The sequence below is a fragment of the Vibrio sp. NFR genome (genome assembly GCF_027587095.1).
In the GTDB taxonomy this organism is placed as follows: Bacteria; Pseudomonadota; Gammaproteobacteria; order Enterobacterales; family Vibrionaceae; genus Vibrio; species Vibrio harveyi.
Genome location: NZ_JAPPTN010000006.1, coordinates 115,344 through 173,014, shown reverse-complemented (window position 1 = coordinate 173,014; position 57,671 = coordinate 115,344). Strand labels below are relative to the sequence as shown.

At 45.3% G+C, this 57,671-nt stretch carries 44 protein-coding genes and 2 tRNA genes (2 of these 46 cut by a window edge); 18 read left to right on the top strand and 28 right to left on the bottom strand.

The genetic code is table 11. The features are described from left to right. From nlpI to rlmE, 15 genes are all read right to left on the bottom strand, one after another. On the bottom strand, positions 1 to 874 hold the 5' portion of the coding sequence (nlpI, locus tag OH463_RS13580; protein ID WP_005449143.1) for a lipoprotein NlpI. It extends 50 nt beyond the left edge of the window; 874 of the gene's 924 nt are visible here — the first part of the coding sequence; it begins with the start codon at positions 872 to 874; its stop codon lies off the left edge, out of view. 183 nt (positions 875 to 1,057) lie between these two features. Beyond that, a complete protein-coding gene (gene pnp / locus OH463_RS13575; RefSeq protein ID WP_005449145.1) occupies positions 1,058 to 3,190 on the bottom strand; it encodes a polyribonucleotide nucleotidyltransferase in 2,133 nt (710 codons plus the stop codon). 313 nt (positions 3,191 to 3,503) lie between these two features. After that, positions 3,504 to 3,773, bottom strand: a complete 270-nt coding sequence (rpsO, locus tag OH463_RS13570; RefSeq protein WP_005449146.1) for a 30S ribosomal protein S15 — start codon at positions 3,771 to 3,773, stop codon at positions 3,504 to 3,506. A 149-nt stretch (positions 3,774 to 3,922) separates the two neighbouring features. After that, entirely contained in the window at positions 3,923 to 4,867 is a 945-nt protein-coding gene (truB, locus tag OH463_RS13565; RefSeq protein WP_005449147.1) for a tRNA pseudouridine(55) synthase TruB, read from the bottom strand. Beyond that, positions 4,867 to 5,274 (bottom strand): 30S ribosome-binding factor RbfA, encoded by a 408-nt coding sequence (rbfA, locus tag OH463_RS13560; protein WP_005449148.1) that lies wholly within the window; start codon positions 5,272 to 5,274, stop codon positions 4,867 to 4,869. The genes truB and rbfA overlap by 1 nt, the downstream gene beginning before the upstream one ends. 109 nt (positions 5,275 to 5,383) lie before the next feature. After that, on the bottom strand, positions 5,384 to 8,071 hold the full coding sequence (gene infB, locus OH463_RS13555) for a translation initiation factor IF-2 (protein ID WP_005449149.1): 2,688 nt from the start codon (positions 8,069 to 8,071) through the stop codon (positions 5,384 to 5,386). Positions 8,072 to 8,092: 21 nt separating this feature from the next. After that, positions 8,093 to 9,580: a transcription termination factor NusA gene (gene nusA, locus OH463_RS13550; protein ID WP_005449151.1), complete on the bottom strand. Its 1,488-nt coding sequence runs from the start codon at positions 9,578 to 9,580 to the stop codon at positions 8,093 to 8,095. Positions 9,581 to 9,616: 36 nt separating this feature from the next. After that, on the bottom strand, positions 9,617 to 10,072 hold the full coding sequence (gene rimP, locus OH463_RS13545; protein WP_005449153.1) for a ribosome maturation factor RimP: 456 nt from the start codon (positions 10,070 to 10,072) through the stop codon (positions 9,617 to 9,619). Between the two features lie 231 nt (positions 10,073 to 10,303). Continuing rightward, positions 10,304 to 10,380, bottom strand: a tRNA-Met gene (locus OH463_RS13540). A gap of 56 nt (positions 10,381 to 10,436) precedes the next feature. Beyond that, positions 10,437 to 10,520: transfer RNA gene (locus tag OH463_RS13535), tRNA-Leu, on the bottom strand. An 18-nt stretch (positions 10,521 to 10,538) separates the two neighbouring features. Then, positions 10,539 to 10,877: a preprotein translocase subunit SecG gene (gene secG, locus OH463_RS13530; protein WP_005449155.1), complete on the bottom strand. Its 339-nt coding sequence runs from the start codon at positions 10,875 to 10,877 to the stop codon at positions 10,539 to 10,541. Positions 10,878 to 11,102: 225 nt separating this feature from the next. After that, positions 11,103 to 12,443 carry a phosphoglucosamine mutase gene (gene glmM / locus OH463_RS13525; protein WP_269991469.1) on the bottom strand — a complete coding sequence of 447 codons (1,341 nt, stop codon included), beginning with the start codon at positions 12,441 to 12,443 and terminating at the stop codon, positions 11,103 to 11,105. 18 nt (positions 12,444 to 12,461) lie between these two features. Beyond that, a complete protein-coding gene (gene folP, locus OH463_RS13520) occupies positions 12,462 to 13,292 on the bottom strand; it encodes a dihydropteroate synthase (RefSeq protein WP_009698723.1) in 831 nt (276 codons plus the stop codon). A 68-nt stretch (positions 13,293 to 13,360) separates the two neighbouring features. Further along, the gene (gene ftsH / locus OH463_RS13515) at positions 13,361 to 15,340 is read right to left on the bottom strand and encodes an ATP-dependent zinc metalloprotease FtsH (RefSeq protein ID WP_009698724.1); all 1,980 of its coding nucleotides are present in this window, start codon (positions 15,338 to 15,340) and stop codon (positions 13,361 to 13,363) included. A gap of 108 nt (positions 15,341 to 15,448) precedes the next feature. Further along, positions 15,449 to 16,078 carry a 23S rRNA (uridine(2552)-2'-O)-methyltransferase RlmE gene (gene rlmE / locus OH463_RS13510; protein WP_005439450.1) on the bottom strand — a complete coding sequence of 210 codons (630 nt, stop codon included), beginning with the start codon at positions 16,076 to 16,078 and terminating at the stop codon, positions 15,449 to 15,451. Between the two features lie 138 nt (positions 16,079 to 16,216). On the opposite strand from rlmE, the gene yhbY reads away from it, so the two are divergent. Then, the gene (gene yhbY / locus OH463_RS13505) at positions 16,217 to 16,513 is read left to right on the top strand and encodes a ribosome assembly RNA-binding protein YhbY (RefSeq protein WP_005425257.1); all 297 of its coding nucleotides are present in this window, start codon (positions 16,217 to 16,219) and stop codon (positions 16,511 to 16,513) included. A 91-nt stretch (positions 16,514 to 16,604) separates the two neighbouring features. On the opposite strand, the gene greA is transcribed toward yhbY, so the two are convergent. Then, positions 16,605 to 17,078 (bottom strand): transcription elongation factor GreA, encoded by a 474-nt coding sequence (gene greA / locus OH463_RS13500; protein ID WP_005439449.1) that lies wholly within the window; start codon positions 17,076 to 17,078, stop codon positions 16,605 to 16,607. A gap of 537 nt (positions 17,079 to 17,615) precedes the next feature. Between greA and OH463_RS13495 the strand changes: the two genes are divergently transcribed. Both OH463_RS13495 and dacB read left to right on the top strand, forming a co-directional pair. Then, the gene (locus OH463_RS13495) at positions 17,616 to 18,626 is read left to right on the top strand and encodes a porin (RefSeq protein ID WP_017817695.1); all 1,011 of its coding nucleotides are present in this window, start codon (positions 17,616 to 17,618) and stop codon (positions 18,624 to 18,626) included. A gap of 116 nt (positions 18,627 to 18,742) precedes the next feature. Continuing rightward, positions 18,743 to 20,167: a serine-type D-Ala-D-Ala carboxypeptidase gene (dacB, locus tag OH463_RS13490; protein ID WP_269991466.1), complete on the top strand. Its 1,425-nt coding sequence runs from the start codon at positions 18,743 to 18,745 to the stop codon at positions 20,165 to 20,167. On the opposite strand, the gene OH463_RS13485 is transcribed toward dacB, so the two are convergent. Further along, entirely contained in the window at positions 20,146 to 20,991 is an 846-nt protein-coding gene (locus OH463_RS13485; RefSeq protein ID WP_005449167.1) for a magnesium transporter, read from the bottom strand. The genes dacB and OH463_RS13485 overlap by 22 nt on opposite strands. Positions 20,992 to 21,415: 424 nt before the next feature. Then, complete coding sequence (gene tyrS, locus OH463_RS13480) at positions 21,416 to 22,603, bottom strand: tyrosine--tRNA ligase (RefSeq protein WP_017817694.1); 1,188 nt, start codon at positions 22,601 to 22,603, stop codon at positions 21,416 to 21,418. 130 nt (positions 22,604 to 22,733) lie between these two features. Between tyrS and OH463_RS13475 the strand changes: the two genes are divergently transcribed. Continuing rightward, on the top strand, positions 22,734 to 24,023 hold the full coding sequence (locus OH463_RS13475) for a peptidoglycan DD-metalloendopeptidase family protein (RefSeq protein ID WP_269991464.1): 1,290 nt from the start codon (positions 22,734 to 22,736) through the stop codon (positions 24,021 to 24,023). 36 nt (positions 24,024 to 24,059) lie between these two features. Here OH463_RS13475 and OH463_RS13470 read toward each other — a convergent pair whose 3' ends face one another. The 3 genes from OH463_RS13470 to erpA all read right to left on the bottom strand — a co-directional run bounded on the left by OH463_RS13470 (position 24,060) and on the right by erpA (position 28,768). Then, complete coding sequence (locus OH463_RS13470; RefSeq protein WP_050941193.1) at positions 24,060 to 27,188, bottom strand: efflux RND transporter permease subunit; 3,129 nt, start codon at positions 27,186 to 27,188, stop codon at positions 24,060 to 24,062. A gap of 9 nt (positions 27,189 to 27,197) precedes the next feature. Continuing rightward, a complete protein-coding gene (locus OH463_RS13465) occupies positions 27,198 to 28,313 on the bottom strand; it encodes an efflux RND transporter periplasmic adaptor subunit (RefSeq protein WP_050924926.1) in 1,116 nt (371 codons plus the stop codon). 113 nt (positions 28,314 to 28,426) lie between these two features. Next, positions 28,427 to 28,768 (bottom strand): iron-sulfur cluster insertion protein ErpA, encoded by a 342-nt coding sequence (erpA, locus tag OH463_RS13460; protein ID WP_005449174.1) that lies wholly within the window; start codon positions 28,766 to 28,768, stop codon positions 28,427 to 28,429. Positions 28,769 to 29,014: 246 nt separating this feature from the next. Here erpA and hemL point away from each other — a divergent pair, with 246 nt between their 5' ends. From hemL to rsmC, 3 genes are all read left to right on the top strand, one after another. After that, a complete protein-coding gene (gene hemL / locus OH463_RS13455) occupies positions 29,015 to 30,310 on the top strand; it encodes a glutamate-1-semialdehyde 2,1-aminomutase (RefSeq protein ID WP_005449175.1) in 1,296 nt (431 codons plus the stop codon). A gap of 359 nt (positions 30,311 to 30,669) precedes the next feature. Continuing rightward, positions 30,670 to 31,755 (top strand): AI-2E family transporter, encoded by a 1,086-nt coding sequence (locus OH463_RS13450; RefSeq protein ID WP_005449176.1) that lies wholly within the window; start codon positions 30,670 to 30,672, stop codon positions 31,753 to 31,755. Positions 31,756 to 31,831: 76 nt separating this feature from the next. After that, a complete protein-coding gene (gene rsmC / locus OH463_RS13445; protein ID WP_050924925.1) occupies positions 31,832 to 32,857 on the top strand; it encodes a 16S rRNA (guanine(1207)-N(2))-methyltransferase RsmC in 1,026 nt (341 codons plus the stop codon). On the opposite strand, the gene OH463_RS13440 is transcribed toward rsmC, so the two are convergent. Then, positions 32,854 to 33,087, bottom strand: coding sequence for a hypothetical protein (locus OH463_RS13440; protein WP_029790366.1), 234 nt, complete (start codon positions 33,085 to 33,087; stop codon positions 32,854 to 32,856). The genes rsmC and OH463_RS13440 overlap by 4 nt on opposite strands. On the opposite strand from OH463_RS13440, the gene OH463_RS13435 reads away from it, so the two are divergent. The 11 genes from OH463_RS13435 (at position 33,086) to OH463_RS13385 (ending at position 51,855) form a co-directional block, all read left to right on the top strand. Further along, a complete protein-coding gene (locus OH463_RS13435) occupies positions 33,086 to 36,472 on the top strand; it encodes a response regulator (RefSeq protein ID WP_009698734.1) in 3,387 nt (1,128 codons plus the stop codon). The two genes, OH463_RS13440 and OH463_RS13435, sit on opposite strands and share 2 nt — an antisense overlap. Before the next feature lie 820 nt (positions 36,473 to 37,292). Then, on the top strand, positions 37,293 to 38,975 hold the full coding sequence (locus tag OH463_RS13430) for an ABC transporter substrate-binding protein (protein WP_005446317.1): 1,683 nt from the start codon (positions 37,293 to 37,295) through the stop codon (positions 38,973 to 38,975). 170 nt (positions 38,976 to 39,145) lie between these two features. Then, the gene (locus OH463_RS13425) at positions 39,146 to 40,132 is read left to right on the top strand and encodes an ABC transporter permease (RefSeq protein WP_005446316.1); all 987 of its coding nucleotides are present in this window, start codon (positions 39,146 to 39,148) and stop codon (positions 40,130 to 40,132) included. A gap of 2 nt (positions 40,133 to 40,134) precedes the next feature. Continuing rightward, the gene (locus OH463_RS13420) at positions 40,135 to 41,160 is read left to right on the top strand and encodes an ABC transporter permease (protein WP_005446315.1); all 1,026 of its coding nucleotides are present in this window, start codon (positions 40,135 to 40,137) and stop codon (positions 41,158 to 41,160) included. Positions 41,161 to 41,162: 2 nt separating this feature from the next. After that, positions 41,163 to 42,146: an ABC transporter ATP-binding protein gene (locus OH463_RS13415; RefSeq protein WP_005446313.1), complete on the top strand. Its 984-nt coding sequence runs from the start codon at positions 41,163 to 41,165 to the stop codon at positions 42,144 to 42,146. 48 nt (positions 42,147 to 42,194) lie between these two features. Further along, entirely contained in the window at positions 42,195 to 43,190 is a 996-nt protein-coding gene (locus OH463_RS13410) for an ABC transporter ATP-binding protein (RefSeq protein WP_005446311.1), read from the top strand. Between the two features lie 71 nt (positions 43,191 to 43,261). Further along, the gene (locus OH463_RS13405; protein WP_050936984.1) at positions 43,262 to 45,001 is read left to right on the top strand and encodes a glycoside hydrolase family 9 protein; all 1,740 of its coding nucleotides are present in this window, start codon (positions 43,262 to 43,264) and stop codon (positions 44,999 to 45,001) included. Positions 45,002 to 45,003: 2 nt separating this feature from the next. Then, a complete protein-coding gene (locus OH463_RS13400; protein ID WP_009698737.1) occupies positions 45,004 to 45,894 on the top strand; it encodes an N-acetylglucosamine kinase in 891 nt (296 codons plus the stop codon). Positions 45,895 to 45,902: 8 nt separating this feature from the next. Next, positions 45,903 to 47,822, top strand: a complete 1,920-nt coding sequence (locus OH463_RS13395; protein WP_269991460.1) for a beta-N-acetylhexosaminidase — start codon at positions 45,903 to 45,905, stop codon at positions 47,820 to 47,822. A gap of 86 nt (positions 47,823 to 47,908) precedes the next feature. Then, entirely contained in the window at positions 47,909 to 50,317 is a 2,409-nt protein-coding gene (locus OH463_RS13390; RefSeq protein WP_009703764.1) for a GH36-type glycosyl hydrolase domain-containing protein, read from the top strand. Positions 50,318 to 50,442: 125 nt separating this feature from the next. Beyond that, positions 50,443 to 51,855, top strand: a complete 1,413-nt coding sequence (locus tag OH463_RS13385; RefSeq protein ID WP_009698740.1) for a phosphoglucomutase/phosphomannomutase family protein — start codon at positions 50,443 to 50,445, stop codon at positions 51,853 to 51,855. Between the two features lie 103 nt (positions 51,856 to 51,958). On the opposite strand, the gene OH463_RS13380 is transcribed toward OH463_RS13385, so the two are convergent. From OH463_RS13380 to OH463_RS13355, 6 genes are all read right to left on the bottom strand, one after another. Further along, positions 51,959 to 52,990 (bottom strand): ABC transporter ATP-binding protein, encoded by a 1,032-nt coding sequence (locus OH463_RS13380; protein ID WP_009698741.1) that lies wholly within the window; start codon positions 52,988 to 52,990, stop codon positions 51,959 to 51,961. Then, positions 52,990 to 54,615 (bottom strand): ABC transporter permease, encoded by a 1,626-nt coding sequence (locus OH463_RS13375; protein ID WP_269991458.1) that lies wholly within the window; start codon positions 54,613 to 54,615, stop codon positions 52,990 to 52,992. The genes OH463_RS13380 and OH463_RS13375 overlap by 1 nt, the downstream gene beginning before the upstream one ends. Before the next feature lie 99 nt (positions 54,616 to 54,714). Further along, positions 54,715 to 55,728, bottom strand: a complete 1,014-nt coding sequence (locus OH463_RS13370; RefSeq protein WP_005446300.1) for a Fe(3+) ABC transporter substrate-binding protein — start codon at positions 55,726 to 55,728, stop codon at positions 54,715 to 54,717. A 152-nt stretch (positions 55,729 to 55,880) separates the two neighbouring features. Continuing rightward, the gene (locus OH463_RS13365) at positions 55,881 to 57,110 is read right to left on the bottom strand and encodes an ammonium transporter (RefSeq protein ID WP_005446299.1); all 1,230 of its coding nucleotides are present in this window, start codon (positions 57,108 to 57,110) and stop codon (positions 55,881 to 55,883) included. Between the two features lie 25 nt (positions 57,111 to 57,135). Further along, positions 57,136 to 57,474, bottom strand: a complete 339-nt coding sequence (locus OH463_RS13360) for a P-II family nitrogen regulator (RefSeq protein WP_005439398.1) — start codon at positions 57,472 to 57,474, stop codon at positions 57,136 to 57,138. A gap of 188 nt (positions 57,475 to 57,662) precedes the next feature. Further along, on the bottom strand, positions 57,663 to 57,671 hold the end of the coding sequence (locus OH463_RS13355; protein ID WP_009698742.1) for a YacL family protein. The gene runs 360 nt beyond the window's last position; the window shows 9 of its 369 coding nt (coding positions 361-369); the start codon falls outside the window, past its right edge — the gene reads right to left on this strand; it ends in the stop codon at positions 57,663 to 57,665.

Here is a 57,671-nt window from a genome sequence, read left to right as displayed (position 1 = left end):
CTTGCTGCAACTGATCGTAGATTTGCGCCAGTTCCAAGAAGGAGTAACGGTGCTCTACGTATTCATAAACGTTGAAAGAGATTGCTAGCTTGTACAATGAAATCGCATCAGCAATATCACCTTCTAGTTGGTAACGCTTACCAAGGTAGAAGTAAGTTTCTGTTAGACGCTCAGCAAGACGGTAGTTTTCACGCGTACCATCCATGATGGCTTTTAACGCTGCGTCATCAGATACATCACGCAACATGATGGCAACTAGAACCCAGCCCCACTCTTCACTGCGATCGCGTTGGTAACGCTTTTCTAGGTTCGCTTTCGCTTGCTCTGGATTTTGTTCTGCTTCGATGATGTACAACCATAACGCGCGGAATGGGTCGCTCGGCATTTCTTGGTAATGCTTGGTCATGTCTTCTAAAGCCAGATCGATACGACCACCATAGTAAAGCGCAATCGCGCGGTTACGCTCTGCGTATGAATTCTCTGGTGCAAGCTCTAATGTCGAATCAAATGCTTCGTAAGCCGCATCAAACTCACCAACTTGAGTGAAATACACCCCTAGTAGGTTAAAGATATCTGGTTGAGCAGGGTTAAGTTGCAAAGACTGATTAAAATCCAAACGGGCAAGATCACGCAAACCAACGCTGTCGTAGTAGTTACCGCGCTCGTAATGCATCTTAGCGCGAACTTCGTCACTCAAATCTGGACGTTGTAATAACTGAGAAAGACGAGCAATCTGGACTTCTTGTTGCACGCTTGGTTGTAGCGGTACCGCCATCGGAGGATAGATCCACTTTTGTGCCGATTGTTGAGAGGTGTTAGCACAACCGGTCAGCGCGATAGCGACACATAAACTTGCGGTTTGAAACCATTTCACTAATTGGTACTCCTGTTTGGACCGCTCTGGGTCTGTTTCTCTTTATGCACTATAGGATATTTAACTTCGCTTGAGGCTAAACTTGACGAAACAGGCCAAAAAAAAGGGGAGCGAAAATGCTCCCCTTTTATAGCATGCTTTCAGGCTCTTAAGCTAATAAAAGACCAAAAGTCGAATCTTAGATTACTCGCCTTTAGCTTCAGATGCGTCAGACGCTTCTTCTGCTGGCTTCTCTACTGCTTCTTTCATGCTTAGACGTACGCGACCTTGACGGTCGATTTCAAGAACTTTAACTTGAACTTCTTGACCTTCAGTTAGGTAGTCAGACACTTTCTCAACGCGTTTTTCAGCGATTTGAGAGATGTGTACTAGACCATCTTTACCAGGAAGAACCGTTACGAATGCACCAAAGTCAGCTAGACGTGCAACTTTACCAGTGTAGATACGGCCTACTTCAACTTCAGCAGTGATCTCTTCGATGCGGCGGATAGCTTCTTTCGCTGCTGCACCTTCAGTTGCTGCAATCTTGATCGTACCGTCGTCTTCGATTTCGATAGTAGTACCAGTCTCTTCAGTTAGAGCACGGATAACTGCACCACCTTTACCGATAACGTCTTTGATCTTCTCTGCGCTGATCTTCATTGTGTGAATGCGAGGAGCGAATTCAGAGATGTCTTCACGAGCACCAGAGATAGCTTCATCCATTACAGATAGGATGTGCTTACGTGCGCCTTGAGCTTGGTTAAGCGCAATTTGCATGATCTCTTTAGTGATACCTTCGATCTTGATGTCCATTTGAAGTGCAGTGATACCAGTGTTAGTACCCGCTACTTTAAAGTCCATGTCACCTAGGTGGTCTTCGTCACCAAGGATGTCTGAAAGAACAACGAAGTCGTCGCCTTCTTTAACAAGACCCATTGCGATACCCGCAACAGAAGACTTGATTGGCACACCTGCATCCATAAGAGCAAGAGAAGTACCACATACAGAAGCCATTGATGATGAACCGTTAGATTCAGTGATTTCCGATACAACACGTACTGTGTATGGGAACTCATCAACAGAAGGCATTACTGCTGCGATACCGCGTTTAGCCAGTTTACCGTGACCGATTTCACGACGCTTAGGAGAACCTACAAAACCAGTTTCGCCTACACAGTACGGAGGGAAGTTGTAGTGTAGTAGGAAGTGATCTTTACGCTCACCCGTTAGTTCGTCGATGATTTGAGCATCACGCTGCGTGCCTAGAGTCGCAGTTACTAGCGCCTGAGTTTCACCACGAGTAAATAGTGAAGAACCGTGTGTACGTGGAAGAACACCAGTACGTACGTCTAGCGCACGAACCATGTCTTTTTCACGACCATCAATACGTGGGTTACCAGCGATGATGCTACGACGTACAACTGTCTTCTCTAGATCGTGGAAGATAGTGTGGATTTCTTTTGTGTTTGCTTCTGGATCTTCAGCAAGAAGAACTTCGTTAACTTCACCAGCAATCTCGTGGATGCGGTCGTAACGAGCCATTTTCTCAGTGATTTGGTAAGCTTCAACCAGTTTAGCTTCAGCAAGTTCAGCAATCTTAGTTACAAGCGCTGTGTTTTCTTCTGGTGCAACCCAATCCCAAGCAGGAGTAGCGACTTCAGCTTTGAATTCGTTGATTGCTTTGATTACCGCTTGTTGTTGATCGTGACCGAATACAACAGCAGATAGCATTTCTTCTTCAGTTAGGTTGTCAGCTTCTGATTCAACCATTAGTACTGCAGATTCAGTACCCGCAACAACTAGGTCTAGCTTAGATGCTTCTAGCTCAGTGTTGCTTGGGTTAAGTACTAGCTGACCGTCGATGTGACCAACACGTGCAGCACCGATAGGACCGTTGAACGGGATACCAGAGATAGCTAGCGCAGCAGACGTACCAATCATCGTTGGGATGTCTGGTTGAACGTCTGGGTTCACAGATACTACTGTCGCGATAACTTGAACTTCGTTTTTGAATGCATCCGGGAATAGAGGACGGATTGGACGGTCGATTAGACGAGCCGTTAGCGTTTCGCCTTCAGAAGGACGACCTTCACGCTTGAAGAAACCACCAGGGATTTTACCTGCTGCGTAAGTACGCTCTTGGTAGTTAACTGTTAGAGGGAAGAAGTCTTGACCTTCAACCGCTTCTTTTTTACCAACTACAGAAACGAATACTGCTGTATCGTCCATAGTAACCATTACTGCAGCCGTAGCTTGACGTGCGATAACGCCAGTTTCTAGAGTAACTGTGTGGTTACCGTACTGGAACGTTTTAACAACTGGTTTTTCGAACATTGTTATTCCTTGTTTCCAAGCGCATCGATTGATTTGCTTAGAGAGTATTGATTGATACCCAAGGCATTACGAATCGCGACTAGTAAAAACAAACTAACTTAGTATTCAGTTCACTTTTAATAGTCGCGACCTTTTGGTCGACGAGGTTGACTGTAATGCAATGAGCTTAGTGAAAATCTCTAAACGAGATTAAGCCGCGTGTAGTATAACGGCATAAGTCTGATTTGGCTAAGCTATAGCAGTCAAAATAAGTAACAGGCAACAAAAAAGGGGCATAAAGCCCCTTTTAGACAAACTGCTATGCAGTCGCTTATTAGCGACGTAGGCCTAGACGCTTGATTAGGTCTTGGTAGCGAGCTAGATCTTTACCTTTTAGGTAATCTAGAAGCTTACGACGACGAGAAACCATACGTAGAAGACCACGACGGCTGTGGTGATCGCCTTTGTGTGCTTTGAAGTGACCTTGTAGGTGGTTGATAGAAGCTGTAAGTAGAGCTACTTGAACTTCTGGTGAACCAGTGTCGCCTTCGCCTTGTGCGTATTCTGCAACGATTGCTGCTTTAGTTTCTGCATTCAGAGACATAATTCTCTCCTAATAAGAGTAGGTTAATATTTGTGCCAGCCAATCTCTGATTCAGCCGACACGAGGAGCGCGAATTATAAGGAAGTTTCCTCACTCGCGCAATATAAAAATACCGGCAATGATGCCGGTATTTTTTAAGCTTTGCGAAGTTACTCTTCGTCGCGGAAAACCACCAAACGTTTTGGTGCTACTTTTCCATCGTCGTTAACTTCTGCTACACCAATAAACAGCTTCTCTTCACCAGAAGTCATACGAATTGGCGTACCCTCTGGCGCACCCAACACCTGCACGGGCATACCGTGTTGTACTAGGTTAGTCAGCTCTGCGTTTAGGTTTACCTCGGGTAAATCTTCAACGGCAGTGTCCATTGGCAGTAGCAGTGGATCAAGCAACTCTTTTGGTGCCACTTCATCACGATGCGCTTGCTCAAGCAGCTCATTAAGTTGCTCTAGCGTCACCATTTTTTCGTACGGGTATTTAGCAACACCAGTACGACGAAGCATAGTCACGTGTGCGCCACAACCAAGCATCTCACCTAGGTCATCAACAATTGTACGGATGTAAGTACCTTTTGAGCAGTGCACTTCCATCTCAACTTCATCACCTTCAAAACGGTGAAGTACGATTTCATATACCGTGATCTTGCGAGATTCACGTGGTACTTCAATGCCTTTGCGAGCGTACTCGTACAACGGCTTGCCTTGGTATTTCAATGCTGAGAACATTGAAGGTACTTGGTCTGATTCACCACGGAACGTATCAATGCACGCTTCTAACTTCTCCAGATTCACATCAATAGGACGTGTCTCTACCACTTCGCCATCAGAGTCAGACGTATCAGTGCGCTCACCCAGTTTTGCGATTACACGGTAGCGCTTGTCTGAATCCAACAAGAACTGAGAAAACTTGGTTGCTTCGCCTAAGCAGATTGGCAACATGCCCGTCGCTAATGGGTCCAATGCACCCGTATGACCCGCTTTCTCAGCAAAGTAGATACGCTTTACTTTTTGCAGTGCATCATTTGAAGAAATACCTGTTGGTTTATCCAACAAGATAACGCCATTAATTGGACGACCTTTACGACGACGAGCCATTACTCTTCCCCTGCCTGATCTTCTTCGCGACCAGAATCTTGTTGTTTGCGTTTATCTTCGCTCACAACTTCAGAAACTAGGTTCGACATGCGCATACCTTCTACTAGCGTGTTATCGTAGTAGAAACGGATTTCAGGCGTTAGACGTAGGCGAATACGCTTACCTAGCATCATTCGGATGTGCACTTCGTGCTCACGTAGCGCTGCTAGGCATGATTCTGGCGTCTGCTCACCCACGCATAGGAAAGTAACGAATACTTTTGCGTAAGCAAGATCTCGTGATACTTCTACATCTGAAATCGTAACCATGCCTAGGCGAGAGTCACGAACTTCGCGTTGAAGGATCATCGCTAGTTCTTTTTGCAGCTGCTGTGATACGCGCTGCGTGCGGCTAAATTCTTTTGACATATTCATTCTCTTAGATAGAAAGAATGGGGGGATGGTCAAGCCAGCCCCCCATGGTGTATTCAACAACCAATTACTATTTGTCTTTCAGACGGTTAGTAATTTTAGTCAATTAGTCTAGAGTACGTTTTACTTCAACGATTTCGAATACTTCGATCTGGTCGCCCACGCGAACGTCGTTGTAGTTCTTAACGCCGATACCACACTCGTAGCCATTCTTAACTTCTTGAACGTCATCTTTAAAGCGACGAAGTGATTCTAGCTCACCTTCGTAGATAACAACGTTGTCGCGTAGAACGCGGATTGGGTTGTTACGCTTAATTAGACCTTCAGTAACCATACAACCAGCGATTGCGCCCAGTTTCGGTGACTTAAATACGTCACGTACTTCAGCAAGACCAATGATTTCTTGCTTGAATTCTGGAGCAAGCATACCGCCCATTGCTTGTTTAACTTCGTCAATCAATTGGTAAATGATTGAGTAGTAACGTAGATCAACGCTTGCTGCTTCAATCGCACGACGAGCAGATGCGTCAGCACGTACGTTAAAGCCAAGGATGATTGCGTTAGAAGCTTCTGCAAGAACTGCATCAGTTTCTGTAATACCACCAACACCAGAACCAACGATGTTTACTTTCACTTCGTCAGTAGACAGTTTCAGTAGTGAGTCAGCAATCGCTTCCACAGAACCTTGTACGTCTGCTTTAAGAACTACGTTTAGCTCAGCAACTTCACCAGCAGTCATGTTAGAGAACATGTTCTCTAGTTTAGATTTCTGCTGACGAGCAAGTTTCACTTCACGGAACTTACCAGCACGGTAGTTCGCTACTTCACGTGCTTTACGCTCGTCACGTACTACTGTTGCTTCGTCACCTGAAGATGGTACGCCTGAAAGACCTAGGATCTCTACAGGGATAGATGGACCAGCTTCTGTGATTTCTTTACCTAGTTCGTCACGCATTGCACGAACACGGCCGTATTCTTGACCACAAAGAACGATGTCGCCTTTGTTTAGCGTACCTGATTGAACAAGTACTGTTGCTACTGGACCACGACCTTTATCTAGACGAGATTCAACAACAACACCAGACGCCATGCCTTCTGCTACAGCTGTAAGCTCTAGAACTTCAGACTGAAGAAGGATTGCTTCTAGAAGACCGTCGATATTTGTACCCTGTTTAGCAGAGATGTGAACGAACATGTTCTCACCACCCCATTCCTCAGGGATTACGTCGTATTGAGCTAGCTCATTCTTAACGTTGTCCGGGTTCGCGTCTTCTTTATCGATCTTGTTCACAGCAACAATCAGAGGAACGCCTGCCGCTTTCGCGTGCTGGATCGCTTCAACTGTTTGTGGCATCACGCCATCGTCTGCTGCTACTACAAGAACAACGATATCTGTCGCTTGAGCACCACGAGCACGCATAGCGGTAAACGCCGCGTGTCCAGGAGTATCAAGGAACGTGATCATGCCGTTATCAGTTTCAACGTGGTAAGCACCGATGTGCTGCGTGATACCGCCCGCTTCGCCTGAAGCAACGTGAGTACGACGGATGTAGTCAAGTGTTGACGTTTTACCGTGGTCAACGTGACCCATGATTGTTACAACTGGAGCACGAGGTACTGCTTCTGCGTTTGTATCACGATCAGATAGTACTGCTTCTTCCAGTTCGTTCTCTTTACGAAGAACTACCTTGTGACCCATTTCTTCAGCAACAAGTTGTGCTGTTTCTTGGTCGATCACTTGGTTGATAGTCGCCATAGCGCCCATCTTCATCATTACTTTGATAACTTCTGTCGCTTTAACCGACATCTTGTTAGCAAGTTCAGAAAGAACGATTGTCTCACCAATTACTACATCTTGTTTCGCTACAGTCGCAGACTTGTCGAAACCGTGTTGCATAGAAGTTGGTTTAGCAAGTTTGCCTTTGTTACGGCCCTTGCCACCACGTTGGTTACGACCACCGCGTGATTGTTCTTCTTTGCCAGCTGGTTTCTTCTTCTTACGACGTGCACCGCCTTCTTGTTGACGGTCAGCTGCATCTTCAGCTTCACGTGCGTAACGAGAAGTAGTTACGTGGTAGTCAGAGTTCTCTAGCTCTTTCTTCTTAGTCTCTTCTTCAGACCAACGAGCTTCGTTCTCTTCTGCAAGCTTACGAGCTTCTTCAACGAGTTTTGCAGCTTCTTGCTCTGCTTTACGTTGAGCTTCTTGTTCCTGACGTGCTTTTAGCTCATCAGCTTCTTTCTTAGCTTGCGCATTAGCATCCGCATTTTTTGCATTCATTTCTTTCTTAGCCTTATCAGCTTGTGCGCGTTTTGCCTTTTCTTCAGCTTCACGTTTTGCATCCGCTTCACGTTTCGCTTTCTCATCGGCTTCGCGCTGTGCTTTCTCTGCAGCTTCACGTTTGGCTTGTTCTTCAGCCTCACGCTTCGCAAGCTCTTCAGCTTCACGTTTTGCTGCTTCCTCAGCCTCACGTTTTGCGTCGTCTTCGATAGTGCTGCGCTTCACATATGTGCGCTTCTTACGCACTTCTACTTGAACATCCTTACTTTTGCCGCCACCTGCTGCAACACTTAGCGTGCTACGAGTCTTACGTTGAAGCGTCAGTCTAGTAGGTTCAGATTCGCCCGACTTATCGCCGTGCTCTTTCTTCAGGTGAGAGAGAAGCTTCTGCTTCTCCTCATCCGATACATGGTCAGAACTCGCTTTGTTCATGCCAGCGTCAGCAAGTTGTTCCATTAAGCGGTCGACTGGAGTACCAATCTCTTCACTCAGAGCTTTAACTGTTAATTGTGTCATGCCGCTTCCTCCTTGCTGATATTATGCTTCTTCGCCGAACCAACAGATGTTACGTGCAGCCATGATAAGCTCGCCTGCACGCTCTTCTGTCAGGCCTTCAATACCTTCTAAATCGTCGATACCTTGGTCAGCTAGGTCTTCTAGTGTTGCTACGCCTTTAGCTGCCAGTTTAAACGCCATTTCGCGCTCTAGACCTTCAAGACCTAGCAGATCTTCAGCAGGCTCTAGACCTTCGAATGACTCTTCTTGTGCTAGAGCGATTGTCGTTAGTGCGTCTTTCGCACGGCTACGAAGCTCTTCTACAAGCTCTTCGTTCAGACCATCAACTTCTAGTAGTTCGTTAACAGGAACGTACGCAACTTCTTCTAGTGTTGAGAAACCTTCTTCAACAAGCAATTGAGCGAAGTCTTCTTCAATGTCTAGGTACTTCATGAAGTTTTCGATAGACGCTTGAGACTCTTCAGCGTGTTTCTTCTGAAGATCTGCCACAGTCATTACGTTCAGTTCCCAACCAGTTAGTTGAGACGCTAGACGTACGTTCTGACCGTTACGACCGATAGCTTGCGCTAGGTTGTCCGCTTCAACAGCGATGTCCATTGAGTGAGCATCTTCATCAACGATGATAGAAGCAACGTCAGCAGGAGCCATTGCGTTGATAACGAATTGAGCTGGGTTATCGTCCCAAAGAACGATATCAATACGCTCACCACCAAGTTCGCCAGATACTGCTTGAACACGAGCACCACGCATACCAACACACGCACCTACAGGGTCGATACGTTTGTCGTTTGTTTTAACAGCGATCTTAGCGCGAGAACCTGGATCACGTGCAGCGCCTTTCAGTTCGATGATTTCTTCAGCGATTTCTGGCACTTCTACACGGAATAGCTCAGCCAACATTTCTGGCTTAGAGCGAGTGATGAACAGTTGGAAACCACGCGCTTCAGGAGCAACTTTGTACAGAAGACCACGAACACGGTCACCTGGACGGAAGTTTTCACGAGGAAGTTGGTCATCACGTAGGATTACCGCTTCAGCGTTGTTACCTAGATCAAGTACAACTGTATCGCGGTTCACTTTTTTAACAACACCAGTGATCAGATCACCTTCGTTGTCGATGAACTGTTCTACGATTTGTGCACGCTCTGCTTCACGTACTTTTTGTACGATAACTTGCTTAGCAGTTTGAGTCGTAATACGGTCGAATGTAACTGACGGGATATCGTCTTCTACGAAATCACCTAGTTGAATGTCTGCATCTTCGTATTGTGCAGCTTCTAGAGAGATTTCTTTTGTTGGGTTTTCAACGTCTTCTACAACCAACCAACGGCGGAATGTTTCAAACTCACCTGTTTTACGGTCGATAGCTACACGTACATCGATTTCGATTTCGTATTTTTTCTTTGTAGAAGTCGCTAGAGCAATCTCAAGAGCTTCAAAGATACGCTCACGAGGTACCGCTTTTTCGTTCGATACCGCTTCTGCTACCGCTAAAATTTCTTTACTCATTGTATTTAGCCTCTAAGCTTCAAATTTTTTAGGGAACTAAAATTTAGGGATCAGGTTAGCTTTTGAAATGTTACTTAGAGCAAACTCTTCTTGTTGCCCTTCACAAGTAACTGCGATTGTCTCACCATCTACGCTGTGGATAATACCTTTCCACTTACGACGGTTTGCAACAGCCATTTTCAATACGATGCTGACCTCGTGACCAATAAATTGCTCGTAATGTGCTGCTTTGAAAAGTGGTCTTTCTAAGCCTGGAGAAGAAACTTCTAGGCTGTAAGCAACAGAAATTGGATCTTCAACGTCTAGTACTGCGCTAACCTGATGGCTTACTTCTGCACAAGCATCTACGTTGATACCATTTTCATGGTCGATGTAGATGCGTAACGTTGAGTGCGCACCCGCACGAATAAATTCTAATCCAACCAACTCGTAGCCTGATGCCTCTACTGGAGCTTCAAGCATTTCAGTAAGTTGTCTTTCTAAACCAGTCATTTGAACCACTCCAGAAACAAAAAAAGGGCTCAGAGCCCAATCAAAAAACCAAGCAGTATCTGAGTTCATTTACAAAAACTCAGATAACAAAAAACCCCGAAAGTCGGGGTTTTATGCTGCTGGACCCTGATACGTTAAGAATAGCCAAGAAATGCTTTTCTTAACTCACAGTGTGGTTAGCACTGTGCAAACTTGCCAATCGAATCATCCTTTCCAACTGAAAGAAGAGATTGGTTGCGGGGGCCGGATTTGAACCGACGACCTTCGGGTTATGAGCCCGACGAGCTACCAAGCTGCTCCACCCCGCGTCCGACTTGATGAGCATTATACGCTCACACAAGTGATTTACAAGTTTGTAAATTCATGGTGCCGAGAGAGGGACTCGAACCCTCACACCTAAGGCACTAGCACCTCATGCTAGCGTGTCTACCAATTTCACCATCTCGGCTACATAAACCTTTACAGCTTATTGTGGAATCTCATCACCTGCTGGTGCTGGAACTTCACTTGCTGCATCTTTAACTTGTTCTACAACTGGTTGACCTAGTGTTGGGTCTACCCATTGTGACTCAGTCTTGTGCGTAGACATACGACCAAGTAGCAAGCTAACGATAAAAAATACGGTTGCTAAAATAGCAGTTGTTCGGGTTAAGAAATTACCTGAGCCGCTTGCACCAAACACTGTGTTTGAAGCACCTGCACCGAACGAGGCTCCCATATCTGCGCCTTTACCTTGTTGAATCAACACAAGGCCAATCACACCAAGCGCCGCCAACAGGTAAATCACAAGTAGAACTGAAAACATTTTTTTCCACCTATGTTCCAAATTGTTGAGCCAGCGCCGTTCAAAAACAATCGTCTTTATTCATGAACAAGGCTAGCGACCTCCTAACGGGAGGCGGAGCAATACTAGCGAAAGCCAGTAACGCTGACAAGGGAAAATTAGTAAAAAGTCACCACTAACGCATTAAGCGCTCAAAAAAAGGGCAAAAGATGCCCTTTTCTCTCGCAAAACAGGTTAAAGCAATGATTAACAACTTGCTTTTACAGCTTCTGCAATCTTAAGCGCAGAGCTTTGTACAAGTTCAGCATCTTTACCTTCTACCATGACTCGGATTAGAGGCTCAGTACCAGATTTACGTAGCAATACGCGACCTTTGTCACCAAGCTCAGCTTCCACTTCCGCTACTGAGTCTAGTACAACCTGCGCTTCAAGTGGGTTACTTTGACCTGCAAAACGCACGTTTTCTAGTACCTGAGGATAAAGCGTCATGCCTTGTGACAAGTCGTGTAGTGTCATATCACTGCCAACTACAGAAGCAAGAACTTGCAGTGCAGCAACAATTGCATCACCCGTAGTGACTTTGTCTAGTAAGATAACGTGACCTGAGTTTTCAGCGCCAATCTTCCAGCCTTTAGCAAGTAGTTGCTCCATCACGTAACGGTCACCAACTGCGGCACGAACAAATGGGATACCCAGTTGTTTTAGACCATTTTCCATACCTAGGTTGGTCATTAGCGTACCAACAACACCGCCTTTTAGTTCGCCACGACGTAGAGCATCACGAGCGATAATGTAGGCAATTTGGTCGCCGTCAATCTTGTTGCCCAAATGGTCAACCATCATGATGCGGTCGCCATCACCATCGAATGCAAGACCAAGGTGAGCTTGCTCTTCCACAACACGCTTTTGTAGGGCACGAACGTCTGTCGCACCGACTTCTGCATTGATGTTAGTGCCGTTTGGCTCAACACCCATAGCAATCACTTCTGCACCTAACTCTTTGAATACGTTAGGAGCGATGTGGTAAGTCGCACCATGTGCACAGTCAACAACGATCTTAAGGTTTGCTAGGCTAAGTTCTGACGGGAAGGTGCTCTTACAAAATTCAATATAACGACCCGCGGCGTCATTAAGGCGAGTTGCTTTACCAAGTTCAGCAGACTCTACACATTCGATATCTTTATCTAGCTCAGCTTCAATAGCCAGTTCGATGTCATCAGGAAGTTTAGTCCCCTCAGATGAGAAGAACTTAATGCCGTTATCGTAGTATGGGTTATGTGACGCTGAAATAACGATACCAGCTTCCGCTCGGAAAGTTTGTGTTAGGTATGCAACTGCTGGCGTTGGCATCGGACCAGTAAAGGTAGCCTTTAGACCTGCCGCAGCTAGGCCAGCTTCAAGTGCAGACTCAAGCATGTAACCTGAAATACGGGTATCTTTACCGATGATAACTTTCTTAGTGCCTTGTTTTGCTAGTACACGACCAGCCGCCCAGCCAAGCTTTAGTACAAAGTCCGGAGTAATTGGGTATTGTCCTACTTTCCCGCGTACACCGTCAGTACCAAAATAACGTCTTTTATCAGACATAAAATTTCCTTAATTCTTTTAGATATTATTGTTCGTCATCTCAACAACTTTCATTGCCTCAATGGTTTCTTCAAAGTCATGTACTCGAATGATCTGCGCACCTTTCATCGCAGCAATTGTCGCGCAGACAACGCTAGCATTTGCGCACTCTGCTGCAGGTTTTTCCAACAATTTAAAGATCATTGATTTACGTGACATACCGGCCAAAATTGGCAGACCGAATTCATGAAACTTATCGAGGTGTGCCAGCATATGATAATTGTGTTCAATGGTTTTGCCAAAGCCAAAACCTGGATCAAGAATAAGTTGAGACTTATCGATGCCCACAGACTCACAGGCAGCAATGCGTTCTTGAAGAAATGCAGAGACATCATCCATCAGATCATCGTATTGAGGATTAGTCTGCATAGTGCGCGGTTGACCTTTCATATGCATCAAGCAAATAGGAAGGTTTGCTTTCGCGGCAACTTCTAACGCCCCCGGCTCTTGGAGAGCACGCACATCGTTAATCAAGTCTGCCCCAGCTTCAATAGCTTGACGCATGACTTCCGCTTTACTGGTATCAATAGAAATCCACACATCATGTTTTGCGCGAATCGCTTTGATTACAGGGACCACACGCTGCAACTCATCTTCTAATGCAACATCTGGAGCCCCTGGACGCGTAGACTCCCCGCCAACATCAATAATGCTAACGCCAGCAGCAATCATTTTTTCGACTTGAGCAAGTGCACGCTCTAACGAGTTGAATTTACCACCATCAGAAAACGAGTCTGGAGTGACATTGAGGATCGCCATAACATGCGAGTGGGAAAGGTCGAGAGATTTGTTGTTTGCTTTAATAATCATAGCTTTAATAATCACAACAGAAACAAAAACCCCGAGCCTAACTCGGGGTTTTTTATTAACGCTACTCTTTATTCAGAGTCTTTCTTTTCTGGAGCTTCACTTGAAGTCGCTTCTTGAGACGTTGGTTGTTCTACCGGTTTAGTCGGTTCAACTGGTTTCTCTTCCGCTTTCACTTCAGGTTTAGCCTGAGGCTTATCGTTATCTTCTGGTTTGTTTGCAGGCTTATCACCCCAACCAGCAGGTTCACGAATCTCAGTCTTACGCTCCATCAGGTCATCAATCTGGCCAGCATCAATGGTTTCATACTTCATTAGCGCATCTTTCATCGCATGCATGATGTCCATGTTGTCTTCCAGAATTTGCTTCGCACGGTCGTAGTTGCGGTCGATGATCTTACGAACTTCATCATCGATTAGCTTCGCTGTGTCATCAGACATATGTTTAGTCTGTGTCACGCTACGTCCTAGGAACACTTCACCTTCTTCTTCCGCATATAGAAGCGGACCAAGTTTTTCAGAGAAGCCCCATTGCGTCACCATCTTACGAGCAATATCAGTTGCACGCTCGATATCGTTCGATGCACCCGTCGATACTTTATCAGCACCGTAGATTAGCTCTTCAGCAAGACGACCACCGTACAAACTAGAAACCATAGATTCTAGGTGTTGGCGAGACATGCTCACACGGTCTTGCTCTGGTAGGTACATAGTCACACCAAGCGCACGACCACGTGGAATGATAGAGACTTTATACACAGGGTCATGTTCTGGTACTAGGCGACCAACAATCGCGTGACCTGCTTCGTGGTAAGCTGTTGACTCTTTTACTTCTTCAGACATCACCATTGAACGGCGCTCTGCACCCATCATGATTTTGTCTTTCGCTAGTTCAAATTCAACCATAGAAACGTTGCGCTTGTTGCCACGCGCAGCAAATAGGGCTGCTTCGTTTACTAGGTTTGCTAAGTCAGCACCAGAGAAGCCAGGTGTACCACGTGCGATTAGAGAAGGCTCTACGTCACCTGCTAGAGGTACTTTGCGCATGTGTACTTTAAGAATCTGTTCACGACCACGTACGTCTGGAAGACCAACAACAACTTGACGGTCAAAACGACCAGGGCGCAGTAGTGCTGGGTCCAACACGTCTGGACGGTTAGTCGCGGCGATAACAATGATACCTTCGTTACCTTCGAAACCATCCATTTCAACGAGCATTTGGTTTAGGGTTTGTTCACGTTCATCGTGACCACCACCTACACCAGCACCACGCTGACGACCTACTGCATCAATCTCATCGATAAAGATGATACAAGGTGCCGCTTTCTTCGCTTGTTCGAACATGTCACGCACACGAGACGCACCAACACCAACAAACATTTCTACGAAGTCAGAACCAGAGATAGTAAAGAAAGGCACTTTTGCTTCACCAGCAATGGCTTTCGCTAGAAGCGTTTTACCAGTACCTGGAGGACCAACCATAAGTACACCGGTCGGGATCTTACCGCCCAATTTTTGGAATCGGCTTGGATCACGTAGGTAGTCAACCAGTTCTTTAACGTCTTCTTTTGCTTCATCACAACCTGCGACATCCGCAAAAGTCGTCTTGATCTGCTCTTCGCTCATCATACGAGCTTTGCTCTTACCGAAAGACATGGCGCCTTTACCGCCGCCGCCTTGCATTTGACGCATGAAGAAAATCCACACACCAATCAGTAAGATCATAGGGAACCAAGAAATGAAGATTGTGCCAAGTAAGCTTTGCTCTTCAGGAGGCGTACCTTGCACTTTCACGTTTTGGTTAATTAGGTCATCTAGAAGCTTTTGATCGTACACAGGCATGTAAGTGACCATTTTGGCACCGCCGCCACGACGAACAAAACTAATTTCACCGTCTTTAAAAGTTGCTTCTTGAATCTGGCCTTGGCCAACTTCCTGTACAAACGTGGTGTAATCCACGGTTCTGCCATTGCTCTCTCCAGGGCCAAAGCTCTGGAATACCGACATCAACACGACAGCGATAACAAGCCACAGAATTAAATTTTTTGCCATGTCACTCAAGGTGTCAGCCTCTCGATAACTAATTGTAATTAAAGGTAGGGTACTACAGTTTATTAGCTGTAGCTATAGTGTTAACCATGCTCTAAACGAGCGAAATAGTTAACCTTTGTAACCAGTGGCTACAACAAAGACTTCTCGTGAGCGAGCTCGCGATGAGTCTGGTTTTCTGATTTTTACGACTTTAAACATGTCTCGGACTTCTTTCACAAATTGATCGAAGCCTTCACCCTGGAAAACCTTTACGACAAAGCTACCATTAGGTGCTAGAACTTGTCGACACATATCTAAAGCCAATTCAACTAAATACATAGCTCGTGGCTGATCTACGGAATTGTTACCAGCGATGTTTGGAGCCATATCAGACATTACTACGTCCACCATCGAAGGTTGGATTCTTTCCAATAGAGCGTCTAAAACCGCCTCGTCACGAAAGTCACCTTGCAAAAAGCTTACACCAGCGATTGGATCCATAGGTAATAAGTCACATGCGATGATTTGACCTTCTTCACCTATTATCTTAGCAGCATATTGAGACCATCCACCTGGAGCGGCGCCTAAATCGACGACTGTCATCCCAGATTTCAACAATTTATCTTTTGTTTGGATCTCTTCAATTTTGAAGTAAGCACGAGAACGATAGCCTTTTTTACGAGCTTCGTTCGCATATTTATCGTCAAAGTGTTCTTTCAACCAACGACCAGAACTAGCCGAATGTTTTTGTTTACTCATCTTAATCCCAACAAGGCGTAATTAGGAGCTATTGTTTTAATAGGCTCAACCTATTACTCAATAAATTATAGTCTTCAGCAATAGATGGCGTTAAAATAGCTTTTTTCAACCCTTATTTTAAAGAAAATTGGCCGCGTAATGAACCTAAGCACCAAACAAAAGCAGCACCTAAAAGGCCTGGCTCACAGTTTAAAACCTGTTGTGCTAATGGGCGCAAATGGACTTACAGAAGCCGTGCTAGCAGAAATTGAAATCGCTCTTGACCACCACGAACTGATCAAAATTAAAGTTGCATCAGAAGACCGTGAGACAAAACAGCTGATCATCGACGCTATCGTACGTGAGACGGGCGCTGAAAAAGTTCAGACAATCGGTAAGGTACTTGTGCTATACCGCCAGTCTGAAGAGCGTAAAATCGAAATCCCACGTAAGTAATATCTGCTTGCGCAGCGGAAGAAGAAAAGGTCGCCATGGGCGACCTTTTTTGCATCTAGAGTTTATTTCAACTAACCGTTAGAACACGAAGTTAGATGTACTCAACGCTGTCGATTTCGAAGTCTTTCGCTCCGCCAGGAGTTTGAATAACAACTTCGTCACCTTCCATTTTACCGATCAAGCCACGAGCAATTGGCGAGCTAATCGAAATACGACCCGCTTTAATATCTGCTTCGTCATCACCCACGATTTGGTAGGTTTTCTCTTCTTCTGTATCACAGTCAATCAGAGTAACGGTTGAACCAAAAATCACCTTACCAGTGTTGTCCATCGTTGTTACGTCAATGACTTGAGCAACAGATAGCTTGTATTCAATGTCACGAATTTGTGCTTCACAGATCCCCTGCTCTTCACGAGCAGCGTGGTATTCTGCGTTTTCCTTCAAGTCGCCTAGTTCACGCGCTTCTGCGATTGCTTCTGAAATTTGCGGGCGAAGCTTTAGTAGACGATCGAGTTCTGTACGTAGCAACTGTTCGCCACGTAGTGTCATTGGAACTTTTTCCATTATATAACCTCAAGGCCAAAGGTGTCTTTGGACAAAAAAATCCCACCCAATCATAGGGACTGGGTAGTACGTTCAAAGATTCTGTTTTGGTTAGTTTAAACAAACTAGGGTGTGAAATCACCTTAATTCGATTTCGCGACTCAGTTGTGTGGTTAATACCACGCCATCAATCGTTTTTAGATTTACGCATCATCGCAATTTATTGAAAAACAACACTGTTCATTACACTAAAAACATCAAAAAAGATAAAAACAAATCAATGTCAGACCAATGTTAGGCAAGATATAATCATTTAAAAACAACACTTTAAGATAAAATAACAACCAATTGAACAGTGTTCATTAGTTGGATTTATATCATTTTACTAACTCATAAGGAAACTTTAGCAGTAAAACATGTCCGGCAAGTTATTTCGTTATGGCTTTTTCGAGTGTGGGCATTTGCCGCGAATGAAACTATACGAACAACAATAGCTTGTGAGAGATAACCTCTCCCCCATAAAACAATGATTATGGACAGCTAACTAGGACAAATAAGATGAAAAAGACTCTAATTGCTCTTTCTGTATCTGCAGCAGCTATGGCAACTGGCGTTAACGCAGCTGAACTTTACAACCAAGACGGCACTTCTCTAGAAATGGGCGGTCGTGCTGAAGCACGTCTATCTATGAAAGATGGCGACGTAGCGGACAACTCTCGTATCCGTCTAAACTTCCTTGGCACACAAGCAATCAACGACAACCTATACGGTGTTGGTTTCTGGGAAGGTGAATTTACTACTGCTGAAGAAGGCGGCGTAGACGGCAACAGCAACCTTGACACTCGTTACGCATACGCTGGTCTAGGCGGTGCATTCGGTGAAGTTACTTACGGTAAAAACGACGGTGCGCTAGGCGTTATCACTGACTTCACAGATATCATGGCGTACGCTGGTAACTCTGCTGCTGACAAACTAGCTGCAGCTGACCGTTCAGACAACATGCTGTCTTACAAAGGTCAATTCGAAAACCTAGCAGTTAAAGCTAGCTACCGTTTCGCTGACCGCGTAGAAAACGCAGCTGGTACTGAGTACACTGATAACGGCGAAGATGGCTACTCTCTATCTGCTATCTACACTCTAGGCGACACTGGTCTTGACCTAGGTGCTGGTTACGCAGACCAATCTGACGCTAACGAATACATGCTTGCTGCTTCTTACACAATGAACGACCTATACTTTGCAGGTCTATTCACTGACGGTGAAAAAGAAGCAACATTCAAGAAAACTGTAGATTACACTGGTTACGAACTAGCAGGTGCTTACACTCTAGGTCAAACAGTGTTCACAACGACGTACAACAACGCAGAAACTAACAACGAAACTTCTGCAAACAACTTCGCAGTTGACGCGTCTTACTACTTCAAGCCTAACTTCCGTGGTTACGTATCGTACAACTTCAACCTAATTGATGCTGGCGATGCTATGGGCTCAACGACTTCTGCTAACTACAAAGCAACGAAGATCGATTCTGAAGACGAGCTAGCTCTAGGTCTACGTTACGACTTCTAATTCAGTCTTACGACTTGAAGATAAAATGCTCGCTTATGCGGGCATTTTTTATATCCAGAATTCTGCGATTTTTCGGTATATACTCAATTGCATAACTAACCTTACGAACTATTACTATGCGCTTACGTTGGTCATTGTTACTACTCTCTAGCCTTACTCCACTTCTCTCTTTTGCTTATCCCCACCAAGAGGTGCTGCCAGACGGAGCACGTATCAGTTTGGTTGCTGAAAAACTTAATGGGCAAAGTGAGCTAAAAGGCATTCATCCCACTGAGCAGTATTTCCCCCCAGCAAGTACATTAAAAGTTGTGACAGCCTTGGCTGCAAAGCTTGAGCTGGGCAATGGCTTTACTTTTCGTACAACGTTAGAAAGCTCCAACTCTGACGCCGTCTTCACTTTTTCCGGCGATCCTACGCTTGTAACGCAAGATCTTAAAACCATGCTGACACGAGCGAAAAAAAACGGTCTAAACCGAATCAATGGGGATCTTTGGTTAGATAACAGCGCTTTTACTGGCTACAACCGTGCCGTTGGATGGCCATGGGATATTCTAGGCGTTTGCTATAGCGCTCCTGCATCTGCTGTGACACTGAATGAAAATTGCGTTCAAGCATCGATATACACACAAAAAAACGGTACAACTCGTGTTTATGTTCCTGAGCATCAACCAATTAATGTCGCCACCAGCGCTCAAACCGTGTCAAAAAGCGTCCAGAAGAGCCGTCATTGTGATTTAGAGCTCATCGCTAACCCAAACAACCAATATCAACTAACCGGCTGCTTAGTAGACCGTGGCGATAAACCGCTCCCCCTCAAGTTTGCAGTGCAAGATCCTGAAGGCTACACAAGCCAAAAAGTAGAGAAATTGCTCAAGCAAGTCGGCATTTCATTAAAAGGAAAAATTCGAGTCGGCAAAGCACCTGAAAAGTCACGCAAGTTATTGGCAGTACACAAATCAAAACCATTACCACGGTTGCTTGATGAGATGTTAAAACGCTCAGATAACTTAATTGCCGATACTCTTACTAAAACACTTGGCGCTAAGTTCTTTGTGCAACCTGGCAGTTTTACTAACGGCACTGAAGCAATCAAACAAATCATTTTCTCCAATACGGGGATCGACATTCGCAATGCCCGATTAGAAGATGGGTCAGGTTTATCACGCAATAACCGCATTTCAGCGAAGTCGATGGCTGCTATCTTGCGCTACATTTGGCAACACGAACAAGAACTCAACTTGATAGCAATTATGCCAAAGTCCGGTGAATCAGGAACATTGCAGTACCGCCAGAGTATGCGTAAAGCTCCTATCAAAGGACAGTTGATTGCAAAAAGCGGGTCCTTGTACGGCACGTACAATATGGCGGGGTATGGGCTTGATAAAAACGGCAAACCAAACACGCTATTTGTTCAGTTTGTGTCGGACTATTTCCCAGAAAAAAGGGACGATAACAAGCCTGTCGTCGCCCCTATTACTCGTTTTGAGAAATTGTTCTACCAAGACATTGTGAGTTTTAGTCAGGCAATGCCTAAGAAGTAGTTCACCACGGTAAAGTAGATCCACATACCTGAGATATCGACGATCGATGCTAATACTGGGCTCACCAATACGGCGGGGTCCAGTTTACATGCACGCGCTATGATAGGAAGTAATCCTCCAAGTGTGGTTGAGATAGTCACCTGAATAAATAACGCAACCGCAATGGCTAATGCGATATCTTCCAGTGCAAAGCCCCCTGTTGATTGCCCACCACTAAATAGCATGATTCGACCAATCATCACGATCGCAATCGCCAAGGCAATAAACAGCGCTACGCGACTTTCTTTCCACAAAACTTCTAACCATTGGCGTTTCTTTAACTCTCCAGTGGCGAGTGCGCGAATGACTAAGGTCGCAGCCTGAGTTCCGGTATTACCACCAGCAGCAGCGATTACGGGCATATACACGGCAAGCAATACAAGTTGACTTAAAGTGTCCTCATACTGAGCAATGATCAAACCCGACACTATCCCTAAAAGGGCAAGAGCAATGATCCAACCAATACGCTGCTTCACATGTTCCAACACACTAGTCGATAAGTAGCCATCTGGTGTATCGACTTCCGACATATGCAAACCTAATTGGTGAGCATAGTGACGAGCACGTTTATCATATCCAGCTTGTTCAAGTTGAGCGATAAGGCTATTCACATAGCCAACCGAGCAGTGCTGCAAAATACCAACCGCCTCATCAATAGGCATGATCGTTAGTAGGTGCAATTGTTGCTCTTGTTCGTATTGCAAAAAGGCATTACGAGCGGCACCAATCTCCACTTCTGAGAAGTTTGGTGTTGTTTCAATAAAAGTGTTGTTCATTACCGTCATGGCGAATCTCCCGATTGGCATTGGTAACGACCATCGACAACGCACGCAAAAAGCTTTCTGCACACCCGACTTGTATAAATACAAATGCAGGACGCGCGAAAACATCAATGCCAAAGCACTGTCTATTCAGAATTTATGAAAGGAAATAATAAAAGGAAAACTAGAAGAAAAGATGCCTCACCACTAAGGTAAGGCGGAGATCGCCAATACCGAAGCGGGTTATTTCGCTCCCTTAATCTTACTCACCCAACAACTGGGAGGATGGTCGGTATTGTTCATGTAAATCTCCGATAAAGCTGCTCACGTAGCAGCGCGCGTATAGTAACAAAGTTCGACCATTTTTACAGTCAATCTCGCGTGTATTCACCAAATTTTAATACAAAAAAAGCGCCTATAAGGCGCTTTCATTTTGAACAGTTATTGATTACTTAATAGTAATACGTGCGAATTTACGTTTACCTACTTGGAATACGTAAGTGCCTGCTCCAGGAACAAACTTCGCATCAGCAACTTTCTCGCCTTCGATCTTAGCTGCGCCTTGCTTAACCATGCGCATAGCTTCAGAAGTTGAAGCACATAGACCCGCTTCTTTCAATAGATTTGCTACTGGCGTGCCAGTCTCAAAATCAAACTCTGGCATTTCGTCAGGAATTTGATTTTTCGCGAAACGATTAACGAACTCTTGCTCTGCCGCATCTGCATCTGCTTCACTGTGGAAGCGTGCAATGATTTCTTTTGCTAGCAGTACTTTGATATCACGAGGGTTCTTGCCTGCTTCTACATCCGCTTTAAATTGTGCAATTTCTTCTAGAGGACGGAAAGACAACAGCTCGTAGTAGCTCCACATTAGATCATCAGAGATGGACATGATCTTACCAAACATTTCGCTTGGTGCTTCGCTGATACCAATGTAGTTACCAGAAGATTTAGACATCTTCTTCTCACCATCTAGACCGACTAGAAGTGGCATCATAAGAACAACTTGTGGTTTTTGACCGTGAGATTTTTGCAACTCGCGCCCCATCAGTAGGTTGAACTTCTGGTCAGTACCACCCAGTTCAACGTCAGTTTCCATTGCTACTGAGTCCCAACCTTGAAGTAGTGGGTACATGAACTCATGGATAGCAATTGGCTGACCACCAGCGTAACGCTTTTTAAAATCATCACGCTCTAGCATACGAGCAACAGTTTGGTTTGCAGCAAGACGGATCATGCCTTCTGCACCAAGCTCAGATAGCCACTCAGAGTTGAACTGAATTTTTGTCTTAGCTGGGTCTAGGATTTTGAACACCTGTTCTTTGTACGTTTCTGCGTTACGTAGCACGTCTTCACGGCTTAGCGGTGGACGAGTTGTGTTCTTACCTGTTGGGTCACCAACCATTGCAGTGAAATCACCGATAAGGAATGTCACTTCATGACCTAGTTCTTGGAACAAGCGAAGCTTATTGAAAATAACCGTATGGCCTAGGTGAATGTCAGGTGCTGTTGGATCGGCGCCCAATTTAATACGTAGAGGACGACCTTCTTTAAGTTTTGCGATCAGCTCTTCTTCTGGAATCAGCTCTTCAACACCGCGCTTAATCTCGGCTAGTGCAGCTTCAATGCTCGCCATTCTTGTTCACTCCCACAGATTTGGCAAAAATATAATAGCTGAACATCTTACTTGAATAGCGATGCATTTTGAAACACGTTAGACTAGGTAGTTGTCAATTTTTACGTTTAATTTAGTAATCAAGTACCTCATGCATTCGATTTTTGTCCGACTCCCACTCTTGCACAAAGTACTGATCGGCTTTTTTAGTGCGCTTATCATCGTCGCGCTATTTTTCTTACCCGATCCGCAAGACCTCGATCCGCAGCAAAGCCGCCTTAAAGTTGGCGAGCATTATCCAGTGTCGATATCTGTCGAATCACCAGAGCGCAGCGCTTCTTCTAATCTTCCTTCTGTCTTGCGTTGGGAAACATATAAGGTCAAAAATGGGGAAAGTGCAGCGGTACTTTTTAACCGCGTCGGCTTATCCCCTCGTCTTTTGCATGAACTGATCACTTCAGATAAAGAAATCAAACAGCAGCTCTCTCGTCTTCGTCCAGGAGATAAGCTGAAATTTGGGTTTGATGAAAACAACGACTTTGTTCAACTTCAACGCACGCTGAATGCGTTTGAAACTTTCCGCATTAAGCTGCAAGGCAACAAATACGTCTCAGAGATCGATAAAAAAGAAGTCGATTATCAGTACAACTACGCTGAAGCGACGATTAAATCTAACTTCTGGAATGCCGGTATTTCATCTGGGTTGAATGCAAACCAAATTATGGAGCTGGCAGGCATTTTTGGTTGGGACATCGACTTTGCATTGGATATTCGTAAAAACGATACTTTCCGTGTGCTTTACCAAGAAGAAGTCGTCGAAGGTGAAGTCATTGGGCGAGGAAAAATTATTGCTGCAGTGTTTAAGAACCAAGGTGATATCTTTACTGCAATTTTGGATGAAAAGAGCGGCAAGTATTACGATGAAAATGGTCGAGCCATGAAGAAAGCCTTTTTGCGTGCGCCATTGGACTTCCGTCGCGTAACGTCTAATTTCAACCCTCGTCGTTTACACCCTGTCACTGGTAAGGTTCGTCCTCACCGAGGCACCGACTACGCTGCGCCTGTTGGCACACCGATCTGGGCTGCTGGTGATGGTGTGGTACAAAAGTCTGCCTACAATAAGTTTAACGGCAACTATGTGTTCATCAAACACAGCAACACTTACATTACCAAATACCTGCATTTAACTAAACGCATGGTTAAGACAGGACAGCGAGTGAAACAAGGACAAACCATTGGTACGCTCGGCGGCACTGGGCGGGTTACGGGACCTCACTTGCACTACGAATTCTTGGTAAACGGCGTACACAAGAACGCTAGAACAGTTAAGCTTCCGCAGTCAAAATCTTTAACGGGTAAAGCAAAACAAACCTTCATGGCGAACGCAAAAGTGAGCATGGCAAAACTAGAACGCTACAGTAAGTTGCTCGCAATGAAATAAATAAGTCGTGATTCACGACAATACCTAAGAGGCAGCTTACGCTGCCTCTTTTGTTTCAGGTTCATCAATATTGTGCTCTCTACCTAGCATCAATAAACATGGAGTAAGCACTAGAGTTAACACGGTTGCAAATGCGAGCCCACCTGCAACTGCAGTTGCTAATTGAGACCACCACTGCGTACTCGGTGCACCAAATTCAATCTTCTGGTTAACTAAGTCGATGTTCATCTCTAGCACCATTGGCAGCAAGCCAAGTATCGTCGTTACTGTGGTCAACAATACAGGTCGCAGACGCTGTACTCCGGTACGCAAAATTGCCTCTGACTTTTCTAGCCCTCGTTTACGCATCTGATTGTAAGTATCTATCAATACAATATTGTTGTTCACAACAATCCCGGCCAGTGCGATCACCCCAATGCCCGACATAATAATGCCGAATGGCTTTTGGAAAATCAGCAATCCAGCAAACACACCGACCGTAGAGAAAAGCACTGCACTTAGGATCAAAAAGGCTTGATAGAAGCTATTAAACTGAGTAATCAAAATGAGCGCCATCACACCAAGAGCAACCATAAAAGCATTTTGCAAGAAAGCGGAAGAGTTCTCTTGCTCTTCGTTTTGCCCACGAATTTTAAACTCAATCCCAGCCGGTAAACCCAATTGCGCCACTTCCGCCGTTATCTTTGGTAGCTCCAGTGCGAGGTTATACCCCTCAACCATATCCGCTTTGATATTTACCACTCGGCGCCCATCAACTCGGCGAATCGTATCCTGCTTATGATCCGGTTTAATTTGAGCAAAGTTAGTAATCGGTACTAAGCCCGCAGCCGTTTTCACTCTCAGCTGATCAAAACGCCCAATATCACGCTTATCTTGCGGATAACGTACTAAGATATCGACTTCTTCATCGGCATCATCCGGAAGATAATCACCAATCTTCAAACCGTTGGTAACAAACTGAACGGTGTTTCCAACCAAAGTTGCATCGGCCGCAAAGCGAGAAGCGTCGTCTCTGCGGATATCAATCTGCCAATCAATTCCTTCTTTATTCGTTGTATCACTTAAGTTAGTTAACGCAGGGTTACGATCAGCCCAGTAACGAACCATTTTGGCGGCACTGTCCAATTGATCGATACTTGAGTTTTGCGCCGACATTTCAATCACGAGATCATGCTCAACTGGTGGTCCTGCATCGGGGAATTTGTATTCCAACTCAACACCGGAGAATTGATTGGTGGTTTGCTTAAGTTCCTCAATAATATCTTTGACTTTACGGCGATATTGCCAATCCACCGGCGTGATCTGAATTTGACCAATCTCATCACCATCATTTGAATCGGAGCCAGTACGTGTGTAGACGCTTTCAAACTCATCATGCCCTAGCATTACTTTCTCAATTTCTTTCATTACGATGTCTTTCTCATTGATCGACAAATCACCATAAGAACGAACTTTGACCGTAAAGAAGGCGGGATCCACTTCAGGAAAGAACTCCGCACCTAAGCCGGCTTTGTTGTAAGTAAAGCCAACACCACCCGCGAGCAAAATTGCGCTGAGTAACACTTTCAATGGATGTCGGATCGCGATAGACAGGGTTTGGTAATAAAGCTTGGTAATGCCTGTCGCTTTATCAAATTCACCATTATGCAGGTCAACCATCTCTTGCTGACGCTGTGCATCGACGACTTGAGGCTTACCAATGATTCCACCAATCACAGGGACGAAAAGTAATGCCATCATTAGCGAAGCACTGAGGGTTGCAATGAGAGTTAATGGTAAGTATTTCATGAACTCACCAGTAATATCCGGCCAAAATAGCAGTGGTGCAAACGCTGCCAAAGTGGTTGCTGTAGAAGCAGTAATCGGCCATGCCATACGTTTTGCTGCATCCCTATATGCTTCTTTACGTGGTGTGCCCTCTTGCATCCGCCTATCAGCAAATTCCGTAACAACAATGGCACCATCGACTAACATGCCTACAGCCATAATCAGTGCGAATAGCACCACGATGTTGACGGTCAAACCAAAAACCGACAACACCAATAAGCCAGTTAAGAAAGAGCCCGGAATAGAAATACCAACTAACAGTGCCGTTCGAACACCCAGAATGGCAATGATGACAATAACGACCAGAATAATTGCAGACAGAATGTTGTTTTGCAGATCGCTAAGCATCAGCTTAACGTCATCAGACTGATCCCAAGTGTATTTAACTTGCAGGTTATTCGGCCAACCAGTCTGCTTTTGCGCTTCAATCAGAACTTGTTTAACGAGCTCAACCGTTTCTATGATGTTTTCACCGGCACGCTTTTTCACATTGAGCACCACCGCTGGTTCACCATCTAAACGAGCAAAACTTTCAGGGTCACGGAAGGCTCGGCGCACTGTCGCGACATCACCAAAAGTGATCACCTCTTTGCCATTTACCTTGATCGGTAGCTCTAATACATCTTTTAACGAATCGAATACGGAAGGGACTTTAACCGAGAAGCGACCATAACCAGTATCGACAAAGCCAGCAGCAACCACTCGGTTGTTTAAAGCAATCAAATTGTAGATATCGGCTTGATCCAAACCGTAACTTTCCATCAATAACGGATCGACCACGATCTCAACGATATCTTCGCGATCCCCCGCAATATCGACTTCCAATACCTGACGATAGCTTTCCAACTTATCACGTAAAGCTCGTGCGATTTGTACTGTTGTACGCTCAGGGACTGTGCCATACAGAACCAGAGTGAGGACAGGCTCTTCAGATGCGAATGTTACTTCGTTAACTGTTGGCTCATCACTGTCTTCAGGCAATTTAGGTTTAGCAAGATCCACCGCATCACGAACATCAGCCATAGCTTCAGCTAAGTCAACGCCGACACTGAACTCTAGAGTAACCGACGCATGTCCCTCTGAAGCAATCGCGGTCATCTCCTTAACGCCTTCTATTGAACGAAGTTCTTGCTCTATCGGACGAACCAATAAGCGCTCCGCATCGGTCGGGGAAATACCTTGGTGACTAACCGAAACATAGATAATAGGGATGGTAATGTCGGGGCTCGACTCTTTCGGAATCGTAATGTAGGTGATCACTCCGGCAATCAAAATCATCACCAACAATGTAAGCATGGTACGTGCACGCGATAACGCAGCATCAATCAAAGCAAACATATTGCCTCCTTATTGCTGGTTCGCAGCTTCAATGGCATCGTCGACTTTTGTCGCCATCACTAAGTCGCCATCACGTGCAAAGCCTTGTCCAAGCACAATGATGTCAACTTGGTCTCCTAAGCCGGATAACCAGACACCGTCTTTCTCAGCTTTGACCAGTTGGATAGGCACAAAGTGAACATGCTGATCACGAAGCGTTTTGATACCAAGATTGCCTTCTTCATCTAACGCCAACATGGCTGCGGTCACTTTCACTGCCAGAACTTCACTTAGCGACAGTACCACTTCAGCACTGACACCCGCAGGCATCGCACTCTCTCGATTATCAATCTCGATTTCTATAGGGAATGTGTTGGTCGAAGTTGAAGATACGCGCCCAATATAACGAATGGTGCCTTGATGATGGATGTTATCAATGGTTCTAACATCGGCTTGCTGACCTTGTTTTAAATACTGAATATGACGTTCACTCACATCCGCTTCAATGACTAACTTCTCTAAGTCAATTACAGTGGCTATTGGGTCGCCGACGCCAACGAAATCTCCCACTTCAACGAATCGATGGTCCAGAATGCCGTCAAAAGGGGCTCTTACTTTGGTATTTTTAAGTGCAGTTTCAACATTGCTTAAGTTTGCTCGGGCATCGACAAGTGCCGCTTGAGCAGTGGCAAAAGCAACTTCACCTTGCAACCCTCTATTCTTCAAAGATTCTGCGGCTTTAAATTCTTTTTCTTTTACACGCAGCATTGCTTTGGCGCGTTTAAGTTGAATATCTAGATCGCGCTCATCAATGTTGGCAATCACCTGCCCTTGTTTAACACTTTGTCCTTTTTGCACGTTCAAGCTCACAATCTTACCTGCGACTTCTGCCCCTAAACGAGCTTGCCGATTCGGCGCAGTTCGACCGTAAAGTTCAATTGTTTTACTGGTTGGTTGTGCTTCAAAAGAGTTGAACATCACCTTTGCGACAGGCGTATCATCTGATTGAGAGGATGGAGAAGAGACCGATTCGTCTTGTGCATTGAATTGACCCATTGCGAGCCAAGCAGCCAAAGCGATAACAAGCGTTAGAGAGACTAGCCATGGACGTTCGACAAAACGACGTCCGAAAGAAGTTCCAGACATATAAAGTCCTTTTTATTTTTACCCCCACTTCATCATGAAAGCGAGGGGGCGTTTACGTGACTTCCTGCTACGTAAAACTCAGGCAGCCGATTGGCTGCCTGTTGTCGTATTAATTACACACTGAATGATGCACCACAACCACAGGTTGTCGTCGCATTTGGGTTATTAACGAAGAAACGAGCTCCTTCTAAACCTTCTGTGTAATCAACCACGCCACCGATTAAGTATTGCAGGCTCATTGGGTCTACAACCAGTGTTACGCCACTGTTTTCGATCGTAGTATCACCTTCATTTACGCTCTCATCAAATGTGAAGCCATATTGGAAACCGCTACAGCCGCCGCCAGTAATGTATACGCGTAACTTCAGTGCTGGGTTTTCTTCTTCCGCAATCAGCGCTTTAACGCGTGATGCTGCTGCATCAGAAAAAGACAATGGTACGTTTACTTCGCTCACGAAGACCTCTCTCACTCGTGTAATGCGTCAAGCCTGTAGCGAGACGTCAAATTTGTGCTAATTAGAGCGATTATCCAATACCTGACCAACTCGTTCAAGTATTCACCGACGATTCTTTAGATCAGATGCTGATATGTAAGATTACACCGCCAGACAACACATAAATTACCCAAAACGTTTCTAACTTGAGATTAGCTAGGTACAATGCGCTCCACTTGGTCCGAGCAATCAAAAGAGGATAACCCCATGACCAAATCATCAGAGCTATATCAAAAGGCTCAGCAAACCATTCCTGGCGGTGTGAACTCACCAGTTCGTGCATTCAACGGCGTTGGCGGTTCTCCGCTATTTATCGAACGAGCAGACGGTGCCCTGATTTTTGATGCCGATGGTAAAGCGTACATTGATTACGTTGGCTCTTGGGGCCCTATGATTTTAGGTCACAACCACGCAGTTATCCGTGAAGCAGTTATCGATGCTGCACAACGCGGTCTAAGTTTCGGTGCGCCAACTGAAATGGAAATTGCCATGGCCGAGCTTGTATCTGAGCTAGTGCCATCTATGGAACAAATCCGCATGGTAAGTTCTGGTACGGAAGCAACAATGAGTGCTATCCGTCTTGCTCGTGGCTTTACTGGTCGTGACAAGATCATGAAGTTCGAAGGCTGTTACCATGGTCACGCAGACAGCTTGCTAGTAAAAGCAGGTTCAGGTGCACTAACTCTAGGTCAACCAAGTTCTCCTGGCGTTCCTGCCGATTTTGCGAAGCACACACTAACGGCAACATTCAACGACTTAGATTCAGTACGTGAACTATTCGCCGCAAACAAAGGCGAAATCGCATGTATCATCGTTGAGCCAGTAGCGGGCAACATGAACTGTATCCCTCCAGTAGAAGGCTTCCACGAAGGTCTACGCGAAATCTGTGACCAAGAAGGTGCTTTACTGATTTTTGATGAAGTAATGACAGGCTTCCGTGTAGCTCTAGGTGGCGCGCAAGCACACTACAACATCAAACCAGATCTAACGACACTAGGTAAAGTGATCGGTGGCGGTATGCCAGTGGGTGCTTTTGGTGGTCGTAAAGAAGTCATGCAATATGTTGCGCCAACAGGTCCTGTATACCAAGCGGGCACACTTTCCGGTAACCCAGTAGCAATGGCGGCAGGCTTTGCATGTTTGAACCTGCTAAAAGAAGAAGGTAACGAGAAACGTCTTGCTGCAAAGACCAAACAACTTGCTGAAGGCTTCAAAGCTCTTGCTGAAAAACACGGCATCCCAATGGTAGTAAACCAAGTGGGTGGTATGTTTGGTTTCTTCTTCACTGACCAAGAAACCGTAACGTGCTACGAAGACGTGACTAAGTGCGATGTCGAGCGCTTTAAGCGTTTCTTCCACCTAATGCTAAAACACGGTGTATACCTTGCACCATCAGCATTCGAAGCAAGCTTTACTTCTCTAGCTCATGGTTCAAAAGAAATCGACGCAACACTAGAAGCTGCGGATCGTTGTTTCGCAATTCTGGCAGAAGAATCAAAATAAGCGTTCCTTACCAGAACATAAATTCCAAAAAAAGGACCTTCGAGGTCCTTTTTTATTATTTGAATTATGCTTGCCAATTAAAGATGACTAAGATGGCAAGAATCCCAAGAACAATCCCAAACCAAGGAATGCGTCTGGTCTTCTTTTCGCTCTGGCATTTCTTATCGCTGTTACAACAACCCATTTTTCCATCTCTTGATTGATAACCACCTGATTTGTGGTCATTATAACAAGGTCAACTGCACCTTCCCAATTCAGCTATGTCATAAGCTTGAAAGAATCGTCGGTGCAAAGTAATAAAGATTTTGCGCTGTGGTATAAGGCGTAAACGTAAATATTCCGTAATTTGGATTAATCACATGCCGAATAATGTAAAAATCACGTCGAGTCATCGAGTGCTAGTTGTTGCGCTGCTCGCCGCTGCTTTTGCCTGCTATTTGTTGGTCGAGCCTTACATCAACTCGATCGTCATGGCGTTTATCATTTCACTGCTCATGTTCCCAATACATGAATGGTTTGAACGAAAACTACCTAATCACAAAAACTTGGTCTCACTGCTCTCTTGTGTGGTTTTAACCTTTATTATCGTGATTCCATTACTATTTGTTTTTGCCGCTATCGTGCAGCAAGGTTCGGTATTTTCGCAAAATACCTACAAGTGGGTAACCAATGGTGGCATCCAAGATATTTTCCAACATCCTTGGGTAGTCAAAGGTTTAGCGTTGGTTAATGAGTACTTACCTTTCGACAAAATCGAACCACAAGCCATCGCAGAAAAGATCGGGCAATTCGCAACATCATTTGGTTCAAACCTTGTAGCTATAAGCGCAAAAATCCTAGGTGATGCAACGAACTTCCTAATGGATTTTTTCCTAATGTTGTTCGTTTTGTTCTTCCTGTTACGTGACCACGACAAGATCATTTCAGCAATGCGTCATATTCTGCCCCTCTCACGCAGCCAAGAAGACAAAATTCTGACCGAGATTGAACAAGTCTCGAAATCCGCTGTAATGGGGTCATTCTTAACCGCGATTGCTCAAGGCTTTGCTGGTGGTATCGGTATGTGGCTTGCAGGCTTCCCTGGTTTATTCTGGGGAACCATGATGGGCTTTGCATCATTTATCCCTGTAGTTGGCACAGCACTAATTTGGATTCCAGCCGCAGCGTACTTGTTCTTAACCGGTGACACCACTTGGGCAATCTTCTTGACGGTATGGAGTGTCGTGGTAGTCGGCTCTATCGACAACCTATTACGCCCTCTGCTAATGCAAGGCAGCGCGGGTATGAACACGCTAATGATATTTTTCTCTCTATTGGGTGGTTTGCATCTATTTGGTTTGATCGGTCTTATCTACGGTCCACTGATTTTTGCCGTCACCATGGTGTTGTTTAACATCTACGAAGAAGAGTTTAAGGATTTCCTCAACCAACAAGACAACAGTTAGTCGCTGCTTAATCACTTCAAGCTTGGGGCAGATTGTGCGAAAATCTGCCCCTAATTATTTCTGATGAACCAAATTTATGTCTGCTTATATTGCTCCTAGCCAAATAGCTCAGCGCCAACTTGAGTACTTTAACGGAAAACACGTTTTAGTCGCTGGTGAAGTTGAAGATCTATTTCCTCTCGAGTTAGTGGCTCATTGTGAGTCAGTAGAGGTTTTTACTTCTAACTACAGCTACTACCGTCAAATTCGCACATCGAACAAGGTGAAGAGCCACTTTGGCTCAGAGTTTGATATTGAGACACAAGCAGACATGGTGCTTCTGTACTGGCCAAAAGCTAAATCTGAGGCAGAATACTTGCTGGCAATGTTGATGGCGAAACTTGGCATCAATACAGAAATCGTCGTCGTTGGTGAGAACCGTTCAGGTATCAAGAGCATTGAGAAAATGTTCAAAGAGTACGGTCCAGTGAACAAGTACGACTCAGCTCGCCGTTGCTCATTCTACTGGGGTACTTGCCTTAACCAGCCAAAGCCTTTCAATCAAGCAGATTGGTTTAAATCCTACACCGTCACTTTGGGTGAGCAATCACTTACGGTTAAGAGCCTTCCTGGTGTATTTAGCCATGGTGAGTTTGATTTAGGCAGTCGATTACTGCTTGAGACTTTACCTAAACTATCTGGCAAGGTGCTCGATTTTGGCTGTGGTGCAGGAGTGCTGGGTGCATTCATGGCAAAAGCCAACCCAGATATCGCGATTGAGATGTGTGATATTAACGCTTATGCCATCACATCAAGCCAAGCAACATTAGAAGCGAATGGCATAACTGGACGTGTGTTTGCTTCAGACATCTATTCCGATACGGCAAAAGATTATCGCTTTATCGTCAGTAATCCGCCGTTTCACAGTGGTCTAGATACAAACTACAACGCTGCGGAAACACTCTTGGGTCAAGCACCACAATACATGACTAAACAGGGTGAAATGGTGATTGTGGCAAACAGCTTCTTAAAATACCCACCAATTATTGAGCAAGCATTCAATAATTGCGAGACGCTAAATAAGACCAATAAATTCTCGATATACTACGCGAAAAAATCCTAATCTCTCTTTGCGCAGGTGAAATCCTGCGCAAACCTTTGCCAAAATTCATTCAACTCAACGAAAAACTGCGTCTCTCCCCACGCTTTCCAATCAACTTTCTTGTCAAAGAAAAAAAACTCGTTAATTTTGTTAATTCTATCGAATTTAACTTCTTGTCCGTTTTTAACGAGAACCTTGGCAAGCCCCAGTAAATTGGTCGCTGCCCTTTTATGAGTTGTAATCTTATCCATGTTTAAATTCTACAAAAAGCAGAAATTTAAGCGCCTGCAAAGCACGCTAATGACCGCGTTTTTGGTTCTTAGTATCACGCCACTGACGATAACTGCGATTTTCTTCCTGCAATCACACAGTAAAGATCTTCAAGAACAAAGCACATCGCACCTTCTTTCAGTTCGTGATACCAAACAACAACAAATCATCGACTACTTTGCAGCTCAAGAGACTGAAGTCATGGGCTTCGTACGCTCCGAACTTGCTTACGCCAGCGGCGGACGATTCTACGGTTTGGTCAATGCGTTTAGTCGCTTGGGTCACGATATTGATGAAGCCAGAGAAAACGCACAGCAGCGCTATATCAAAGGCAGTGGCGATCAAATCAAAACCTCGATTTTACCGGAATCATCTAACTACGTTGGCAGCGAACGTTACCGCCTATTGCACAAACGTTACCACTGGGCATACCTAGAGCTGTTAAAGCGATCTGATTTTAATGACATTTTATTGGTTGATATCGATGGTAATGTCACTTACTCAATCAATAAAGACGACAACTATGGCACTAACCTACTGACAGGACGCTACAAAGATACGGCGCTAGGGCGCACCTTTAAACGTTTGTCTGAAGATGTGAGTGCACGTCGTAAGGTCAATGAAGATTACACGCCAGTTGTCGTGTCTGACTTTGATATCGAAAACGGTAAACAAGTCGCTTGGCTCGGCGCACCGATTGTCCAACAAGGCTACCTGCACAGCTATGCGATGTTCCGCTTACCAAACAACGGCATTACTAAGCTTATTGCTGAAATCAACCGCGATTCCTCGATTGAAACCTTACTAGTGGGCAGCGATCATAAACCTCGAACCATTAACACCAAACAGGAAGAAATCCAAAACAGCTTAGAGATTGTCGATAAAGCACTCGCAGGCGACACAGAAGTAGGTACTTACAGCAACCGCTTGGGTGAAGAGATGATTGCGGCATTTGCGCCAATTGAAACTCGCGGTCTAACTTGGGCGATTGTCGTACAACTTCCAGAAAAAGAAGCCTTTGCTCGAGTCCACCAGCTCGAGAAGCTGTTTGTTATTGCGATGCTGATTGCGATCATCTTGGTTGTGATCGCCTCACACTACTTATCTAATTTCATCACCTCCCCGCTTCTTAAGCTGACTTGGGCAGCAGAGAAAGTATCTGCTGGTGATCTGGACGAAACGACCTTTAATACAGAGCGTAAAGATGAAATCGGTCGACTCGCGATCAGCTTTGAGCGCATGCAACGCTCAATTCGAGAAAAGATCCAAACCATTAAGCAGCAAAATGAAGAGCTAGAAAGCAACATCAAATTGATCCAAAAGCAAAACGAAGAATTGCAGTTGGCAGATAAGCTGAAAGATGAGTTCCTAGCGACAACCTCTCACGAGTTACGTACACCATTACACGGTATGGTCGGCATTGCAGAGACTTTAGTATCTGGTGCTAATGGTGCAATTCCTGCGAGTCAAAAATACCAATTGGATATCATCATCAAAAGTGGTCAACGTTTGGCAAATCTTGTTGACGATTTATTGGATTACCACAAGATGCGCTATGGCAGCATGGATATCCAAAAATCGGCAGTGAGCCTAGCAAGTGCGACTCGCTTGGTGCTTGAGCTTTCAAGTCATCTACTAGGTAACAAGACGATTCGTATCATTAACCAGGTCCCTGCCGATCTAAAAGCGGTGTCTGCCGATCCACAACGCTTGGAACAAGTACTGTACAACCTAATTGGTAATGCAATTAAATATACTTCTGAAGGTAAGATCGTAATTTCTGCCACCGTCGTGGACGATCAAGTCCGCGTACAAGTGGTTGATACTGGCCAGGGTATCCCGGCTGAACATCTTGAGCATATCTTTGAACCTTTAATTCAAGCCGGCCAAGACGCTAGTCGCTACCGTCAAGGCGCTGGTTTGGGTTTATCAATCAGCCGTCAACTTATCGAATTGATGGGTGGATCGTTATATGTAAGTAGTCAACCAATGGTCGGCACTACATTTAGCTTTACTCTGCCACTTGCTAATGAAGAAGAGATTCAAGCAACACAGAGCCTTGCGGCGCGTGGACACTTCCAAATTCCAGAAGCGAACTTTGAAAACAACGACGACTTATCATTACCAGAGAACCCTGATGGTCCGCTGTTGTATGTTGCTGATGACGAACCGGTTAACTTACGCGTTCTTGAAAGCTTCCTAAGGCTTGAAGGCTACCGCGTACGTACTATTTCTGATGGTCCTGAAACACTTGCTTTAATCGAGCAAGAAAAACCAGAGTTGCTTCTACTCGATATCATGATGCCAGGCATGAGCGGCTACCAAGTATGTAGTGAGCTTAGAGAGACCTATGATCACGCAGAGCTTCCAATCATTATGTTGACAGCATTAAGTCAGACAGAAGATCGAGTAAGAGGCTTCGAAGCAGGTGCGAATGACTACTTAACCAAGCCATTCAATAAGCAGGAACTCGCCGCACGTATTCAAGCGCACTTAACCGCAAGTAAAGCAGAAATGCGCCACATCGAGAACAAGTTACTGGAATCGGAGCTGCGCCAACGTGCTGAAGTAGAAGCTAGCTTGCTTGAGACTCAAGGTCGATTATTAGAACAACTAGAATCAGCACCTGAAGCCATTATTTGCCTTCGCGAGGATCAACGTATTCGCTTTGCGAACGAAGCGGCATGCAAGCTATTTAAACGCAGCTTAGAGCAGTTAAAACGCTCTTCGGCAGATGAACTTATTGCACCTAAATTCCTGACAGTTAAACAACCACATTACTGTGGCAAGATTGATATTTACATCGAAGATATTCGTCAAAACATTGAAGCAGACATTCTCAAATTACCTGAAGGCTCTGGTCTAGATGTTATGTACATCTTTAACGTAGGCGGTGGTGCAAACGCAGCTCGTATCCACAATCTAGAAACCGCGGTTGAAGTTCTATCAAGTTATGCGTTTGACGGTGATAAAGACCAATTGCAGAAGCTAAAAGAACTTGGCGGTGAGTTTACTCGCCTTGCAGATAAAGCATTGGGGAACAAGAAAGATAAACAAGAGCTGATGCGCGAAGTATTGGTCGATACGATGACTCATGCATTGGAATACTGGGAATCAGTGACTGGAGAAACTAAGTTTGCTTTTGCGGAGCAAAGTGGTTTATGGCGTGTCTACCTCGACCGCAGTACGTTGCAAACTCGGACACTCGATAAATACATGCGCATTGAGACATTACCAAAAACACCGCGCTGGAGAACGGTTCTAAGCTCAATCGAGTTCATTCTTGAGCACTGTAAAGAACAAAGCCCTGAACGAGCTTACATTGAAGCGCAACGCGATAAAATGCAAAGGCTCCTTACAAGTTAATACCAAACAGCAAATACTAGCCCCGCCACTTAGGCGGGGCTTTTTTATCCCTGCCATTATCAATTGCGCAGTAATGCTTCTCCATACTCACCGTAAGAAGCAAGCAATAGAGCTTACAGAGCAGCGATGGGACTGAGCAATTAGCGTATAAGAAGCTGGAAGCAAGCTATCAAAACCAGAAGCAACAGCATTTGTAGAAACAATTCAAGTCGTGTTATTCCTTGCCCATTCCTTACCGTAAATTTTCTTAAAAAGTATCTTTAAAACACTTCCTTTCCTGAATAAAAAAAGCATAATCAGCAGCCCATTTTTGCTGTTAAAACGCACTTATTTTTCCTCAACAAGGGAAAATTGAGCAACATTTGATACAGATTGCGAAGTCAATCACAACAGAACGGCAGATTAAATTTCACCTAGTTAATTAACAAAAATTTCAGGTGTGAGCCAGATCCCCAATGCAATACAACCACAGAAAAGCCTCTACATGACTACATATCTAAGTAAGCGAACACTAACACACAATGTTAAAGCGGATATAAACTGCGACGCATATCAACGTTTATTTTTTAGCCTTGAGTGACTTAAAAACGAGCAAAATGACGTTTATGACGGAGTTGGTATGGTTTTTAACGTTTTTAACGGGAATCGAGTTTGATTATTTTGTGGATAAGGTGTTTTCTTACTCCTGCCTAAGGCCTACAGGCCACTCTTAGAGCGACGCAAATTACAGTGAAGCGAAGAGGTGGGCCTTGGAGAGTGTTTATCAATTGATGACATTCAATTCCATTAGTGAAATGAAAGCAAATAGTAAGGAACAGCTATGCTTGCCAATATTAAAAAAACAGCACTAGCAACAGCAATTATTGCAACGGCTACTACAGGTTTCGCATCAGTAGCTACAGCCGCTGAGCGCAGTGAACTGACTATCCACCCTAAAGAGTTTACAACTTTTGTTCGTAACTTTAACCCTTTCTTGGGTGCAACAAACCTGCACACAACTACTGACTTTATCTACGAGCCACTAGTTGTTTTCAACGAAATGCACGGCAACACGCCAGTATTCCGTCTAGCAGAAAACTTCCAAATGTCTGACGACCTAATGAGCGTAACTTTCGACATTCGTAAAGGCGTAAAATGGTCTGACGGTCAAGCGTTTACCGCTGATGACGTTGTTTACTCTTTCAACCTAGTAAAAGAGAAGCCAGAACTAGACCAATCTGGTATCAACTCTTGGGTTACTGGCGTAGAGAAAGTTAACGATTACAAAGTTAAGTTCCGTCTAAGCGAAGCAAACTCAAACGTTCCTTACGAAATTGCTAAAGTACCAGTCGTACCTAAGCACGTATGGAGCAAAGTAAAAGATCCTTCAACGTTCACGAACGAGAACCCAGTAGGTACTGGTCCGTTTACAGAGATCGACACTTTCACTCCGCAACTATACATCCAGTGTGAAAACCCGAACTACTGGGATGCAGCTAACCTAGACGTTGACTGTCTGCGTGTTCCTCAAATCGCGAACAACGACCAGTTCCTAGGTAAGATTGTTAACGGCGAAATGGACTGGACTTCTTCATTCGTTCCAGACATCGACCGCACTTACGCAGCAGCAAGCCCTAAACACCACTACTGGTACCCGCCAGCAGGCACTCAAGCGTTCGTAGTTAACTTCAAGAACCCAGATGCAGCGAAGCACGAAGCACTAACTAACGTTGACTTCCGCCGCGCATTCTCTATGGCTCTTGATCGTCAAACTATCATTGATATCGCATTCTACGGCGGCGGTACAGTGAACGACTTCGCATCTGGTCTTGGCTACGCATTCGAAGCTTGGTCTGACGAGAAGACTCACGACAAGTACAAAGGTTACAACTCGTACAACGCTGAAGGTGCTAAGAAGCTTCTAGCGAAAGCTGGCTTTAAAGATGTAAACAAAGACGGTTTCGTTGATACGCCATCTGGTAAGTCTTTCGAGCTACTGATCCAATCTCCAAACGGTTGGACTGACTTCAACAACACTGTACAGCTTGCTGTTGAGCAACTTGCAGAAGTAGGCATCAAAGCACGTGCTCGTACACCAGACTTCTCTGTGTACAACCAAGCAATGCTTGAAGGTACTTACGACGTTGCGTACACCAACTACTTCCACGGTGCAGACCCATACACTTACTGGAACAGTGCTTACAACTCAGCACTACAATCTGGTGACGGTATGCCTCGCTTCGCGATGCACTTCTACAAGAACGACAAGCTAGATGGTCTTCTAAACAGCTTCTACAAGACAGCTGACAAGCAAGAGCAGCTAGAAATCGCTCACGGTATTCAGCAAATCATCGCTCAAGACCAAGTTACTATCCCTGTGATGTCTGGTGCTTACATGTACCAATACAACACAACTCGCTTCACTGGTTGGTGGAACGAAGAAAATCCTAAGGGCCGTCCAAACATTTGGGCTGGTATCCCAGAGCGTCTACTTCACGTACTGGACCTAAAACCAGTTAAATAAGTAGAAGTTCATTTCTAGCGGCACACATCCCGTGTGCCGCCTATAAAAATCCCCTTGTGACCAAACCAACATATGGCGCTCGTCGTCAGGGGATTTTTCGCTCTAAATTTCGCTAGGAGCGACCTGAAACCAGAAACAGGGAAAAAATCTGGGTGAGTAAGGTGTGAGTTATGGGTTATTTTTTAAGACGTTTGTCGTTCTATCTTGTCGCGCTCTTGGTTGCAGCGACGTTAAACTTCATTATTCCGCGAGCAATGCCTGGTGACCCAGTTACCATGATGTTTGCTAACGCATCAGTACAGGTAACGCCAGAGCGAATCGCAGCAATGAAAGAGCTGCTAGGTTTCGTAGATGGTCCAATTTACATTCAGTACCTGTCATACATCAAAAACATTCTAAGCTGGGAGCTAGGTACTTCTATCCAGTTCTACCCGCTTTCAGTTAACTCTCTACTAGGTGGTGCATTCGGTTGGTCATTGTTCCTAGCAGGTACTGCAGTAGTGCTATCGTTCTCGATTGCTTCTGTACTAGGTATCTTCGCAGCTTGGAAACGTGGTAGCCGATACGACGCATTCGTAACACCGGGCACACTTATTGTTCAGGCGATTCCACAAATGGTAATCGCGATGCTAGCACTGTTCATCTTTGCCATCGGTCTTAAGTGGTTCCCATCAGGCTACGCATACACCCCGGGTACTGTGCCAGATTGGACAAGCTGGGAGTTCCTAAAAGACGTTGGTTACCACGCTATTCTTCCATTGTTCTGTGCGACGATTGTTCAGATCGGTGGCTTCCTAGTAAACATGCGTAACAACATGATCAACCTTCTTGCTGAAGACTACATCACGATGGCAAAAGGTAAGGGTCTGAGTGAAAACCGTGTGGTATTCAACTACGCAGCTCGTAACGCACTACTACCAAGTGTAACCGCACTTTCAATGTCTCTAGGTATGGCAATCGGTGGTCAGCTAATCATCGAAATGATCTTCAACTACCCAGGTCTAGGTACGGTTCTTCTTAACGCAATTCACGCACGTGACTACCAAGTACTTCAAGGTCAGCTAATCATCATGACGATGTTCATGCTTTGCTTCAACCTAATGGCTGACATGCTGTACATGATTCTAGACCCTCGCCTACGTAAGGGAGGCAAATAATCATGAAAGAACTATTTAAACTGATTTTAGGTAACGCGTTCGCACGTGTTGGTTTGGCAATTATCTCGGTATTCATCTTTGTAGCAGTAGCTGCACCTTTGATTACTCAACATGCGCCAGATAAGCGCACTGGTAACCCACATGAATACCCTGGTTTTGTTGTAAAACAAGCACAAAATAACCCTGATGGCTGGGTTGCAAAAAACCTAGCAGATGATCGTCGCACGCTGCTGATGTCGAAAAAAGCAGACCACGTTCTAGGTACATCTCGTATGGGGCGTGATATCTGGTCTCAAGTTGCTTACGGCGCTCGAGTATCGCTGGGTGTTGGTTTCGGCGCGGGTATTATCGTGTGTTTCTTAGCAACAGTTATTGGTATCTCAGCGGGTTACTTCGGCGGTCGTGTCGATGACGTATTGAGTGCTGCAATGAACATTATGCTGGTAATCCCACAATTACCATTGCTCTTTGTACTCGCAGCCTTCATCGGGGAGGCTGGACCGCTCACCATTGCATTGATTATCGCCGGTACCTCCTGGGCTTGGGGTGCACGTGTTGTGCGAGCTCAAACCATGGCACTACGCGAGAAAGAATTCGTTAAAGCAGCAGAGGTTCTTGGTGAATCATCCATTCGCATCATCTTCGTTGAGATTTTGCCAAACCTTATCCCAATCGTAGGCGCAAGCTTCATCGGTTCGGTAATGCTAGCAATCAACACAGAAGCCGTCATCTCGTTCCTAGGTCTAGGCGATGCCAATACCATCAGTTGGGGCATCATGCTGTACAACGTACAAACTTCATCAGCAATGCTTATCGGAGCATGGTGGGAAGTGCTAGCTCCTTGTATTGCACTGACTCTATTGGTTACTGGTCTTGCTCTACTGAACTTTGCAGTAGATGAAATTGCTAACCCACAACTTCGTTCTCACAAAGGCATGAAGCGCTGGAAGAAAATGGCAGCACAAGACAAGAAAGAGCGTGAGCCAGAATTGGCACCACAAAATGCACTATGGAGCGGAGATAAATAATCATGACTGCACCACTAATTTCTATCCGTAACCTATGCGTAGACTACATTACAGACGCGGGCGATGTCCGCGCATGTAACAACGTTAGCTTCGACATTGCACCAGGCGAAGTATTCGGTCTGGCTGGTGAATCTGGCTGTGGTAAATCCACTGTTGCTTTCTCGCTAATGCGCCTTCATAAGCCGCCAGCGTTTATCACAGGTGGTGAGGTTATTTTCAATGGTGAAGATATCCTCAAATACAGCGATGAACGCATGCAAGCGTTCCGCTGGAGCGAAATGTCGATGGTATTCCAAAGTGCGATGAACGCTTTGAACCCAGTACTAACGATGGAAGAGCAGTTCTGTGACGTCATTATGCGCCACACCAACATGACTCGCGCTCAAGCAAAAGTACGTGCAGAAGGTCTGTTGGAAATCGTAGATATCCACCCTAGTCGTCTGAGCGATTACCCGCACCAGTTCTCTGGTGGTATGCGTCAGCGTCTGGTTATCGCTATCGCTTTGGCTCTGAATCCAAAAATGATCATCATGGATGAACCAACAACAGCGCTAGACGTTGTGGTTCAACGCGAAATCCTGCAAAAGATTTACGCACTTAAAGAAGAATTCGGCTTCTCGATTCTGTTCATCACCCATGACTTGTCATTGATGGTCGAGTTCTCTGACCGCATCGGCATCATGTACTCGGGCGAGTTGATTGAAGTCGCGCCTTCTAAGCAAATTTTGGAAAGTCCTTACCACCCTTACACCAAAGGTTTGGGTAGCTCTTTCCCTCCACTAACTGGTCCTAAGACCAAATTAACTGGTATTCCGGGCAACCCTCTGAACTTATTAGAAGTTCCACAAGGCTGCCGTTTCCAAGCTCGCTGTGACCGCGTCCATGAAGCTTGTACAAGAGTACCAACTCAGCTACGTCAAATAGAACCTGGTCGTCTCTCAAACTGCCACTTGTACGGCGACACCATTGCTCAAGCTAAGGTTTAACAACAAAAAATAATGCTAGCTAAGAAGAAAATTACACTGGAGAGAATTATGAGCAAACAATTCGGCGAACTGCTGATTGAAGGTAAAAATGTCGTGAAAGACTTCCCTTTAAACAGTAACTCAATCAAACAATCTAAGATGCGTGCAATCAACGACGTATCTTTCAAAATGTACAAAAGCCGCGGTTTGTCAGTAGTAGGTGAATCTGGTTCAGGTAAATCTACTACCGCAAAAATGATTGCGAAAATGTATGCACCAACGGATGGCATCATCGAATACAAAGGGCGTGACATCCAAGACATCACCTCTCGACACGATTTGATGACCTACCGTGAAGGCGTACAAATGGTATGGCAAGACCCGTTTGGCTCGCTAAACCCAACACACAACATCTTCCACCATATTGCTCGCCCACTGCTGATCCACAAAAAGATCGCACCGGGCAACAAGAAAGAGTTGGAAGAGCGCGTGTATGATTTGTTGGAACAAGTTGGTCTGATTCCACCAAAAGAGACGGCACAAAAGTTCCCGCACCAGCTTTCTGGTGGTCAGCGTCAACGCGTGAACTTGGCTCGCAACATTGCGGTTGGTGCAGAAGTGGTATTGGCTGACGAACCAACATCAATGCTTGATGTATCGATCCGTGCTGGTGTTCTCAACCTAATGGAAGAGATGAAGTTTGAGAAGCAAATGTCTCTGCTTTATATCACTCACGATATCGCGACAGCACGTTACATTGCTGAAGATCTTGCAGTTATGTACGTGGGTCACATGGTTGAATGGGGAGACACTGAAGAAATCATCCACGATCCGCAACACCCATACACACAACTACTGGTTTCAGCGGTGCCCGATCCATCGAAGTCAATTCACGAGAAGTTGAAAGGTAACAAAGGTGAAATCCCACTGTGGACACCAGAATCAGTCGGTTGCCCATTTGCAGGACGCTGCGTTCATGCCACAGAAAAATGTCGTGAGCGACTGCCAGGTGTGACTCAATTGTCCGATAACCATTTTGTTCGTTGTTACTTATTCGAAGATTAATCATAACGAGGGTCAGGTATCAATCTGACCCCTTTTTCCCTTTGTATTTTATTGTTTCCCGGAGAAATTGAATGCTGCTACTGACTAACCATATTGGTTACGAGCGTCTGGGTCCTAAGAAAGCGATCATCCAGACGAGTCAACCACGTCTGTCTTCTTATACTGCTTTATTGGTTTGTGCCGACAGCCACCAAACTGTTGCGACACTGACAGTAGAAAAGCAAGGCAAAGTGGCAAACTGGCATCAAGGTCATTTTTACCTTGTAGACTTTTCTTCATTTAACACTCCCGGTAACTACTACCTTCGCTTCGATCATTTGCGCTCATCTCACTTTGAGATTGGAGAGCATGTTCTTCTCGATCGTACGCTGTCTGATGTGATCCATTATTTTAAATCTCAACGCTGCGGCGGCATTTTCGATCAACAAGATCGCCAAGCACCGCTACTTAACTCTAGCGAAACCGCAGATGTTCACGGCGGTTGGTATGACGCATCGGGCGACGTCAGTAAATATCTAAGCCATTTGTCATACGCAAACTACCTAAATCCACAACAGACACCGATGGTAGTTTGGAACATGTTGAAAGGGTTATCTCTGCTCGAAGGTAACGACAAACTGGCTAAGTTCACGGCCACTCGTCTTGTTGAAGAAGCGTTATTTGGCGCAGACTTCCTTGTTCGTATGCAAAATGAAAAAGGCTTCTTCTACATGACCGTGTTCGACAAATGGAGTAAAGATACAGCGCAACGCGAGATTTGCGCGTACGAAACTCAACTTGGTCATAAGTTCGATGACTATCAAGCAGGCTATCGACAAGGTGCAGGCATCAGCATTGCAGCATTAGCTTCAGCAGCACGACTAGATGTTCATGGCGAATTCGACCAACAAAAATACCGTAATGCGGCAGAAAACGGTTACTGGCACCTAAAAGAACACAACACCCAATACTTGAACGATGGTGAAGAGAACATCATCGATGAATACTGTGCGCTTCTTGCCGCTGTAGAGCTATTTAAGACCACCAAAGAGGTACGCTACCTAGAAGAAAGCCGCGTATGGGCAAAACGTCTTTCAACTCGCCAAACAAGTGATGAGTACATTCAACACTTTTGGAGTGCTAATCAAGATGGCAGTCGACCTTACTTCCATGCAGCAGAAGCAGGACTTCCAGTGATCGCACTATGTGAATACTTAACCATCGAAGACGACTCTGAGCGCGCATCGGTAGCAAAGCAAATCATCACTCAAGCGTGTGAATTTGAAGTCTCTATCACCAACAAAGTTAAGAACCCATTTGGCTACCCACGCCAGTACGTTAAAGGCGTAGATGAAGCGAAACGTGATGCGTTCTTTGTCGCACACAACAACGAATCAGGTTACTGGTGGCAAGGTGAAAATGCTCGCTTAGGTTCACTGGCAACCATGGCTTATGGGGCACTCCCTTTCATTGAGTCAAAAGCACTAAAACAGCAGCTTTCTAAACTCGCACAAGATTCTATTAACTGGATTGTGGGGCTGAACCCATACGACATGTGTATGTTGGATGGTCATGGTCGTAACAATCCGGACTATCTTCCTCAATACGGTTTCTTCAATGCAAAAGGTGGCGTGTGTAATGGCATTACCGGCGGTTTCGAAGATGAGGAAGACATTGCATTTAATCCACCAGCGCAGAAAGACGACATGCTTCAGAACTGGCGCTGGGGTGAACAATGGATCCCACATGGTGCTTGGTTCCTACTCGCGGTGATGAGTCAGGCTCAGCACATCTCGACTTTAGCCAACTCTCAAGCCTTCAAGGAGCAATAAACATGGGGATGTATTTTGTAGGTATTGATGGAGGCGGCACGTCATGCCGCGCTCGAATCAAAGATGCACAAGGCAACTTCATTGGTGAAGCCAAAAGCGGCAGTGCAAACATCATGCTGGGCGCAGACATCGCGATGGCGTCGATTCTTGAATCTATTGCTTCAGCGGCAGCACAAGGCGGGCTAACTCAACAAGATTTCGCTTCTATGCACGTAGGTCTGGCTCTAGCAGGTGCGGAACATAAAACCTCTTGGCAAGCATTCATGGCTTTGGAACACCCATTTGCCAGTATGACACTCAATACCGATGCTTACGGAGCATGTATTGGTGCGCATAACGGTGAAGATGGCGCAATCATGATCGCAGGAACAGGTTCATGCGGCATTTTCCTCAAAGGTCTCGAGCAACATGTCGTTGGCGGTCGTGAGTTCCCAATCTCCGACCAAGGTGGCGGCGCAGTCATGGGGTTGCGTCTGATCCAACAAGTCTTGCTGGCAGAAGACGGTATTCGCGAAAAAACACCTCTAGCAGCACACGTAATGGCACATTTTGAAAATGATATCGACAACGTAGTGGCATGGTCTAAGCAGGCTCTACCTCGCGATTACGGTCAATTCTCTCCAGCAATTTTCCAACATGCTGAACAAGGTGATGCACTGGCGATTGAAATGTTAAAGCAAACCGCAGCCGATATAGAAATGTTCTTAGTCGCGCTGAATAAGCGTGGGGCTACTCGTATCTGCCTAATGGGCAGTATCGCAGAGCGAATCCTGAACTGGTTATCTCCACCAGTTCAACAGTGGGTGGTTGAACCTCAGTTTGATGCGATTGAAGGAGCCATTATGTTTGCTGGTAAGCCAGAACATAACCTTTACTCGGTGAGTGTTGAGTAGGAGTGAACATGGAATATCGTGTTGATTTAGTGGTCCTTTCTGAACAAAAACAAAACTGTCGCTTTGGACTCACCTTTCATAATTTGAGCGACCAAGACCTAAACAGCTGGAGCTTAACTTTTGCTTTCGATCGTTACATTCTTCCAGATAGCATTTCAAATGGTCAACTTACTCAGATTGGTAGTTTTTGCACACTCAAACCAGAAGGTATAGTGCTGGCTGCCAACCACCACTATTACTGTGAATTCAGCATTGGCTCTAACCCATTCCGTTATTATTCGGATGGCTTTAATGAAGCGATGCTCGACTTTGTCGTTGATGGTCAACCTCAACGTGCTCAGGTCGACGTCACCCCTATTGTTTTGGCTTCACCATATCGGGAACGCAGCGATATTCCAGCAAGCTTAACGCACGCTCAACCGTTATTGCCAAAACCAAACCATATTGAAGTCAGCGACCACTCGTTCACTTTTGACGAACAAGCTGGCGTTGCAATTTATACCGACTTAGCTAACTCAGCAAAAGCGTGGTTACTAGAAGAGCTCCAGCGTATTCACCAATTTACACTTTCTTCTTCTAACAGCGGCAAAATCATTTTCAAAAGCAACCCAACACTGGATGAGGGGGCATATAAGCTCAAAGTATCAGAAGAGTCGATCAAGATTGAAGCAGGCTCTTCATCTGGCTTTACCCATGCTTGTGCAACTTTATTGCAGCTACTAAAACGAGATGAAGCAACCAAAACCATGGAAGCAGTGTGCTGTTCGATTATAGATAGCCCACGCTTTCGTTATCGCGGCATGATGTTGGACTGTGCTCGCCATTTCCATTCCGTAGAGCAAGTAAAACGCCTGATCAACTTGTTGGCGCATTACAAGTTCAACACGTTCCATTGGCATCTCACTGACGATGAAGGCTGGCGTGTCGAGATCAAATCACTGCCTCAGCTTACGGAAATTGGCGCATGGCGTGGTATCGATGAAACCATCGAGCCACAATACACCCATTTATATCAACGCTACGGCGGCTTCTACACGCAAGAAGAAATCCGAGACGTTATCGCATTTGCAGAGCAACGTGGTATCACCATCATTCCTGAAATTGATGTACCTGGTCATTGCCGCGCCGCAATTAAGTCTCTGCCTCACCTCTTAATTGAAGCAGAAGACACCACTGAGTACCGCAGCATTCAGCATTACAACGATAATGTCATTAACCCAGCACTTCCGGGCAGTTACGAGTTTATCGACAAAGTACTTGAAGAGATCGCTGCTCTATTCCCTGCTCCTTATGTTCACATTGGCGCGGACGAAGTGCCTAACGGCGTGTGGTCGAAAAGTCCTGCTTGCCAAGCCCTAATGGAGCAATTGGGTTACACCGATTACAAAGAGCTGCAAGGTCACTTCCTGCGTCATGCAGAAGACAAACTGCGCAAACTGGGTAAACGCATGCTGGGTTGGGAAGAAGCTCAACACGGCAACAAGGTCAGCAAAGATACCGTGATTTACTCATGGTTGAGCGAAGAAGCAGCATTGAACTGTGCTCGCCAAGGCTTTGATGTGGTGCTGCAACCTGCACAAACTACTTATTTGGATATGACCCAAGACTACGCACCAGAAGAGCCTGGAGTGGACTGGGCTAACCCGCTGCCATTAGAGAAAGCTTACAACTACGAGCCGTTAGCAGAAGTGCCTGCTGACGATCCAATCAGAAAACGCATTTGGGGCATTCAAACCGCTCTATGGTGCGAAATCATCAACAACCCATCGCGCATGGACTACATGATTTTCCCTCGCCTGACTGCCATGGCAGAAGCATGTTGGACTGAAAAACAACACCGCGATTGGACCGACTATTTATCACGGTTGAAAGGACACCTACCTCTGCTTGACTTGCAGGGAGTGAATTACCGTAAACCGTGGAAGTAATACCAAGCCAGATGCCAACGCATCACGCTTAAAGAGTTTTTAAATTTTTGGCTGCAGGCGCAGCTTAGTAAAAAGGAAATACACAAATGAAATACGGCTATTTCGATAACGAGAATCGCGAATACGTCATCACTCGCCCTGACGTACCAGCACCATGGACAAACTACCTAGGTACTGAGAAGTTCTGTACAGTTATCTCGCACAACGCGGGTGGCTACTCGTTCTACAACTCTCCAGAATACAACCGTGTTACTAAATTCCGTCCAAACGCGACATTCGATCGCCCAGGACACTACGTTTACCTGCGTGATGATGAGACAGGTGATTACTGGTCAATCTCTTGGCAACCTGTTGCGAAAAGCCTAGATGAAGCAAACTACGAAGTTCGTCACGGCTTGTCTTACTCTAAGTTCAAATGTGAATACAGCGGTATTACCGCGACGAAAACATTGTTCGTTCCAAAAGGTGAAGACGCTGAAATCTGGGATGTAGTGATTAAAAACACCTCCGACAAACCACGCACGATCAGCGCATTCTCATTTGTTGAGTTCTCATTCAGCCACATTCAATCTGATAACCAAAACCATCAGATGTCTCTTTACTCAGCAGGTACGGCTTACAACGAAGGCGTGATTGAGTACGACCTGTACTACAACACGAACGATTTCGAAGGTTTCTACTACCTAGCTTCAACATTTGACCCAGATTCATACGACGGTCAACGTGACAGCTTCCTTGGTCTATACCGTGACGAAGCAAATCCGTTAGCAGTGGAACAAGGTAAGTGTTTCAACACCGCACAAACTTGTTACAACCACTGTGGCTCTCTGCACAAGCAATTTACCATCCAACCAGGTGAGGAAGTTCGCTTTGCTTACATTCTAGGTATCGGTAAAGGCAACGGTGAGCGTCTGCGTGCTAAGTACCAAGATCTTGCAGAAGTTGACAACGCATTTGCTGGTATCAAAGCACACTGGGATGAGCGTTGTGGCAAGTTCCAAGTGAAATCACCAAACGAAGGTCTAGACACCATGATCAACGCTTGGACGCTATACCAAGCGGAAACTTGTGTCGTTTGGTCTCGCTTTGCTTCATTCATCGAAGTGGGTGGTCGTACTGGTCTGGGTTACCGCGATACAGCGCAAGATGCGATCTCAGTTCCTCATGCTAACCCTGCAATGACGCGTAAACGTATCGTTGACCTGCTACGCGGTCAGGTGAAAGCGGGTTACGGTCTACACCTATTTGATCCAGATTGGTTCGATCCAGAAAAAGCTGACGTTAAACCATCGAAATCACCGACAGTTGTTCCTACTCCGTCTGATGAAGACAAGATTCACGGTATCGAAGACACATGTTCGGATGACCATCTATGGTTAGTCCCAACCATCTGTAAGTACGTGATGGAAACGGGTGAACATAGCTTCTTCGACGAAGTGATCCCTTATGCTGACGGTGGTGATGCCACGGTTTATGACCACATGAAGGCAGCACTAGACTTCTCGGCTGAATACGTAGGTCAAACCGGTATCTGTAAAGGTCTGCGTGCAGACTGGAACGACTGTCTAAACCTCGGTGGCGGTGAATCTTCGATGGTGTCGTTCCTACATTTCTGGGCACTGCAAGAGTTCATCGACCTAGCGAAATACTTAGGCAAACAAGCTGACGTTGAAAAATACACGGAAATGGCAGCAAACGTTCGTGAAGCATGTGAAACACACCTTTGGGATGACGAAGGTGGTTGGTACATCCGTGGTCTAACGAAAAATGGTGACAAGATCGGTACAGCGCAACAAGCGGAAGGTCGAGTACACCTTGAGTCAAACACGCTTGCGGTACTTTCAGGTGCGGTATCTCAAGAGCGGGGTGAAAAAGCGATGGACGCAGTCGATGAGAACCTGTTCTCTGAATATGGCTTACACCTAAATTCACCATCATTCGCAACACCAAACGATGACATCGGCTTTGTGACTCGCGTTTATCAAGGCGTAAAAGAAAACGGGGCAATCTTCTCACATCCAAACCCATGGGCTTGGGTAGCTGAGGCTAAATTAGGTCGTGGTGACCGTGCAATGAAGTTCTACGATGCACTAAACCCATACAACCAGAACGACATCATCGAAAAACGTATTGCAGAACCTTACTCGTACGTACAGTTCATCATGGGTCGTGACCACCAAGACCACGGTCGTGCAAACCACCCATGGTTAACAGGTACATCTGGTTGGGCTTACTTCGCCGTAACCAACTTTATCCTCGGTGTGCGTACAGGCTTCGATGGCCTGACCATCGATCCTTGTATCCCAACGAACTGGCCAGGTTTCGAAGTGACTCGTCAATGGTTAGGTGCAACGTACAACATCAAAGTCGTTAACCCTGATTCAGTGAGCAAAGGCGTTAAGTCGATTACCGTAAACGGTGAAGCGGTAAGTGGTGCATCGGTGCCAGTTCAAGCGCAAGGTTCAGTAAACGAAGTTATCGTTACTCTAGGTTAATCATCTTTTAGGGGAGTCCTTCTCCCCTTTTGGTTTATCCGGTGCACTTGAGTTTGATAAGCGCATCGGTTCGCTAGCAAAGATTTAAGAAGCGGTGGGATGCCGCTCTTATCGAGGATCGAATTATGATCAAATTTGGTACAGGTGGTTGGCGTGCATTTATCGGTGAGGAGTTCACCAAAGATAATGTACGTTTGGTTGCTCAGGCAGTCGCAAACATTACGAATAACGAATCCGTGGCTGATCGTGGTTTTGTCATTGGTTATGACCGCCGCTTTCTTTCTGATAAAGCTGGTCGTTGGTTCGCTGAAGTACTAGCAGCAAACGGCATTGTGGTTAGCTTTATCGACAAGTTTGTTCCAACGCCTATTGTGATGTTCAAAGCGAAGGAAATGGGTTGTGCTTACTCAGCATGTATTACCGCATCACACAACCCTGCCGATTACAACGGCATCAAAGTCTTTATTGAAGGCGGTCGCGACGCTGATGAAATCATCACACAAAAAATCGAATCACAAATATCAACGCTAACGACACAAGATGTAAAAAGCGTCGACTTTGAACAAGCGGTTGAAGATAAGCTGATTCAAATCATCAACCCGATGAACGAGTTTGTTGACTCAATCATTGACTTTATCGACATCGAGGCGATCAAAAAGGCAAATCTACGCGTATTGATCGACCCTATGTTTGGTGTTGCAAAAAACGCACTTCAAACGGTACTGATTAATGGTCGCTGTGAAGTCGACGTGATCAACGATGGCAAGAACCCAGACTTTGGTGGATTGATGCCATCGCCAAGTGCAGCAACGCTTTATCGCTTGATGCACCTTGTTGAGCAAGAAGGCTATGACATTGGTATCGGTACTGATGGCGATGCAGACCGTCTTGGCATTATCGACGAGAAAGGTAACTTCATTCATCCAAATGAAGTGTTACTGCTGCTTTACTATTACTTGCTTGAATACAAAGGCTGGACAGGCTCAGTAGTGCGTAATATCGCAACTACACACTTACTCGACAAAGTCGCGGAAGACCACGGAGAAAAGTGCTTTGAGGTTCCTGTAGGCTTTAAACATATCAGTTCTCAAATGGAAGCTGACGATTCACTGATTGGCGGTGAAAGTTCTGGCGGTCTAACCATTCGCGGTCACATCAAAGGTAAGGATGGCGTATTCGCATCAAGCCTATTGGTGGAAATGATTTCAGTAACCGGTAAAAAACTGTCTGAGTTACTCGATGAAATCTACGGTAAGTACGGCTATGCGTATATGGCTGAAGGCGATTGCAAATTCAAACCTGCGCAAAAAGACGCGTTGTTCAACAAGATTTATATTGAGAAGCAGTTACCTGAGTTTGAGTTTGAGATCGAAAAAGTCAGCTACGAAGATGGTGCGAAAGTTTACTTCAAAAACGGTGGTTGGATTATCGCTCGTTTCTCTGGTACCGAACCGTTGCTACGTATTTTTGCAGAGATGCAAGATAAGGACACTGCGGAACGTGTTCTTCAACAGTTTAAAGACTTCTTGTCTTTATAACTGACACCTTGTGCCCGCTTCGAGCACATAACCTATAGGTGAAGAACACTTGCCCGGCTTTAGCGCCGGGCTTTTTTATGGTGCTGAATTTGGGCTTAACTGATTACGCAAAAGCCAACACGCCTTGTGTTTCCACTTTCACTGCTACGCTATCACCGACATTCAACGCTTGCGTTGACGTCGCTAATAAACGGTCGCCGTTAACATCAATCACATAACGGCAGTGATCACCCATAAAGTGTTGCTCAAGCACTTTGACCGCACTTTCTTCATCAGCGGCAATCTGTACATGCTGAGGACGAAGTAACAGCGCACAGTCTCCATCCATCTTAATGTCTTGCTGAGCGTTCGCTTCCACCACACCAAGGTGTGTATCAAATTCGCTCTCAGAGATTCGCTTTGCAGCAAGGTAGCTACCACCACCTAGGAAGTCAGCAACAAACTTACTCGACGGTTGGTAGTAAAGTTCAGAGGCAGTACCGTACTGTTCAATCACACCATGGTTCATCACGGCCATCTTATCGGCAAAAGCAAAAGCTTCTTCACGACTGTGAGTTACAAAGATCGCAGTAACTCCCTGCTCCTTAAAAATCTTGCGAATTTCACGGATCAGCTCGTGACGCACCTGAGTATCGATGTTAGAAAATGGTTCATCAAGCAACAGAAGATCCGGCTTATAAGCCAGTGAACGAGCAATCGCAACACGCTGTTGCTGACCACCCGACAGCTGATGCGGGTAACGATCACCAAAGCCTTTAAGATGAACTAAGCCCAACATTTCCTCTACTTTCAGCAGCTTTTGTTGCGCTGTTTCATTCTTTAAACCAAATGCAATGTTCTCGGCAACCGTCAGGTGCGGAAACAAGGCGTAATCTTGAAAGATCATACCAATATTACGCTGCTCTGGTGGTAACCAATTTTTACCGTCATCAATAGTGAGGCAGTTCAGGCTCATTTGACCTGAACTTAGCGGAAGGAGACCTGCAATGGCTTTCAGAAGCGTTGTCTTACCACAACCACTTGCGCCTAATAGACAAACAATTTGCCCCTGTTCCACTTCTAAGGACAAAGACTCAAGAACAGTTTGTGACTCATACTGGCAAGTAAGATTTTGAATGGATAATGCACAGCTCATTAATGACTTTGCTCCAGTGAACGGTTAACAACAACAAGCGGGATTAACCCAACAAGAACCAGTAATACGGCGGGTAATGCAGCAAGTTCTAAATGCTCATCCGAGGCAAAGTTATACACGTACGTCGCCAAGGTTTCGAAGTTAAATGGGCGCAGCAATAACGCGGCATTGAGTTCTTTCATCGACTCAATGAACACCAACAGACCAGCAATTAAGGCACCACGCTTAACCAATGGAAAATGCACACGCCACAACATAGTGTTTGGTGTACAACCCATCGTACGCGAAGCCATATCCAACGATGGCGAAATCTTATTTAGGTTACTCTCAACGCTACCGATCGCGACAGCAGAGAAACGAACAACCATCGCGAAAATCAGAGCAAACATAGATCCTGAGAAGATCAGTCCCGGTCTACCCCACTCCATCGCTTTAGCAATATCGTTCACGCGATGATCCATAAACAGCACCGCCACCATCACACCTATGGCGAGCACAGTACCAGGTACCGCATATCCCATTGAAGATAGGCGCATAAAGGCTAAACTTGAGCGTCCACCATTGACTCGCTGACTAAAGTTTACCGTTAAAGCAATCGCAACACCGATGATTGCAGCCACGACTGACACCACCAAACTATTCCATGCATATTCACGAAACTCCGGTGTCCAGCTTTGCGCAAAGTAAGTAATAGCGTAATCAATCAACTGTAGCAGAGGGAAAATAAATGCGATCGCAACCAAGCCCCAACACCAAACTAATGCGCCCCACTTTTGCCAACCTTGAAGTTCATAGCGAAAATCTTCATGACTATTAAACTGGCTTTGGAACAGCTTCTGCTTGCGGCGACTGTAGCGCTCAGCACTTAAAAGCAACACAACTATCACCAACATCATGGCTGAAATTTTCGCTGCGGCATTCAGGTTCGAATACCCAAGCCAAGTATCATAAACCGCAGTGGTAAGTGTGTTCACTGCAAAATAGCTGACGGTGCCGAAGTCACCAATGGTTTCCATCGCGACCAGAGACAAACCAACGGCGATAGAAGGTCTAACAAGCGGTAAAGAGATACGCCAAAAGCTCTCCCAAGGAGAACACTTCAGTAAGCGTGCACTTTGTAACAAAGAGACGTTCTGTTCCATAAATGCCGCTCGGCAGAGTAAGTAAACATATGGATAAAGAACCAGAGAAAGAACAAAGGTCGCACCACTCAAGGTACGAATATCAGGAAACCAGTATTCACCAGGTCCCCATCCGGTTATATCACGTAAGAAGATCTGGATCGGTCCGGCAAAATCAAACCAATCCGTAAAAATGTAACCAATGATATAACCCGGCATAGCAAGAGGCAGAACCAATGCCCATTGTAACCATTTCTCGGTTGGCAGTTTGCACATAGCCATAAACCAAGCGCTTGGGATACCGAGAATCAAAGAAAGAATCATCACACCAGAGGTCAGAACAACGGTGTTATAGATGTAGGTTGGCATGACCGTCGACATCAAATGCGTAAACAAGTCATCCGTCTCGCCAATGGCGGTATAGAAGATCGCTAAGATCGGCAAAACCAGTAACAGGGTGATCACCCCACTACTGGTTTTCCATAGAGAATGTTTATTCTTCATTGCCTAAATACTGCAAGGCTTTATGAAATACAAATGCAGTTGCAAATACATCTCATATCCTTTAATCAAATGGGGGTATAGTTATACCCCCACATGGAATTAAAGGTCAAATTTCACTTCATCTAGTAGCTTAATTGCAGCTTCGTGGTGAGAAGCAATGTCATCTAGAGAGATAGTATCTGCTTTGAAGTCACCCCAAGATTCCACAAGTTCAGAACGCTTAACGCCTTCTTTTACTGGGTACTCGTAGTTTACTTCTGCATACATTTGCTGCGCTTTGTCACCCGTTAGGAATTCCATTAGCTTCACAGCGTTGTCTTTGTTTGGAGAGAACTTCGCCATTGCCATACCAGAGATATTTACGTGAGTACCTGTTGTCTCTTGGTTAGGGAAGTTGATGTATACCGCGTCAGCCCAAGCTTTTTGCTCTTTGTCGTTAACCATCTTACCTAGGTAGTAGCTGTTACCTAGAGAAACGTCACATAGACCTTCTTTGATTGCTTTAACTTGAGCACGGTCGTTACCTTGAGGCTTACGAGCTAGGTTCGCTTTAACGCCTTCTAGCCACTCTTTTGTTTCAGCTTCACCGTGGTGCGCGATCATAGAAGACACTAGAGATACGTTGTAAGGGTGCTTACCGCTGCGTGTACAGATTTTGCCTTTGAATTCAGGCTTTGCTAGGTCTGCATAGTTGAAATCGTTACCTAGCTTACCAACACGGTCACGTGAAGAGTAAACGTTACGAGTACGTAGAGTTAGAGCAAACCACTCGTTTTCTTTATCTTGGTACTGTGCAGGTACGTTTTCTTCGATGATTTTGCTGTCTACCTTTTGAACCAGACCTTTGTTTGTCAGTTCAGCTAGACGGCTGATATCTGTAGTAAGGATTACGTCAGCAGGGCTGTATTCGCCTTCCTGAGCCAACTTCTCTGCTAGACCTTTTTTCGCAAACTTAACGTTTACTTTGATACCAGTTTCTTTAGTGAACTCGTTGAACATAGGTTCAACTAGGAAAGGTTGACGGTAAGAGTAGACGTTCACTTCTTCAGCAGCCATTGCTGTTGGAGCTAGAGTTGCGCAAGTAATCGCTGAAAGAGTTAGCAGTTTTTTCATTGTTTAATCCTTTACCATGCTAATGATAACGTTTATCAGTTGCGTTATTATATGCATGTTCAATAAGAAAACAATTAATCCATAAAAAAAACCTACTCGTCAGAGCAGGTTTTTGATGATTTACTTTGTAACGAATTGTGTCGTTATGACTGTTATTTCACAGTCACGAATTCTGGGTAAGCGCCAACACCACAGTCGTGCATATCCATACCTTCCAACTCTTCGTCTTCCGACACTCGGATACCAATTGTTGCCTTCAGAATTGCCCATACCACAAGGCTTGCACCGAATACCCAAGCGAAGATAACAGCAGCACCTAGAAGCTGTGCACCAAATGTGGCATCACCATTACTTAGCGGCACAACCATAAGACCAAAGAAGCCACACACACCATGAACTGAGATAGCACCTACAGGATCATCAATCTTCACTTTATCCAGACCAATGATACTGAACACAACTAGCGCACCAGATACCGCACCGATAGCCACAGCATAAAGTGGTGATGGTGATAGAGGATCGGCAGTGATTGCTACAAGACCTGCCAAGGCACCGTTCAGAATCATCGTTAGGTCAGCTTTACCCCAAGTGGTTTTACACACTAGTAGAGCTGCAATTGCGCCTGCCGCTGCCGCTGCGTTAGTGTTCAAGAAAATTTGACCTACCGCTGTCGCGTTCTCAAAGTCAGAAACCATTAGTTGAGAACCGCCGTTGAAACCGAACCAACCAAACCAAAGGATGAATGTACCTAATGTCGCTAGAGGCATGTTTGAACCTGGAATTGGGTAGATTTCACCATTTTTGCCATATTTACCTTTACGAGCACCCAGTAGTAATACGCCAGCTAACGCTGCTGCTGCACCCGCCATGTGTACAATGCCTGAACCAGCAAAGTCACTAAAGCCAGCTTCTGATAAGAAACCACCGCCCCAAGTCCAGTAACCTTCCATAGGGTAGATAAATGCCGTCAGTACCGCAGAGAAGATAAGGAAAGACCAAAGCTTCATACGCTCTGCAACTGCGCCAGAAACCACTGACATTGCTGTAGCTACGAATACAACTTGGAAGAAGAAGTCCGACTCTAGAGAATGATCTGCCCCTTCACCTTGTGTGCCAATTAGCGCACCAAATGATGGTAGCCAGCCGCCTTCGCCATTATCAACATACATAATGTTGTAGCCGACCAATAAGAACATGGTACAGGCAATCGCATATAGACAGATATTTTTGGTTAGAATTTCGGTGGTGTTTTTAGAGCGAACTAAGCCCGCTTCCAGCATGGCAAAGCCTGCTGCCATCCACATTACCAACGCACCGGAAATGAGGAAGAAAAAGGTGTCGAGTGCGTAACGTAATTCCGTTACCGTTGTTGTTAATTCCATGATAGTTCTCCAATCCCTTGAATTCTTAAAGTGCTTCTGCGTCCATTTCACCAGTACGAATACGCACGGCTTGGTTTAGGTCGTAGACAAAAATCTTGCCGTCACCAATTTTTCCGGTTTGAGCCGCTTTAGTGATGGCTTCTACCACGCGTTCCACATTGTCTGCATGGGTCGCGATTTCTAGTTTTACTTTTGGTAGAAAGTCGACTTGATATTCAGCACCACGATATAGTTCCGTGTGCCCTTTTTGGCGACCAAAACCTTTAACCTCAGATACTGTCATCCCTTCAATACCGACATCAGCCAATGCTTCGCGCACATCGTCTAATTTAAAAGGCTTTATAATGGCATTAATGATTTTCATTGAATCTTCTCCGCAGCTTTCATCCTGAAACACTTGTATTAATCCAAGCTGCGTGCCAACTTTTTATCTGCTTGATTTATATAAATTTATTAAAAATAATAATCTTGTAAACAAAAAGGGCGCACCACATCGGTGCGCCCTTTTCACAAATATAAGGCAACTCTAATTAGACTACCCAAAATTGTGCATTAAATGTT

Coding starts and splice junctions, on each gene's coding strand:
- pnp (WP_005449145.1), bottom strand. CDS start 3,190: ATGTTCGAAAAACCAGTTGTTAAAACGTTCCAGTACGGTAACCACACA.
- rpsO (WP_005449146.1), bottom strand. CDS start 3,773: ATGTCTCTGAATGCAGAAACTAAAGCAGCAATCGTTGCAGAATACGCA.
- truB (WP_005449147.1), bottom strand. CDS start 4,867: ATGGCTCGTCGTCGTAAAGGTCGTCCAATTAATGGCGTTATCTTGTTG.
- rbfA (WP_005449148.1), bottom strand. CDS start 5,274: ATGTCAAAAGAATTTAGCCGCACGCAGCGCGTATCACAGCAGCTGCAA.
- infB (WP_005449149.1), bottom strand. CDS start 8,071: ATGACACAATTAACAGTTAAAGCTCTGAGTGAAGAGATTGGTACTCCA.
- nusA (WP_005449151.1), bottom strand. CDS start 9,580: ATGAGTAAAGAAATTTTAGCGGTAGCAGAAGCGGTATCGAACGAAAAA.
- rimP (WP_005449153.1), bottom strand. CDS start 10,072: ATGACTGGTTTAGAAAGACAACTTACTGAAATGCTTGAAGCTCCAGTA.
- secG (WP_005449155.1), bottom strand. CDS start 10,877: ATGTTTTCAGTTCTACTTGTGATTTACCTGTTGGCGGCGCTTGGTGTG.
- glmM (WP_269991469.1), bottom strand. CDS start 12,443: ATGTCTGATAAAAGACGTTATTTTGGTACTGACGGTGTACGCGGGAAA.
- folP (WP_009698723.1), bottom strand. CDS start 13,292: ATGATTATTAAAGCAAACAACAAATCTCTCGACCTTTCCCACTCGCAT.
- ftsH (WP_009698724.1), bottom strand. CDS start 15,340: ATGGCAAAAAATTTAATTCTGTGGCTTGTTATCGCTGTCGTGTTGATG.
- rlmE (WP_005439450.1), bottom strand. CDS start 16,078: ATGAGTAAACAAAAACATTCGGCTAGTTCTGGTCGTTGGTTGAAAGAA.
- yhbY (WP_005425257.1), top strand. CDS start 16,217: ATGAACCTAAGCACCAAACAAAAGCAGCACCTAAAAGGCCTGGCTCAC.
- greA (WP_005439449.1), bottom strand. CDS start 17,078: ATGGAAAAAGTTCCAATGACACTACGTGGCGAACAGTTGCTACGTACA.
- OH463_RS13495 (WP_017817695.1), top strand. CDS start 17,616: ATGAAAAAGACTCTAATTGCTCTTTCTGTATCTGCAGCAGCTATGGCA.
- dacB (WP_269991466.1), top strand. CDS start 18,743: ATGCGCTTACGTTGGTCATTGTTACTACTCTCTAGCCTTACTCCACTT.
- OH463_RS13485 (WP_005449167.1), bottom strand. CDS start 20,991: ATGACGGTAATGAACAACACTTTTATTGAAACAACACCAAACTTCTCA.
- tyrS (WP_017817694.1), bottom strand. CDS start 22,603: ATGGCGAGCATTGAAGCTGCACTAGCCGAGATTAAGCGCGGTGTTGAA.
- OH463_RS13475 (WP_269991464.1), top strand. CDS start 22,734: ATGCATTCGATTTTTGTCCGACTCCCACTCTTGCACAAAGTACTGATC.
- OH463_RS13470 (WP_050941193.1), bottom strand. CDS start 27,188: ATGTTTGCTTTGATTGATGCTGCGTTATCGCGTGCACGTACCATGCTT.
- OH463_RS13465 (WP_050924926.1), bottom strand. CDS start 28,313: ATGTCTGGAACTTCTTTCGGACGTCGTTTTGTCGAACGTCCATGGCTA.
- hemL (WP_005449175.1), top strand. CDS start 29,015: ATGACCAAATCATCAGAGCTATATCAAAAGGCTCAGCAAACCATTCCT.
- OH463_RS13450 (WP_005449176.1), top strand. CDS start 30,670: ATGCCGAATAATGTAAAAATCACGTCGAGTCATCGAGTGCTAGTTGTT.
- rsmC (WP_050924925.1), top strand. CDS start 31,832: ATGTCTGCTTATATTGCTCCTAGCCAAATAGCTCAGCGCCAACTTGAG.
- OH463_RS13435 (WP_009698734.1), top strand. CDS start 33,086: ATGTTTAAATTCTACAAAAAGCAGAAATTTAAGCGCCTGCAAAGCACG.
- OH463_RS13440 (WP_029790366.1), bottom strand. CDS start 33,087: ATGGATAAGATTACAACTCATAAAAGGGCAGCGACCAATTTACTGGGG.
- OH463_RS13430 (WP_005446317.1), top strand. CDS start 37,293: ATGCTTGCCAATATTAAAAAAACAGCACTAGCAACAGCAATTATTGCA.
- OH463_RS13425 (WP_005446316.1), top strand. CDS start 39,146: ATGGGTTATTTTTTAAGACGTTTGTCGTTCTATCTTGTCGCGCTCTTG.
- OH463_RS13420 (WP_005446315.1), top strand. CDS start 40,135: ATGAAAGAACTATTTAAACTGATTTTAGGTAACGCGTTCGCACGTGTT.
- OH463_RS13415 (WP_005446313.1), top strand. CDS start 41,163: ATGACTGCACCACTAATTTCTATCCGTAACCTATGCGTAGACTACATT.
- OH463_RS13410 (WP_005446311.1), top strand. CDS start 42,195: ATGAGCAAACAATTCGGCGAACTGCTGATTGAAGGTAAAAATGTCGTG.
- OH463_RS13405 (WP_050936984.1), top strand. CDS start 43,262: ATGCTGCTACTGACTAACCATATTGGTTACGAGCGTCTGGGTCCTAAG.
- OH463_RS13400 (WP_009698737.1), top strand. CDS start 45,004: ATGGGGATGTATTTTGTAGGTATTGATGGAGGCGGCACGTCATGCCGC.
- OH463_RS13395 (WP_269991460.1), top strand. CDS start 45,903: ATGGAATATCGTGTTGATTTAGTGGTCCTTTCTGAACAAAAACAAAAC.
- OH463_RS13390 (WP_009703764.1), top strand. CDS start 47,909: ATGAAATACGGCTATTTCGATAACGAGAATCGCGAATACGTCATCACT.
- OH463_RS13385 (WP_009698740.1), top strand. CDS start 50,443: ATGATCAAATTTGGTACAGGTGGTTGGCGTGCATTTATCGGTGAGGAG.
- OH463_RS13380 (WP_009698741.1), bottom strand. CDS start 52,990: ATGAGCTGTGCATTATCCATTCAAAATCTTACTTGCCAGTATGAGTCA.
- OH463_RS13375 (WP_269991458.1), bottom strand. CDS start 54,615: ATGAAGAATAAACATTCTCTATGGAAAACCAGTAGTGGGGTGATCACC.
- OH463_RS13370 (WP_005446300.1), bottom strand. CDS start 55,728: ATGAAAAAACTGCTAACTCTTTCAGCGATTACTTGCGCAACTCTAGCT.
- OH463_RS13365 (WP_005446299.1), bottom strand. CDS start 57,110: ATGGAATTAACAACAACGGTAACGGAATTACGTTACGCACTCGACACC.
- OH463_RS13360 (WP_005439398.1), bottom strand. CDS start 57,474: ATGAAAATCATTAATGCCATTATAAAGCCTTTTAAATTAGACGATGTG.